We start from the raw sequence: 55,666 nt of genomic DNA, 5'->3' as shown, positions 1-55,666 counted from the left end.
AGCGCCACAAGGCCGACGCCGAGGCCGGCGATGTAGGCTTGGCCTTCGCCGCCGATGTTGAACAGGCCGCAGTGGAAGGCGACCGCGACCGCAAGACCGGTAAAGATGAAGTTGGTGGCGTAAAACAGCGTGTAGGCGATGCCCTGGCCGCTGCCGAAGGCGCCCTCGACCAGGATGACGGCGGCACGCAGCGGGTTTTCGCCGACGAGCAGCACGACGAGGCCGGCGACGGCAAAGGCGACGAGCAGGTTGACCAGGGGAATGAGGCCGTAGTCGGCCCAGGCCGGGAGTTTTGCGTAAGGCGTGCTCATTCGGCGGCCTCCTTGTGTTCGACGCCTGCCATGAGCAGTCCGAGTTCGCCTTCGGTCGCCTCGGGGCCGCGTTCGCCGACGACACGGCCGGCGAACATCACCAGGATGCGATCGGAGAGCGAGCGGATCTCGTCGAGCTCGACCGAGATCAGCAGCACCGCCTTGCCCTGGTCGCGCATGGCGATCAGCCGCTTGTGGATGAACTCGATGGCGCCGACATCGACGCCACGCGTCGGCTGGCCGACGATCAGCACGCCGGGATCCTGTTCGATCTCGCGGGCGAGCACGATCTTCTGCTGGTTGCCGCCGGAGAAATTGGCGGTCTTGAGCCGTGGGTTGGCCGGGCGGATGTCGTATTTCTCGATCTTCTCCTGGGCGTCCTTCTGGATCGCCTCGAGATTGAGGAACGGGCCCTTCAGATATTGCGGCTTGTCGTGGTAGCCGAGAATCGAGTTCTCGCTTTCGTCGAAGGCGAGCACCAGGCCGACATGGTGCCGGTCTTCCGGCACATGGGCGAGGCCACGGTCGCGCAGTTCGCCCGGGTCGGCCTGGCCGGTCAGGTCGATCGGCTTGCCGTCGAGCATGACGGTGCCGGAGACCGCCTTGCGGATGCCGGAGACGGCCTCCATCAGTTCCGACTGGCCGTTGCCGGCGACGCCGGCGATGCCGACGATCTCGCCGGCGCGGATGTCGAAGGACACGTCGTCGACCATGGTAACGCCGCGCGAATCCCTGACCGTCAGGTTCTTGACCGCAAGCTTGACCGCGCCGGGCTGCGCCTCGCCCTTTTCGACGCGCAAAAGCACGCGGCGGCCGACCATCAGTTCGGCCAGTTCCTCGACCGTCGTTTCGCTGGTCTTGCGGGTGGCCACCATGGTGCCCTGGCGCATGACCGAAACGTTGTCGGTGATGGCCATGATCTCGCGCAGCTTGTGGGTGATCAGCACCACCGTCTTGCCCTGCTCCTTGAGCTGCTCGAGGATGCGGAACAAATGGTCGGCCTCGGCCGGGGTGAGCACGCCGGTGGGCTCGTCGAGGATCAGGATCTCGGCGCCGCGATAGAGCGCCTTGAGGATTTCGACACGCTGCTGGAGCCCGACGGGCAGCTCCTCGATGAGCGCGTCGGGATCGACCTCGAGGCCGTATTCCTTCTCCAGCCGGCGCAGCTCCGAACGCGCCTTGGCGATCGACTTCGTCAACAGGGCCTCGCCCTCGGCGCCGAGGATGACGTTTTCCAGCACCGAGAAATTCTCGACCAGCATGAAGTGCTGGTGGACCATGCCGATGCCGGCGGCGATGGCGTCGTTGGGCGTCTTGATCGCGGCCGTCTTGCCGTTGACGCGAATCTCGCCGCTGTCGGCCTGGTAGAAGCCGTAGAGGATCGACATCAGCGTCGACTTGCCGGCGCCGTTCTCGCCGATGATGCCATGGATGGTGCCGCGCGGAATTTCGAGCGCGATGTCGCGGTTGGCGCGCACGGCGCCGAAACTCTTGTTGATGCCGATCAGCTCGATCGCATTTTCAGCCATTCGACCGTCCCACCTCAGGTTCTTATGTTCTTGTTATGGCTTGTCCGAAGAGCTAGCACGGTCGCCCTGCCCTGCCAATCGGCTCGGCTGCCGTACTCGACAAACCGGGCGCGGACGCCCACTTTCAACTGGTCCGGACCGTTGCGGACCGAGGAGAACGACCATGACCACGTCCGACGACCGGCTGACGACGCTCGAAATCCGCTTCGCCGAACAGGAGCAGGTGATCGAGGAGCTTTCGGGCCAGCTTGCCGAGCAGTGGAAGGTGATCGAACGGCTGCAGAAGAAGCTCGACGCGCTGACCGACCGTTTCCTCGTCCTCGAAGAACAGACCCTGCCCGACACGCCGGTGACGAAACCTCCGCACTGGTAGAAGCGCGGGCCGCCAAGCTCAGGTCAGTCCGGCCGCATCGGAAGGTTGCCACAGCTCGATCGGATTGCCCTCGGGATCGTGGATGCGGCAGAACCGCCCGACCTCGGAATCCCATTCGGCCCGCGTCTCAACCGCTATTCCCGCCGCCGAAAGTTCGGCCATCATGCCATCGAGATCGTCGACGCGCAGGTTGATCAGCCACTGCTGCTCGGCGCGGCCGAAATAGTCGGTGTCGTGGCTGAAGGGCGCCAGGATGGTCGGACCGGCCTGCTGCTTCCAGACTTCCCTGGCGATGTCGACGATGCCGAGATGCGTTTCGTACCAGGCGGCAAGCGCCTTCGGATCCCTGGCCCGAAAGAAGAAACCGCCTATGCCGGTGACCTTAGCCATCGCATCCTCCCGCCGACGGGCGAGCTCCGTGACATTCTCCTGCCTGAACGAAACGAACCACCAGGCAGCCGCCCGGTGGTTCGCAGTCCGGTGTTCAGCCGATCAATAGGGGCACTTGTCGTCCGAGGTGTAGTCGTGGACCTGGACGGTGCCGGCGATGATGTCGGCCTTGGCCTTTTCGACCGCAGCCTTCATCTCGTCGGTGACGAGCGCCTTGTTGTTGTCGTCCATGGCGTAGTCGACGCCGCCTTCCTTGAGGCCGAGATTGTTGATGCCGCCTTCGAACTTGTCGTTCTTGGCATCCATGAAGGCGTTGTAGACGGCAACGTCGACGCGCTTGAGCATCGAGGTCAGCACCTTGCCCGGCTGCAGGCCGTTCTGGTTGGAATCGACGCCGATGCCGAGCTTGCCGGCGTCCGCCGCAGCCTGGAGCACGCCGACGCCGGTGCCGCCGGCCGCGGCGTAGACAACGTCGGCGCCCTGCGAGATCTGGGTCTTGGTGATTTCACCGCCCTTGGTCGGGTCGTTCCAGGCGGCCGGCGTGTCGCCGGTCATGTTCTGGATGACTTCGGTCGCACCCGCGGCCTTGGCGCCGCCGACATAACCGCAGCCGAACTTGCGGATCAGCGGAACGTCCATGCCGCCGACGAAGCCGACCTTCTTGGAGGTCGAGGCGAGTGCCGCCATGACGCCGACGAGGTAGGAGCCTTCATGCTCCTTGAAGACGATCGACTTCACGTTGGGCTTCTCGACGACCATGTCGATGATGGCGAACTTCAGGTCGGGATAGTCGGTGGCCACCTTGTCGAGCGCCTCGGACCAGGCAAAGCCGGCCATGACGATCGGGTTGCGGCCATCCTCGGCGAAGCGGCGCAGCGCCTGCTCGCGCTGCGAGGCGTTGGAAACCTCGAACTCGACATAGGCAATGCCGGTCTCGGTCTTGAACTTTTCGGCGCCGTTGAAGGACGCCTCGTTGAACGACTTGTCGAACTTGCCGCCGAGATCGTAGAGCAGCGCCGGCTGGACATCAGCGGCAAACGCCGGAAGACACATGGCGGTGGCCGCCAGAAGGCCGAGAACGATACGTTTCATGTGATCCACACCCTGTCGGTTGTCTTTTTGCGATCGCCGCGCGCCCCGTTCCTCCGGTTGCCGCACAGCGCATGGCGAGGGCCCTATCCCCCCACGCATAGCCATTTCTTGCACGGGCCAAGACAAAATTCACGCGGAATCTTGACCTTTTGGAAAAATGCACAGGCGTTGCAAATGGTGTGTGAAACGAATGCCTAAATGGCGGCCTTCTGCGGGATCGCGCAAGCAACGCCGGTGCCCTTGAGGCCGCAATAGCCACCGGGATTCTTGGCGAGATATTGCTGGTGATCCTCTTCGGCGAAATAGAACTCCGGCGCGGCCGCGATCTCGGTGGTGATCTTGTCGCGCCCGGCCCCCTTCAGTGCCGCCTGGTAGGCATCGCGCGAGGCGATCGCCTCGGCCTGCTGGGCGTCGGAGAAAGTGTAGATCGCCGAGCGGTAGGTGGTGCCGACATCGTTGCCTTGGCGCATGCCTTGCGTCGGGTCGTGGCTCTCCCAGAAAATCTTGAGCAGGTCGGCATAGGCGACCTGCGTGGGATCGAAAACGACGAGCACGACCTCGGCATGGCCGGTGAGGCCGGTGCAGGTCTCCTGGTAGGTCGGGTTGGGGGTGAGTCCGCCGGCATAGCCGACGGCGGTGACCCAGACGCCGGGCGTCTGCCAGAACAGCCGCTCGGCACCCCAGAAGCAGCCGAGACCGAACAGCGCCTGCTCGAGACCTTCGGGGTATGGCCCCTTGAGCGGGCGCCTGGAGACGAAGTGCTTCGATGCCGTCGGGATCGCCCGCTCGCGGCCGGGCAGCGCCTCGCCGGGCACCGGCAGCTTGAGCTTCTTGTTCAGCATGTCGCTCAGGAAAAACATCGGGAGTCTGCCTTTCTCGGTGAGCCGAAACCCTGTCGCGCCGCGGCAGCGGCCGGCGGTCAGACCTCGGCAGTGAAGCGGCCCGGGCGCCGCCTGTGGCCTATTGCGTAGAGCAGGAAGGCCAGGACGGCGAAGACCGCGAAGCCAGGAAGATTGAGCACGGGCACGATGGCGGCATCCCACAGGACGGGGCCCGTCTTGTCGCGGACGAAAGTCTCGGTCGCCGCCAGCGTGCTCGGCGAGGCCGTCTGCCAGCTGGTGTCGAGCGGGGTCATCACGAGCCGCGAGACGGCGACCGTGCGGGTGGCGTCGAGCACTGCCATGATGACGGCCACCGAAAGCGCGATCGCTGCGGCAAGTCGGAACACGAAGCGGATCATGCGAGGCCCTGGGATACCGGTTTCGACAGCAGAAATAGGGCGTGCGACGCCGCGGCGCAATCACGGACACGCCGAATTGACAGGCAAATGCCTAGACCGGCCGGCTGGCGCGGCGGCTCAGCACACGCCAGAGCGCGAAGACGCCGCCCGATATGGCGCCGGCCACGGTCCCGCCCAGACCCATGAAAATGACGAAGTAACCGCAGCCGCCCTCGAAGCAGCTCATGTCGGTCGCCTCGGCATAGAGCTGGCCGCCGCCGAGGCCGAGCGCCAGACCCAGCGCGCCGCCCAGGACGATGCCGAGCAGGGTGAGCGCGATCGCTGCGGGGACCGACACGGGCGCTCGCGGCGCCCCGGCCGCTGCGACAACAACCGGCCCGGCCTGGCGCTCGCGCCTGACCAGGGCGATCATCGCCGCGCCGACGACGACCTCGCCGGCGGTCCAGGCAAACGAGGCCAGAGAGAAGGCGAAGTCGGGCGCGGCGAGCACGTAAAGCTCGCGGGCGACGAGGACCAGGATGATGACGCTCTGCCAGCGAATGAACTGGACGGCGAAGCGCTGCGACCGGTCGTAGGCCAAGAACAGAAGGTAGAGGCCCCACAGGATGGTGACCGCGCCGAACAGCATGGTGAACCAGATGAAATAGAGCACCGGGCCGGGGAAGTCATAGCTCAGGACGACGGCCAGGCTGCCGTCAATGCCGCGGGCGGAAAGGGCCATGACCAGGCAGAGCCATGCGACCGGCAGCCAGCCAAGCATGCTCCTGTTGCCTGTCGTGCCGCCTTCGGTGGTCATCGTTCCGCCCCGCCCATTGTTCGTCCCGCGACCAGTCTGCTCGGGCCGGCCGGCGCTGGCAAGGTGCCGGCGCCGCAGCTCCACAGGCGCCCGCCCGCGGAAAATCCCCCCTCAGACCACAGAAGGGTCGTCGACTGAGCTTTGTGGCATGGCGCGCCGGCAGGGGGCAGGCCGGCCGCACGGGGCGCATCACGTCCTATTTTGCCGGCAAGGCCAATTCGCCGGCAAGATTTGCACGCGACCGCTTGGCAAGCGTCGCGGGATCGACTAGATGAGCCCGGCGGTGGAATGCAAGCGATTGTGTTCGGCCGCAGGCGGAAGGCGCAGGCAGGTTGACTGCGCCCCGATTGCCGGCCCCAGCGGCCGCAGCCACGCCCCAGGAGATGCACGCACTCCCAACCTGCCCGGCGAAACCGGCCGGCGCAAAGCGCGCGATGCGGAGAGGTGGCCGAGTGGTTGAAGGCGCACGCCTGGAAAGTGTGTATACGGGGAACCGTATCGCGGGTTCGAATCCCGCTCTCTCCGCCAGCTAACCACCAGTGCCCCCCAACTCCTAAATTCCTACGACACCGCCGTATCCTGGCGGACTTCTTGGCGCGTCCTGATGTTCCCCACATTGCTGTCGCACGCGCCGCAACGCCGCCGACATTCGCTGCAATGTCATGAATTCGATGCTATAGGCGCGTCGCCGGAGTGATTTGCCGTTCGCGGCATTCCGTTCCGGACCACCCTCGCTACGCAATGCCACAACCGCCTCTCGCGGACTTTCCGGACAAAATCCCAAAATGGTGAGCATCATCCTCTCGCACCAGCGCTATACGATATTCGTGAGCGTCGGGCTCATTGCGCTCGCGTCCCTTGCGGGGGCGGCGCTGTACAGCACGTGGCTGCTGGTCGTCGCCACGCTCTGCGGCGGGCTCTTCCTGCTCGGCGTGCATGACCTGTTGCAACGCCGGCACTCCATCCTGCGCAACTATCCGGTGGTGGGGCACCTGCGCTTCCTGCTCGAGGGCTTCCGGCCGGAAATCAGGCAATATCTGATCGAGGCCGACCACGAGGAGGTGCCGTTCAGCCGGCAGGCGCGCGGCCTCGTCTACCAGCGCGCCAAGGGCGCCGAGGACAAACGGCCCTTCGGCACGATCGAGAACGTCTACGGCTCCGGCTATGCCTGGCTGACCCATTCGGCCTCGCCCGTTACGATCAGCGACACCAACTTCCGGGTGCGCATCGGCGGCTCCGCCTGCAGGCAGCCCTATGATGCCAGCCTCTACAACATCTCGGCGATGAGCTTCGGCTCGCTGTCTGCCAACGCCATTCTTTCCCTGAACACCGGGGCGAAGAAGGGCGGCTTCGCGCATGACACCGGCGAAGGCGGCATCAGCCGTCATCACCGCCAGGGCGGCGGCGACCTGATCTACCAGGTGGCGTCGGGCTATTTCGGCTGCCGCAACGACGACGGCAGCTTCTCGCCCGCGAAATTCGCCGAGCTCGCCGCCGATCCGCAGATCAGGATGATCGAGATCAAACTGAGCCAGGGCGCCAAACCGGGCCACGGCGGCATGCTGCCGGCCTCGAAGATCTCGCCGGAGATCGCCGAGGCGCGCGGCATTCCGATGGGCGTCGACTGCGTTTCGCCGGCCGCCCACAGCACGTTCTCGACGCCGGTCGGCCTGATGCGGTTCGTCGGCCAGTTGCGCATCCTGTCGGGCGGCAAGCCGGTCGGGATCAAGCTGTGCATCGGCCATCGCCGTGAATTCATGAGCATGGTCAAGGCGATGCTGAAGACGGGGATCATCCCCGACTTCATCGTGGTGGACGGCGCCGAAGGCGGAACGGGCGCGGCGCCTGTCGAATTCGCCAACCGGGTCGGCATGCCGATGCTGGAGGGGCTGACCTTCGTGCACAACACGCTGCGCGGCGCCGGAATCCGCCATGAGGTGAAGATCGGCGCGGCCGGCAAGATCGTTTCCGCCTTCGACATCGCCCGCGTGGTGGCGCTGGGGGCCGACTGGTGCAACGCAGCGCGCGGCTTCATGTTCGCCATCGGCTGCATCCAGGCTCAGGCCTGCCACACCAACAAGTGCCCGGTCGGCATCGCGACGCAGGACCCGGGCCGCCAGCGGGCGCTCGATGTCGGCGACAAGAGCGATCGCGTCGCGCGCTTCCACCGCAACACGATGAAGGCACTTGGCGAAATCGCCGGGTCGGCCGGCCTGAGCGATCCCAGCGACTTCATGCCCTATCACTTCATGTTCCGGCAGAAGGACAACGAGTTCCTCGACGGCAACGAGGCCTATCCGTACCTGCCGGAGGGCTTTCTCGTCGCCGGCGAGGAAATTCCCGAACTGGCCGACTGGTACAGCCGCTGGGACCGCGCCAACGCCGAAAGCTTCGCGCCGCCGGAGATCCCGCACGGACCCTTCCAGCGGCGCAAGGCTGCCTGACCGCTACCCTGGAGATCGCGGCGAGCGCTCCGCCGGGGAGACGGCCATCGTCTCCCCCTTGGTGCGTTCGCGGCGCAGCACGAGGCGCCGGATCACGACGTAGAAGACGGGCGTCAGGACCAGTCCGAACACCGTGACGCCGAGCATGCCGGCGAACACGGCGATGCCCATGGCATGGCGCATCTCGGCGCCGGCGCCGGTCGCGATGACCAGGGGCACGACACCGGCGATGAAGGCGAGCGACGTCATCAGGATCGGCCTGAGGCGCAGGCGCGCGGCTTCGAGCACCGCCGCCAGCGGATCGCTGCCCTTCTTTTCCTCTTCATGGGCGAACTCCACGATGAGGATCGCGTTCTTGGCCGCAAGCCCGACGAGGACGACAAACGCGATCTGGGTGAAGATGTTGTTGTCGCCGCCGGAGAGCCAGACCCCGCCGATCGCCGAGAGCACCGCCAGCGGCGCTATCAACAGGACCGCAAACGGCAAGGACCAGCTGTTGTATTGCGCAGCCAGGATCAGGAAGGCCAGCAGGACCGCGAGCGGGAACACGATCATGGCCGTGTTGCCAGCCTGCTTTTCCTGGAAGACCAGATCGGTCCATTCATACGCCATGCCGGCCGGCAGTGTCTCGCGCATGATCCGCTCGATCGCCGCCGTCGCCTGCCCGGACGAATAGCCCTGTGCCGGACCTCCGGTGATGTCGACCGAGGGATAGCCGTTGTAGTGCATCACCCGGTCCGGTCCCGAACTCGTCACGACGGTTGCAAGGGCCGCAAGCGGAACCATCTCGCCCGCGGCATTGCGAACCTTCAGCCGTGCAATGTCGTCGACCTGCGCGCGGAACGGCTCGTCGGCCTGGACGATGACGCGGTAGGTGCGGCCGAAGCGGTTGAAGTCGTTTGCGTAGAGCGAGCCGAGATTGACCTGCAGCGTCTCGAAGATCGCCGTCAACGGAACGCCTTGCGCCTTGGCCTTGACCCGGTCGAGATCGACCTGGACCTGCGGGGCATTGACCTGGAAGCTGGCCATCATGCCCGCGAGTTCAGGTGCGGCGGCGGCCTTGGCCATGATCTCGCCCTGCACCCTGGCCAGGGCTTCGAGCCCCATGCCGGCGCGATCCTCGAGCTGGAGCTTGAAGCCACCTGTCGTGCCGAGCCCGGGAACCGGCGGCGGCGGGAAGATGCCGACGAAGCCGTCGGGGATCTGACTGTATTTGCCCATCAGACGCCCGGCGATGGCGTTGGCCGAAAGTGCCGGGTCCTTGCGCTGGTCGAACGGGTCGAGCATGGCGAAGACCACGGCGGCGTTGGGCAGGTTGACGAAGCCGTTCACCGAGAGGCCGGGAAAGGCGACGACGCTTTCGACGCCGGGCTCGGCCAGCGCGATCCTGGACATCTCCTTGACGACGGCTTCGGTGCGGTCGAGCGAGGCGCCGGAGGGCAGTTGCGCGATGCCGACGAGGTAATACTTGTCCTGCGCCGGCACGAAACCGCTGGGGATGCTCTGGAAGCCGAGATAGGTCGCGCCCAGCAGGCCACCATAGATGACGAACACCACGCCGCTGATGCGGATGGCGCGGCGCGCGGTGCCAACATAGGCGCTGGATGCTCGGTCGAAGAAACGGTTGAACAGCCGGAAGAACCTGCCGAACACAAAGTCGATGCCGCGGGTCAGCCAATCGCGGCGGGCGCCGCCATGGTGCGGTTTCAACAGCATGGCGGCGAGTGCCGGCGAGAGCGTCAGCGAGTTGATCGCCGAAAGCATCGTCGAGATGGCGATCGTCACCGCGAACTGGCGGTAGAACTCACCCTGGAGCCCCGACAGAAATGCCGACGGAATGAACACGGCAGCAAGGACGGAGGTGATCGCGATGATCGGTGCGGTGACCTCATCCATCGCCTTGCGCGCCGCCTCCTTCGGCGTCTCGCCAAGGCCGATGTGGCGTTCGACGTTCTCGACCACGACGATGGCGTCGTCGACGACGATGCCGATCGAAAGGACCAGGCCGAACAGCGACAGCGTGTTGAGCGAGAAGCCCATCAGATACATGACCGCAAGCGTGCCGACGAGCGATATGGGCACGGCGACCAGCGGAATGATGGACGCACGCCACGTCTGCAGGAACAGGACGACGACGATGACGACGAGGATGATCGCTTCGAGCAGCGTCGTCATGACGGCGGACAGGGAGGCGCGCACGAAGACGGTGGGATCGTAGGCGATCCGGTATTCCAGGCCCTCCGGAAAGCTACGCTGCAGCTGCGCCATTTCGGCGTGCACGGCGCTGGAAACGTCGAGCGCGTTCGCACCGGGCCGCTGGATGATCTGGATCGCCACGGCCGGCTCGCCGTCGAGCAGGCTGCGCAAGGCGTAGCCATCGGCGCCCAGGCCAATTCTCGCAACATCGCGCAGACGTACGATCTGCCCGTCATCGCCGGTCTTGATGACGATTTCCCCGAACTGCTCCTCGCTGGACAGGCGCCCGAGCGTGCTGACGGTGACCTCATAGCTGGCCGCCGCCGACGGCTGCTGGCCGACCGAGCCGGCTGCGACCTGAACGTTCTGCTCGCGGATGGCGGCGACGACATCGCTCGCGGTCAAACCGCGCGCAGCAACCTTGGCGGGGTCCAGCCAGACGCGCATGGCGTATTCGCCGGCGCCCCAGATGATGACGTCGCCGACCCCCGGCAGACGGGCGAGCGTGTCGCGGATCTGGAGGGTGGCAAAGTTGGAGATGTAGAGCGGATCATAGCGCTTGTCGGGCGATACCAGGTGCACCACCATCAGGATGTCGGGCGAGGTCTTCTGCGTGACGACGCCGATGCGCTGGACCTCTTCGGGCAGGCGCGGCAACGCCCGCGACACGCGGTTCTGGACCTGGATCTGGGCCATATCCGGATCGGTGCCCTGGGCGAAGGTGACGGTCAGCGTCATCCGGCCGTCGGTCGCGGCCTGCGAGCTCATGTAGAGCATGCCTTCGACGCCGTTGATCGACTGTTCGAGCGGCGATGCGACCGTCTCGGCGATCACCTCGGGGTTGGCGCCAGGATAGCTGGCCGTCACCTGCACGGTCGGCGGCGTGACGGACGGATATTCGCTGAGGGGGAGACGGAACAACGCCATCGCGCCGGCGATCAGCATGAGGGCCGACAGCACGATCGCAAAGATCGGGCGCTTGATGAAAAAGTGAGGCAGGTTCATCGACGTGCCTCCTGCGCACTGCCATCGGCAACGCCGTCGACCGAGCGCTGATCGGGCGCCATCGCGATGCGGTTCGGGGTAACCTGCATGCCGGGCCGGACGAGGCCCTTGATGATGATGGTGTCACCGGCCTTCAGGCCGCTTTCGACGACGCGCAGCCCATCGTTCATCGCGCCCAGTTCGACCGGCCGGTATTCGACCATGTCACCGGCGCCCAGCACCAGGACGTAGCGGCGGCCCTGGTCGGTGCCGACTGCCTGATCGTCGATGAGGACGGTGTCGCGGGCAGCACTGGTGGCGAGATTCACCCGTGCGAACAGGCCGGGCATCAGCGCGCCGGCCGGATTGGCGAGCACGGCGCGGGCCCTGATCGTACCCGTCGTGCTGTCGACGCGATTGCCGAGGAAATCCAGCCTGCCCATGTGGGGGAAGCCGTCCTCTCCCGTCAGGCCGACGGCGACGGGAACCGCCGATGCCGCCTCGCCGGCCGCGTCGGGCCTGCCCTGTCCCTGGAAACCAAGATAGGTCGCCTCGTCGATGTCGAAATGGACATGGACCGGGTCGACGGAGACGATAGTGGTGAGCAGCGTGGCCGCACCCGAGGCGCCGGCGACGAGATTGCCCTCGGTCACCAGCACGCGGTCGACGCGACCGGAGATGGGTGCGGTGACACGCGTGTAGGAGAGATCGAGCCTGGCCGCGGCAACCACCGCCCTCGCCTCCTCGACCTGCGCCTCCCGCTCCCGCTTGCGCGCGACATCGTCGTCGAACGTCTTCTCGGAGATGGCGCCCTTTGGCGCCAGGCGTCGCGAGCGGTCGAGGTCGACGCCGGCCTGATCGAGCAGAACCTCGGCCCGGCGCAATTGCGCCTCGGCACTCTGGAGCGCGACCTCGAACGGCCTGGCATCGATCTGGAACAGAAGCTGGCCACGTTCGACCAGCCCGCCCTCGGGCACGCTGACCGCCTCGATGACCCCACCTATGCGAGGTCGCAGTTCGACGGTCCTGGCGGCTGCGACGACGCCCGTGAACTGGGACGACGGCGCGAGCACGCGGGTGACGACTTCCGCCACCGGCACCTGTGGAGGCGGAGGTACGGGTGCGACCGGGTTGGCCTCGCCGGACGCCAGGGCCTGCCTGACATAGGCCGGCGCGCCATCGGAATAGGCGAACCATGCGACACCACTCAACGCCGCAACAGCCACCAATAGTGTTCTCGTCTTCCCAGTCATTCGAAACGGTCCCGTCGACAAAAATGCGAGGCCTGTGACGACCCCGCTGGATGAATTTCGGCGACGCTAGGGCTTCCCGTGACTGGAAGGTCAACCGTGTTCCGATGCCTGCAGCGAAATTGAATGCATCGCCGCAGCAAACCTGCGACCGGCACCGAATCAACCGCGCTCGCAGCCTCGCAGGCTGGCCAAAAACGCCCGCGCATCGAGGGTGCACGACGCTGCTGTGCAACGAGGTTTCTGCCCCGCAAAACCGTCAGACACAGCTGTCCATCGCGACGCTTGACTTTCCAGCAACTGGAAAGAGCAGCCTTCAACTACGGCTCGAAAAGCCGCCAAACAGGCAGGAGACAAAAAATGCGCTACCGATAATCGAAATGGCTTGCAGCCAGCCTGCATGCCCGCACCACCGGTCACCGGACCGAAGTCAAATCCTTAAAAAACACCGGCGTGGACAATCCAGGCATCAAGCGATGCCGGGTACGGCCCTGCCTTTGTCCAAAAACAGAAGGTACCCCAAATGAAGACCATCATCCTCATCGCAACACCGCTCGTATTCCTTGCCGGCGCGGCATTCGCGTCGTCCCCCAACGGCGTTGTCGCCAGGTACAATCACGGCGTCCGTGTCATCACGCTCGATAACGGCAAGAGCTATACGGTGCCGCACCACGTCGCGCTGCCGCCGCTCCAGGCCGGCGAGACGGTGTCGATCATCTTGAACGACGAAGGCGACCGCGTGACCGCCGTGCTGAAGTCGAACTAGCCGGCTCGGCTCCAACGTCGACAAGGCAGCGCCACGGGATCCCCCACCCGTGGCGTTTGTCGTTTTGTGCGGTACTCCCTTGCGCGGCTCGCATCGGCCCGCTTCGAGGAATTTACAATTGGAGTGATCGGAGCGACATTCAGGCGTCGTCCATTTGTACAGCTTTTACGCGAAACACAAATTGGAGGAACTGCCATGAGGACTGCAAGTCTCGCTCGTTGCGTGGTCATTGCTCTGGCTGGTTTCTGGGGCGTCGCACAGGCCCCGGCAGAAGAGCCGAACAAGGCCGAAATCGACGCCATTCGCCAGGCGCTGGAAAAATACCAGGACCCCTACAATGCGATCCGCGACCTCTATTTGTCGACGGTGGGGTGCGTTCACTACAACGGCGAAAAGATCGAAGGGCACATGGAGTATCCGAAGGGAGCCATGGGCATCCACTTCGTCAACGTCACCGTCAGCGGCCCGCCGGATCCGAAGCGTCCGAACGTGCTGATCTACGAGCCCGACGGCAAGAAGCTGCGCCTGGTCGCGGTCGAATGGCTGGTCCCGCTCGCGGAAGCCAAGGAGCGGCCGAGCCTTTTCGGCCAGCCATTCCAGGGCCCGATGGAGGGGCATGAACCGCTGATCCCGAAGGACTTCGTCCACTATGACCTGCACGCCTGGCTGTTCAAGGACAACCCGCTCGGAATGTTCAGCCCGACCAACCCAGACGTGACGTGCGACGGCTCCGATTTCAGCCTGCTGGAAACGCCGACCAAGATGGTGCATACGCCTTGAGGCGGCGGCACGACTAGCCGCGCCGCCTTCTTTGCATGGGAGCGGCGCAGGGTTCAGACGATGTCGTCGAGCGCCCTGCGCTGGCGGTGCATTTCGAGGAAGACGCGATAGTCGCGGTCGAAGCGCGGCCATGCCTGCGGGTTGGGACGGCGCGCGCGACCTTCCTGGCGCATCGCGGCGCAGGCTTCGGTGAGGTTGGGATAAAGGCCGGCGGCGGCCGCCGCCGCCATGGCCGTGCCCAGGAGCACGGCGTCGCCGCCGACCGGTTCGACGACGGTGCAGCCGGTGGCGTCGGCATAGAGCTCCATCAGGAGCGGATTGCGGGTGTGGCCGCCGGTGACGTGCAGCGTGTCGATGCCGTAGCCGTTGGCATTGAGCGCATCGAGCACATGGCGCAGGCCAAGTGCGATTGCGACGGCGGTGCGCCAGTACAGCCGGCACAGGCTGTCGAAGGACGAATCGAGCGTCAGGCCGCTGATCACGCCGAGCGCATGCGGGTCGGCCAGCGGCGAGCGGTTGCCGTGGAAGTCGGGCAGCACATGCAGGCGTCCGGCGAGGTCTAAGCCTTCGCCGGCACGCAGTTGCATGATGCGCTCGGTGATCTTGCGATGCAGCGCGGCATCGGGTTCGCCGCCGGCGCCATGCCAGCGGACGATGTGATCAAGCAGCGCGCCGGTGGCCGACTGGCCGCCCTCGCTCAGCCACAGTGCAGGAAGGGCGGCGCCGAAATACGGCCCCCAGACGCCGGCAAAGGCGCGCGGCTCCGGCGACATCGCCATGACGCAGCTCGACGTGCCGGCGATCAGGGCGAGGTGGCGCTCGATACCCGGTAGGCCGCCGATGACGCCTACCGCGCCGGCGAAGGCGTCAATCATGCCGGCGCCGACGCGGCAAGCGGTGGTGAGGCCGAGCGCTTCGGCGGCGGCCGGGGTGAGCGGGCCGAGATCGGTGCCGACCGGGCTGGCGCGCTCCGGCAGGGCGGCACGGTCGAAGATATCGGCGAGGCCGACCGCGGCGAAGAAGTCGTGCCGCCAGGCCTCGCGCTCATGGGCGAGATAGGTCCATTTGGCGGTCAGCGTGCATTGCGAGCGGGCGAGCGAGCCCGATGCCTTGTGGCAAAGGAAGTCGGCGAGGTCGAAGAGCTGGCCGGTGCGGGCCCAGCTTTGCGGCAGGTGGCGCTTGACCCACATCAGCTTGGGCGTGGCCATTTCCGGCGACATCACGCCGCCGGCATAACCGAGCACCGCGTGGCCGGTGGCGGTGCATTCGTCGGCCTCGGCCAAGGCGCGATGATCGAGCCAGACGATGGTGTCCCAGCGGTCGCCGCCGCCGGCGGAAACGCCGACCTGCTCGCCGCGCCGGCCCCTGAACACGGTCGAGCACGTCGCGTCGAAGCTGATGCCGGCGACGTCGCGTGCATCGACGCCGGCGGCAGCACGCGCGCCACGCACGGCAGCACAGACCGCCGACCAGATCTGCTCCGAATCGTGCTCGCACTGGCCGGAGGTCGAGCGGTTCATGGCGATGGCATGCTCGGCGCGGCCGAGCAGCTTGCCGGCGGGATCGAAAATGCCGGCGCGCGCGCTGCCCGTGCCCACGTCGACGGCGCAAAGATGGGCCGCCATCAGGACGACAATGTCCGGCTGCGACCAGCGCACAGGCGCACCACCGGCAGCGTTTGCCGCAAGTCCGACAGGTCTGAAAATGCCGCGATCAAAACCATGACGCGCAGTCTATATGCGCGCCATGGCCAATGCCAGCGGGCAGCGGCGACCCGGCCTCAGAGGCTGTCGCCGAGGTAACGCGTCAGGGTTTCCCCGGTGCCCAGCGCCCATAGCGCGTCCAGGCCATGGGCAAAGGCCGCGGCGAAGGGCGCCGATTTGCCGACCTCGCCATAGATGTCTTCCATGGCGAGCCAGGCACCGGGCGCTTCCCTGGCCGCCCTGGCCGTCGCCTGCAGGCGGGTCCAGTTGGGGTCGTTGGGCTCGATGACGGCGCCTGAGTCGGTGGTGCCGAAACAGTAGCGGCACCAGAGCGCCGATTCGAGCGCGAGGCCGGTTATGCCGCCGCCCGCCTCGAGCCGGTCGGCGATGGTCGGAATGATGAACTTGGGCTGGCGGTTGGAGCCGTCGAGACAAAGCCGGCGCACCGTGTCGCCGATCTTCGGGTTGGAGAAGCGGCGCTCGATGAGTTGGCAATATTCCTCGAGCACGACGCCCGGCACCGGCGGCACCGTGGGCATGATCTCCTCGCGCTCGAGCTTGGCCAGGAAGGCACGCACCAGCGGGTTCTCCATGGCCTCGTGGACGAAGTGGATGTCCATCAGTCCGGCCGGATAGGCGATGGTGGCGTGGCCGCCATTGAGGATGCGGATCTTCATCAGCTCGAATGGAGCGACGTCATGGACGAACTGGACGCCGACCTTTTCCAACGCCGGCCGGCCATCGGTGAACCGGTCCTCCATCACCCATTGCTTGAACGGTTCGCAGAACACCGGCCAGTTGTCGTCGACGCCGAAATCGCTGGCGAGAATGCCGCGCTCTCGGTCTGTGGTGGCAGGGGTGATGCGGTCAACCATGGAATTCGGGAAAGCGACGGTGTCCCGGACCCAGTCGGCGAAGCTCTCATCAACGAGTCTTGCCAGGCCGATCACCGCATCGGCAGTAACCCGGCCATTGTGGGGGATGTTGTCGCAAGACATGACGGTGAAGGGCACGATGCCGTCCTGGCGCCGACGGCGGAGGCCGGCGAGGATGATGCCGAACACCGTCTTCGGCGCGGCGATGTTGCGGGCATCGGCGACGATGTCGGGATGGGTCGGGTTGAACAGGCCCGACGCCGGATCGATGAAATAGCCGCCCTCTGTAATGGTCAACGAGACGATGCGTATCGCCGGATCGGCAAGGCGCTCGATGATGGCGGCGGCATCGCCGGGCATCAGGAAATCGACCATCGCCGCCGTGACGCGGGCGCTCATGTGGCCGCTGTCCTGCTCGACCACGGTGGTGAGCCAATCCTGCTCGGCCAGCCTGGCGCGGCCGGCCTTTTCGCCGTCGAAGACACCCGCGCCGACGATGGCCCAGTCATGGCCCTGGCCGGAATTGAGCAGTTCGTCGAGATAGACCGCTTGGTGCGAACGGTGGAAATTGCCGACGCCGAAATGGACGATGCCTGCCCGGAGCGAGGCGCGGTCGTAATCCGGGCGCGCGACATTGGCGGGCAAATCCGGCAGCGTGGCGAGGGAGAGCTTCACGGTCATGGGTTCGACGCTTTCCTTTCCTGGGCGCGGGCATTCGCGACACCTTCTCCCCTTGCGGGAGAAGGTGGATCGGCGCGCAGCGCCGAGACGGATGAGGGGTGCTGGACGGAGCGCCATCGTGGAACACCCCTCATCCGGCCTCGCTCCGCTCGGCCACCTTCTCCCGCAAGGGGAGAGGAAACTTCAACTCATCCAGTTGCCGCCATCGACGTTGTAGGTCTGGGCGACGACGTATCGGCTCTCCGGCCCGGCGAGGAAGATCGCCATGCCGACGAGGTCTTGCGCCGTGCCCATGCGACCGAAGGGGACAGCTTCACCGACGAGGCGCTTCTTCTCGCCGCGCGGCCGGTTTTCGTACCGGGCGAACAGCTCGTCGACGTGTTCCCAGTGCTCGCCCTCGACCACGCCGGGAGCGATGGCGTTGACGTTGATGCCATGCCTGATCAGGTCGAGGCCGGCCGACTGGGTCAGGCTGATGACGGCGGCCTTGGTGGCGCAGTAGACGGCGACGAGCGCCTCGCCGCGACGGCCGGCCTGGCTTGCCATGTTGATGATCCTGCCGCCCTGCCCCCGCGCGATCATCGAGCGGGCGGCGGCCTGCAAGGTGAACAGGGTGCCGGCGACATTGACCGCAAACAGCCTGTCGAAGCTTGCCTTGCCGATCTCGACGATCGGGGCGAGATCGAACAGCGCGGCGTTGTTGACCAGGATGTCGAGGCCGCCTGCCCGGGCCTCGACGGCCTTGACCGCCGCCTCGATCGAGGCCTGATCGGTGACGTCGAGCTTGACGGCATAGGCGGACGGGCCGATCTCGGCGGCGGTCTTTTCAGCCGCTTCGAGGTTGATGTCGCCGATGGCGACGACGGCGCCCTCACCGACATAGGCCTCGGCGAAAGCCCGGCCGATGCCGCGCGCGGCCCCCGTGATCAGCGCCGACTTTCCCTGGAGCCTGTTGTTCACATGGCCCTCCCGTCGGCACCGAAGCGATGGATCTTGTTCGGGCTCGGGGTGAGATAAACGGTCTCGCCATGGCGCACGCCAAGCTCGCCGTCGGCGCGCACCGTAAGCGTGCCGACATCGCCGGCCTGGACATGCAGGAAGGTGTCGGAGCCAAGATGCTCGGCGACGCCGACCGTCGCCTTCCATTCGCCCGCCGTGGTGGAGATGCCGAGATGCTCGGGCCTGACGCCGATCGTCGTCGCGCCATGCCTGGCGGCGGCGGCGCCGTTGATCAGGTTCATCCTCGGCGAGCCGATGAAGCCGGCGACGAACAGGTTCTTCGGCGTCTTGTAGAGCTCCATCGGCGAGCCGACCTGCTCGATGTTGCCGGCATTCAGCACCACGATCTTGTCGGCCATGGTCATCGCCTCGACCTGGTCGTGGGTGACGTAGATCATCGTCGTCTTGAGCTGGTGGTGCAGCTCGCTGATCTCCAGCCGCATGGTGCCGCGCAGGGCGGCGTCGAGGTTGGACAGCGGCTCGTCGAACAGGAAGGCCGAGGGCTGGCGGACGATGGCGCGGCCGATGGCGACGCGCTGGCGCTGGCCACCGGAGAGCTGGCCCGGGCGGCGCTCGAGATAGTTGGTCAGGTTCAGAACGCGCGCGGCATCCTTGACCTTCTTGTCGATGACGGCGGCATCCTCGCCGGCCATCTTCAGCGGGAAGGCGATGTTCTTGTAGACGGTCATGTGCGGGTAGAGCGCGTAGGACTGGAAGACCATCGCCAGCCGGCGCTTGGCCGGCGCCTCGCCGGTGACGTCGCGGCCATCGATGCTGATCTTGCCGGCGGACGTGTCCTCCAGCCCGGCGATGAGCCTGAGCAAGGTCGACTTGCCGCAACCGGACGGGCCGACGAAGACGACGAACTCGCCATCCTCGATCTCGAGGTCGAGCTCGGGGATGATGGTGGTCGTGCCGAAGGACTTCGACACCTTGTTGAGAGTGATGTTTCCCATGGTTTCCTCCCGCGGGGACTATTTCACGGCGCCGAAAGTCAGGCCGCGGACGAGCTGGCGCTGGGAGAACCAGCCCATGATCAGGATCGGTGCGATGGCGAGCGTCGAGGCCGCCGACAGCTTTGCCCAGAACAGCCCCTGCGGACTGGAGAAAGAGGCGATGAAGGCGGTCAGCGGGGCTGCGTTGGTGGTGGTCAGGCGGATGGTCCAGAAGGCCTCGTTCCACGCCAGGATGATGTTGAGCAGCATGGTGGATGCGATGCCGGGCACCGCCATCGGCGTCAGCACGTAGACGATCTCGCCCCACAGCGTGGCGCCGTCCATGCGCGCGGCTTCCAGGATCTCGCCGGGGATCTCGCGGAAGTAGGTGTAGAGCATCCACACCACGATCGGCAGGTTGATCAGCATCAGCATGACGGTCAGGCCGATGCGGGTGTCGAGCAGGTAGGTGTCGCGGAAGATCAGGTAGATCGGCACCAGCACGGCGACCGCGGGCATCATCTTGGTGGAGAGCATCCACATCAGGATGTCCTTGGTGCGCTTGGTCGGCGAGAAGGCCATCGACCAGGCGGCAGGCACGGCAACGACCAGCGCGAGGATGGTCGAGCCCACGGCGATGATCACCGAGTTCAGGAAGAACTTGAAATAGTTGCTCTGGGCCTGGACCTCGGCATAGCTCTCCAGCGTGCCCGACGGCACCAGGCTGAAGCCGGCGATCGCCTCGGTCTCCGACTTGAAGCTGGTGATGATGGTGTAGAGGATCGGAAAGAAGATCAGCAATGCAACCACCCAGGCTGCAACGGTGAAGCCGATCTTGCGGCGTGTCGAAACTGCGCGTGCCATCGGTTGCTCCTCACTTGTCCAGGTTCTTGCCGACTGCGCGCATCAGGAAGAAGGCGACGATGTTGGCAAGGATGACCGCGATGATGCCGCCGGCCGATGCGCCGCCGACGTCGTAGCCGAGCAGGGCCGTGCGGTAGATCAGGAACGGCAGGTTGGTGGAGGCGTAGCCCGGGCCGCCATTGGTGGTGACGAGGATCTCCGCATAGACGCCGAGCAGGAAGATGGTCTGGATCAGGATGACCACGGTGACGGCGCGCGAGATGTGCGGGATCGTCAGGTAGATGAAGCGGCTGACAATGCCCGCACCATCCATCTCGGCGGCTTCCTTCTGCTCGCCGTCGAGCGACTGCAGTGCGGTGAGAAGGATCAGCGTCGCGAAAGGCAGCCACTGCCAGGCGACGATGATGATGATCGAAAACAGCGGAAACTGCGCGAACCAGTCGACCGGCTGGGCGCCGAAGAACTTGGCGAAGTCGGCGAAGACGCCGTAGCCCGGATGCATGATCATGTTCTTCCACACCAGTGCCGCCACCGGGGGCATGACGAAGAAGGGCGAGATCACCAGGATGCGCACGATGCCCTGGCCGAACATCGGCTGGTCGAGCAGCAGCGCCAGCGCGATGCCGCCGATGACGGTGATCAACAGCACGCCGACGACCAGCACCAGCGTGTTCCAGATCGACTGGAAGAAGGCCGGGTCGGTGTAGAAGAACTTGTAGTTGAACAGGCCGGCGAAGCTGACATTGGCCGGATTGAGCAGATTGTAGTTCTGGAACGAGAACCACAGGGTCATCGCCAGCGGCACGATCATCCAGATGAAGAGCAGGATCACCGAAGGCGCCATCATGAAGCGCGCCAGCGTGCTGGTCTGTCGTGTAGCCATGGCGTTCACCCTGCGTTCGAGCAGATGAGGTCAGGTCTGGAAAGAGGCCGTCCGGACTGGGAGACCGGACGGCCAGGCAGGGAGGATCTGCCTATTTGATGTAGCCGGCCCGGGTCATCTCGCGGACCGAAGCGGTCTGGGCGCCGGCAAGCGCGTCATCGACGCTCGACTGGCCGGCGAGTGCTGCCGAGAACAGCTGGCCGACGGTCGTGCCCAGTCCCTGGAACTCGGGAATGGCGACGAACTGGACGCCGACATAAGGCACCGGCTTGACGGTGGGCTTGGTCGGGTCGGCCGAGTTGATCGAATCCAGCGTCATCTTGGCGAAGGGCGCGGCCTTCTGGTACTCGGGGTTGTTGTAGAGCGACGTGCGGGTGCCGGGCGGCACGTTGGCCCAGCCCTCCTTCGAGGCGACCAGGTCGAGATAACCCTTGCCGGTTGCCCACGAGACGAACTTCTGCGCCGCTTCCGCCTTCTGCGTACCGGCCGGAATGCCGAGCGACCATGCCCACAGCCAGTTGCCGCGCTTGCCGAGACCGGTGTCGGGAGCGAGCGCGTAGCCGACCTTGTCCGCGACGGTCGAGTCCTTCGGATTGGAGACGAAGGAGGCGGCGACGGTGGCGTCGATCCACATACCGCACTTGCCCTGCTGGAACAGCGCCAGGTTCTCGTTGAAGCCGTTGGAGGAGGCACCGGACGGGCCGGCTTCCTTCATCAGGTCGACATAGAACTGCAGCGTGTTCTTCCATTCGGGCTGGTCGAACTGCGGCTGCCACTTCTCGTCGAACCAGCGTGCGCCGAAGGAGTTGGACATGGCGGTCAGGAAGGCCATGTTCTCGCCCCAGCCGGCCTTGCCGCGCAGGCAGATGCCGTTGATGTCGGCGGCGCGGTCGGTCATCTTGCGGGCCGCGTCGGCGATGAATTCCCAGGTCGGGGCGTCGGGCATGGTCAGCCCGGCCTTTTCCATCAGGTCCTTGCGGTACATGACGAACGAGCTTTCGCCGTAGAAGGGCGCGGCATAGAGCTTGCCGTCCGCGGACAGGCCACCAGCGATGGCCGGGATGATGTCGGCGGCGTCGTAATCGGCGCCGAGACCGTCGAGCGGCAAAAGCCATTGCTGCTTGGCCCAGATCGGAACCTCGTAGGTGCCGATGGTCATGACGTCATACTGGCCGCCCTTGGTGGCGATGTCGGTGGTGACGCGCTCGCGCAGCACGTTCTCTTCGAGCGTGACCCATTCGAGCTGGATGTCCGGGTTCTTGGCGGTGAAGTCGTCCGTCAGCTTCTGCATGCGGACCATGTCGCCATTGTTGACCGTGGCGATGGTGATGGTCTCGGCATGGGCGGCAAACGCAAGCGCGCTCGCTCCGCACAGGCCCAGGAAGAGCGTGTTCAGTTTCATCGAATTCCTCCCAAAAGCCAAAGTGAGCATTTGCCTTGGCTGTGGGCAATTATTCATCTGCTGTGATTTATGTCAAGCAGGAATCTGGACATGGCAACGCCGCCGCCGGAAGGACGGCAGATGGAGCAAGCAAAGCCGGGAATTGCGCGCGGCCGCACGGCACGCCCGTGCGTCGGAAGGCGCGGGTTCGGGAGCCTGGTTCAGGCGGCCAGCAGGGCTGCCGCGGTGCGTTCGTCGGTGATCAGGCCGTTGACGAGACGCCTGGTGACGGCGGCAAGGATGCCGGGCAGCTTGCGCTCGCCCATGGCGAGCGCAACGACCAGCGAGCGTTCACGAGACGGCAGCGGCGCGGAAGCAACACGGTCGTTGGTGATGCCGTCGATCAGCTTGCCGTCGCGGTCGAAGGCCCAGCCGACGATCTCGCCGACGGCCCCCGCCTTCTGCAGCGCCTTGAGTTCGGTTTCGGTGATGAAGCCGTCCTCGTAGAGCGGCGCCTGGGGGCCCATGTCGCCGACGCCGACGAAGGTGACGTCGGCCTGGGCGGCAAGCGCCAAGGTCGGCTGGATCAGGGGCTGGCCATGCAGCATGCGGCGCTCGTCCGGCGAGGAGGCAATCGCCGGCAAAGGCATGGGAAAGCTACGTGCCTTGATGGTGTCGGCCATGGTGAAGATGACGTTGTAGAAGGCGGCCGAACCGTCCGGCGAGATGTTGCCTGTCAAGGACACCACCTTGTGCTGCGGGCACTCCATCGGCGGCAACTGCTCGATCGCCGCCTTGAGCGTGCGGCCGGTGCCGATGGCCATGACGATCGGCTCGGGCGAGCGCAGCCATTTCTCGATCTCGGCGGCCGCGGCCTGGGCAATGCCGATCGTCGTCGACGACGAATCCGGATCGCTCGGCGTGACCTCGACGAGGTCGAGCGCAAAGCGCGAGCGGAGCCTGGCCGCAAGATCGAGGCAGTTGGCGATCGGGTGGTCGACCCGGACCTTGATCAGGCCCTCCGACATGGCAAGCGACACCAGGCGCTGCGCGGTCTGGCGCGAGACGCCGAGCTTGGTGGCGATCTGGTCCTGGGTGTTGCCGGCGACATAATAGAGCCAGCCGGCGCGGGCGGCCTCGTCGAGCCTTGGGTTTTCGCTCCGGGAGCTCATGCGTCGTGCCTCATCATCTGCCGAGGCAGTTTCGCAGGGTTTTCGGAAATGCGCAATTGCCCGGCAATCGCGCATTTACTCGGCACCAATTGGACAAGGCAAGACAGATGGAGGCCGTGCCTTGTCGGAGCGGGGTCAGCCGGCGCTGGCAGGCGCGGCGGTGTCGACGACTTCGAAGTCGTGGGTGATGACCGCCGACTTGGCGAGCATGGCCGAGGCCGAGCAGTACTTCTCGATCGACAGGTTGACGGCGCGCTCGACCTTGGCGGGCGCCAGGCCGCGGCCCTTGACCACGAAATGCATGTGAATGCGGGTGAACACCTTGGGATCGGTCTCGGCGCGGTCGGCATCGAGCTCGACGGTGCAGTCCTCGATCGCCTCGCGGCCCTTCTCCAGGATGTGGACGACGTCGTAGGCCGAGCAGCCGCCGGCGCCGATCAGCATCAGCTCCATCGGGCTCGGCCCCGGGGTCTGGCCGCCCGGCTCCTTGGAAGTGCCGAGCACGATCTTGTGCCCGCTGCCGGACTGGCCAACGAAGGTGCGATCCTCAACCCATTTGATGCGTGCCTTCATGACAGCCATCCCTTCCCTGCAAAAACTGTCCGCCTCCATGCGGTCGTCGTTCATAGCCGGGCGAAGGTCGCAGCGTCGAGTGTCACCTTGTGTCGCGGCCGCGATTTCGACATGGAGCCTGGCGGCCTGCCGAAAAACCCGGCGACTGGCCGCGATCCATTCGAGCGGTCAGCCTCTCGTGGAAACAGCCCGTAGTTGAACTTCAGCGCAGGCAGAAAACCGCCATGGACAGTGCGCTCGCGCCGTTCGCCAGTGCGAATGCGCCGCCACAATTCCATGCATGCAAACTAAATCTTCGATCACGACATTCTGTGGGGAACTTTGGCTGTTCACGAAAGTTGAGATGAAGGCAAAAGGTCGAAGTGGTGTTACACTCCCACCGACTTCGGCATTGTGAGGGTGCCATGCAAACACGTGAAACCGACGTCTTCAATCTCTTCTCGGAAATCTACAGCAGTCAGACGACCGAGGAGATGAGCCTCCAGCAGTATCTGCTCGCCTGCCGCGACCAGCCGGCAATGTATGCCACGGCCGCGGAGCGAATGGTGGACGCCATCGGCGCCCCCACGCTGATCGACACAAGCGCGGACCCCCGGATGGGGCGCATCTTCGCAAACCGAACAATCAAGATTTATCCGGCATTTGCCGAGTTCTACGGCATGGAAGACACGATCGAGCGGATCGTCGGCTACTTCCGCTATGCCGCGCAAGGGCTCGAGGAACGCAAGCAGATCCTGTACCTGCTCGGGCCCGTCGGCGGCGGCAAGTCGTCGCTGGCCGAGCGGCTGAAGAAGCTGATGGAAGAGCGGCCGATCTACACGCTCAAGATCAACGGCCAGATCAGCCCGATCTTCGAATCACCCCTCGGCCTGTTCCATCCTGAGCGCATGGCCGATCTGCTCGAAGACAAGTACGGCATCGCCCGGCGCCGGCTGACCGGCCTGATTTCGCCCTGGGCGGCCAAGCGCCTCGAAGAAATCGGCGGCGACGTTTCCAAATTCAGCGTGGTCAAGCTGACGCCGTCGCGGCTGCGCCAGATCTGCATCGCCAAGACCGAGCCCGGCGACGAGAACAACCAGGACGTGTCGGCGCTTGTCGGCAAGGTCGACATCCGCAAGCTCGAGAATTTCAGCCAGGCCGACCCCGACGCCTATTCCTACAGCGGCGGCCTGAACCGCACGACCCAGGGACTGCTGGAGTTCGTCGAGATGTTCAAGGCGCCGATCAAGGTGCTGCATCCGCTGCTGACCGCGACCCAGGAAGGCAACTACAACGGCACCGAAAGCTTCGGCGCCTTCCCCTTCCAGGGCATCGTGCTGGCGCATTCCAACGAATCCGAATGGCTGCAGTTCAAGAGCAACAGGAACAACGAAGCCTTCCTCGACCGCATCCTGGTGGTCAAGGTGCCCTATTGCCTGCGCGTCACCGAAGAGCGGCAGATCTACGAGAAGCTGCTGCGCGAGAGCGAACTGGTGAGCAATCCCTGCGCGCCCGAGGTGCTCGACATCCTCAGCCGCTTCACCGTCTCGACCCGGCTGACCGAACACGAGAACTCGCCGCTCTACACCAAGATGCGTGTCTATGACGGCGAGAACCTGAAGGACGTCGATCCCAAGGCCAAGTCGATGCAGGAGTATCGCGATGCCGCCGGCGTCGACGAGGGCATGACGGGCGTCAGCACGCGCTTTGCCTTCAAAGTGCTGTCGGAGACGTTCAACTACGACACCAAGGAAATCGCCGCCGACCCGGTGCACCTGATGTATGTGCTCGAACAGGCGATCAAGCGCGAGCAGTTTCCCAACGAGATCGAGCAGTCCTATCTCGATTTCATCAAGTCGGAGATCGCCACGCGCTATGCCGAGTTCATCGGCCACGAGATCCAAAAGGCCTATCTCGAAAGCTACAGCGAATACGGCCAGAACCTGTTCGACCGCTACATCGCCTATGCCGACGCGTGGATCGAGGACCAGGACTACAAGGACCCCGACACGGGCCAGATCCTCAACCGCGGCATCCTCGATTCCGAGCTGTCGCAGATCGAGAAGCCTGCCGGCATCGCCAACCCGAAGGACTTCCGCAACGAGGTGGTGAAGTTCACGCTCAGGGCACGCGCCAAGAACAACGGGCGCAACCCGTCGTGGACGAGCTACGAGAAGCTGCGCGAGGTCATCGAGAAGCGCATGTTCGGCCAGGTCGAGGACCTGCTGCCGGTCATCAGCTTCGGCGCCAAGCGCGACAGCACGACCGAGAAACAGCATGCCGAATTCGTCGAGCGCATGACCGAGCGCGGCTACACGCAGCGCCAGGTCCGGCGGCTTGTCGACTGGTACATGCGGGTTAACAAGGCGGGCTGATCGGGGACACACATGCCGAACTTCATCGATCGGCGCCTCAACCCCAAGGACAAGAGCCTTGGCAACAGGCAGCGTTTCCTGAGGCGCGCACGTGACGAGCTGAAACGGGCGATCAACGATCGGGTCAGGTCCGGCAAGATCGAGACCGCGGACCAGGACCAGATCATCCCGATCCCGCGCAAGGGCATCGGCGAGCCGACGTTCCAGCGCGCGCCGCATACCGGCCGCCGGGAGGAAGTGCTTCCCGGCAACAAGACCTTCGGCACGGGCGACCGCATTCCCCGCCCGGCCGCCGGCGGCGGCAAGGGCTCGGACCCGTCATCGTCGGGAGATGGCGAGGACGATTTCCAGTTCGTGCTGTCGCGCGAAGAGGTGCTCGACCTGTTCTTCGAGGACCTCGAACTACCCGACCTGGTCAAGCACAACCTCAAGGAGGTGGTGACCTTCCGGCCGCGCCGGGCCGGCTACACGATGAGCGGCAACCCGACCAGCATCAGCGTCGGACGCACGATGTTCAACAGCTTCGGCCGGCGTATCGCGCTCAGGCGGCCGAAACAGGCCGAGATCGACGATCTCGCGGCGGAACTCAAGAAACTGGAGGGTGAGAGGCGGCCAAGCGCCGCCACCCTGCAACGCATCATGGTCCTGCGCGAGGACCTGGCAACGCTGGCGCGGCGGCGCAAGCTGATCCCCTACATCGACCCCATCGACATCCGCTTCAACCGGTTCGAGCCGCAGCCGGTCCCCAACGCCAATGCCGTGATGTTCTGCCTGATGGACGTTTCGGGCTCGATGGGCGAGCGCGAGAAGGACCTCGCCAAGCGCTTCTTCGTGCTGCTGCACCTGTTTCTCAAACGCCGCTACGAGAAGACCGACATCGTCTTCATCCGCCACACGCACGAGGCCTCGGAGGTCGACGAGGACACGTTCTTCTACAGCACCCAAAGCGGCGGCACGGTGGTGTCCACCGCGCTGGAGGAGATGCTGCGCGTCATCCGCGAGCGCTATCCGAGCAAGGACTGGAACATCTACGCGGCCCAGGCCTCGGACGGCGACAACATCCCCAACGACTCCGAACGCTGCGTGTCGATCCTCGACAAGACGCTGATGCGGCTCTGCCAGTACTACGCCTATGTCGAGATCATCGACGAGCGCGAAAGCGAGATGTTCCGCCATGCCGACAACGGCACGTCGCTATGGAACGCCTATCGCGAAGTCGGCGCCGAGTGGCCGAATTTCGCCATGACGCGCATCGCCAAGCCGTCGGACATCTATCCCGTCTTTCATGAGTTGTTCGCCAAGGCACCAGCGCCGGCAAAACGCGGATGAGGACACCACGTGGAGAATCGCGCCAAAAGCTCCCAACTGCTCTTCACCAGTTCCGACTGGAACTTCGACGACCTGTCGCGCGCCTATGAGGCGATCAAGGAGATCGCGGTCGACGAGCTTCGCCTCGACTTCTACCCCAACCAGATCGAGGTGATCTCATCCGAGCAGATGCTCGACGCCTATTCCTCGATCGGCATGCCGCTGATGTACCAGCACTGGTCCTTCGGCAAGCATTTCGTCCACGAATCGAACCTCTACCGCAAAGGCCGCATGGGGCTCGCCTATGAGCTGGTGATCAATTCCAATCCCTGCATCACCTATCTCATGGAAGAGAACACCATGGCGCTGCAGACGCTGGTCATCGCGCACGCCTCGTTCGGCCACAACCACTTCTTCAAGAACAACTACCTGTTCCAGCAATGGACCGATGCCGGCGCCATCCTCGCCTACATGGAGTTCGCCAAGAGCTACATCGCGCGCTGCGAGGAGCGCTACGGACCGGCGGCCGTCGAGGCGGTCCTGGATGCCGCCCATTCGCTGATGCCGCAGGCGGTGTTCCGCTATCGCCGGCGTCCGCGCCTGTCGGTCGAACGCGAGCAGGCGCGCATCCGCGAGCGGCTGGAGCATGAGGAGCGCACCTTCAGCGACCTGTGGCGGACGTTGCCGCAGGCACCCGAGGCCGAGGCGCCGCGCGGCGTCGAGACCGACATGTCGGAGCGGCAATCGGCGATCGAATATCCCGAGGAAAACCTGCTCTATTTCCTGGAGAAGTACAGCCCGGTGCTGAAATCCTGGCAGCGGGAGATCCTGCGTATCGTCCGCGTCATCGCGCAGTATTTCTACCCGCAGCGCCAGACCAAGGTGATGAACGAAGGCTGCGCCACCTTCACCCACTACACGATCATGAACCGGCTGTTCGACAAGGGCCAGATCAGTGAAGGCACCATGCTGGAGGTGCTGCAGAACCACTCCAACGTGGTGTTCCAGCCCTCCTTCGACGACCCGCGCTACGGCGGCCTCAACCCCTACACGCTGGGCTTCAACATGATGCGCGACATCCAGCGTATCTGCACCGAGCCGACGGCCGAGGATCGCGACTGGTTCCCGGATTTTGCCGGCAATGGCGACTGGTGCGGCACGCTGCTCGACGCATGGGCGACGCATCGCGACGAGTCGTTCATCCGGCAGTTCCTGAGTCCGGCGCTGATCCGCGACATGCGGCTGTTCTCGCTGCAGGAAGAGGCCTCGGACCCCTATTACGAGGTCACGGCGATCCATGACGAACGCGGCTATGAACGCGTGCGCTCGCGTCTCGCCGACAATTACGATGTCGGGGTGACGCAGCCCGACATCCAGGCGGTCGACGCCGATCTCAAGGGCGACCGCAAGCTGCGCATCAAGCACACGGTCCACCACGGCACCACGCTGCAGGAAGATACGCGCAACGAGACGCTGCGCTACATCCAACGCCTGTGGGGCCACGAGGTCAGCATGGTCGGCATCGACGGCACCACCGACAAGACGCTCTACGAAGTCTCGACCAAGGACCTGGGCGAAAAGACTTAGAGCCTGTCCAGCGCAGCCCTCATCCTGCGCACCACGCCGGCATCGGTGCGCTTCGGCCGCGGCGCGACGAAACCGAGCTCCCGCGCCTTGCCGGCGGGAGCGTCGACCGCCATCGAACAAGACGAGTGGACCTGGCGGAAAGGCAGCCGCGCCTGGATGGCGGCGAGGGTTTCGAGATTGACGCCCGATCCCGGCATGATGGCAATGCGGTCGCCGGCATGGGCAAAGCAGGCGGCAAGCGCGTCGAGCCCCTTCAGCGCCGTCGTTTCCCCACCCGAGGTCAGGATGCGCTCGAAGCCTAGCTCGACGGCGAGGTCGATGGCGCCTGCGAAGTCCGGTCCGGCGAGATCGAAGGCACGGTGCAGCGTCATGCCCAGGCCCCTGGCCTGGGTGGCCAGCCCGGCCAGAACCTGGCGGTCGAGGCTGCCATCGGCATGGTTGGCGCCGAGCACGACGCCTTCGAGGCCCGAGGCGCGCACGGCGTCGATGTCGGCCAGCAATGCCGCCATGTCGCTGTCGCCATAGACGAAGTCGCCGGGCCGCGAACGGATCATGGCATAGACCGGGATCGGCGCCTTGGCGGCGAGCGCCATCAGGCCGGGCGACGGGGTCAGGCCGCCGGTCTCCAGCGCAGCGCAAAGCTCGATGCGGTCCGCGCCGCCGGCAATCGCCGAGGCGAGGCCTTCGGGGCTGTCGACGCAGACTTCGAGCAGGATCTTTTCAGGCATTGTCGCTTCAGACACGGGCGATCTCCTGGAGGCCGAGGGCGGCGGCGCCGAGCAGGCCGGGCTCGGTGGTCAGCGCGGCCTTCACCACCAGCGGACCGGCGGCGCGACGCAGGGTGCGTCCGCGGACCTCGCGGTCGAGCGCTTCGATAAGTTCGGGCACGTTGGACAGGCCACCGCCGACCGGAACGACCGACGAGCCGATGATGTTGAGCGTCAGCGCCAGGGGAACGCTGACCAGTTCGAGATAGATGTCGATGGTGCGGCTGGCGCTGGCCTCGCCGGCGCGCCAGCGGTCAATGACCTCGGTGCTCGACAGCACTTCGCCGCAGAGCAGGTGATGCAGCTTCTCCATGCCGCGGGCGCCGCCGATGGTGTCGACGCAGCCGGACTGGCCGCAGCCGCAGGCGAAATGGGGGACCTCGACCGGCGGCTTGCCGACCGCGGTCTGCAGCGCCTTGCCATGGCCCCACTCGCCGGCATAGCCGCCGGCACCGGCAACGATGCGGCCGTCGATGACCAGGCCGCCGCCGACGCCGGTGCCCAGGATGACGCCGAAGACGTTGCGGTGGCCCTTGCCGGCACCGCTGGTCGCCTCGGCCAGTGCAAAACAGTCGGCGTCGTTGGCGATACGGACCGGCAGGCCTATGACGCGTTCGAGGTCGGCTTCGATCAGCCTGCCGTCGAGGCAAGGGATGTTGGCGCATTTCAGGCTGCCCGAAGCGGGGTCGACGACGCCGGCGATCGAGATCGACACGCCTTTCGTGCGGCCCCTGTCCGCCGCGACGCGCCCGGCGATGACGGCGGCGAAGGCATCGAAGTCGTCGAGCGGCGTCGCCACCCTGTCGATGATCTCGATTTCGCCGGCCGAACGGGCGCGGGCGCTTTTTATCGTTGAACCGCCAATGTCGAAGCAGGTAATCATCAAATCAGTTCCCGAAAGAAATTCCGCGGCGGGGCATCCGGCCGGACGCGCCGGATTTCATGACCGATACCGCGCAAAGGAAGCAATGGACAGTTCGCGCAAACGACGGACGTCGCCGACCATCGCCGATGTCGCCGAGCTTGCCGGCGTGTCGCGCGCCATCGCCTCGCGGGCGCTGTCGAGCGAAAGCCGCCCGGTGTCGGCCGACAAGCGGGCGCGTGTGCTTGAAGCAGCCGAGAAGCTGGGCTTCAAGCCCAATCTGCTGGCGCGCAGCCTGACCACCAAGACGGTCAATCTCATCGCGGTCATCGTCAACCACATCCACGATTTCTCCGACCTCGACCTGTTCGACCTTCTGATCGGAGAGATCCAGTCGATCGGAAAGCAGGTCATCTTCCTGCGCGTCGGCTCGGTCGAGCGCATCGAGGAATTCCTGCGCAACGGCGTCGCCTACCATGTCGATGCAGCACTGGTGTTCTCCGATTTTGCCGACGCCGCAAGCGTGCGCAAGATGTTCCGCAGCGACGACGTGCTGATGCTCAACGGCATGCATGACGGCTCCTCGCCTTCGGTCGTTCCCGACGAGGCGATCGGCATCGCCGAAGCGGTGGCCGACGCCGCCGGCAAAGGGGTCGCCACTGCGGCCCTCGTCACCGGCCGTGTGTCCTCGCCGGTCGAGCAGATCCGCGTCGCCGCCTACAAGGCCGAGATGCAGCTGCACGGCATCCGGCTCGTTGCCGAGCTGCGCGGCGACTATTCCTACGCCAGCGGCCGGCAGATGGCGCAATCGGGCGACTGGCCCGATGTCGACGCGGTGTTCTGCACGTCGGACGCGATGGCGATGGGCGTGATGGACGTTCATCGCGACGGCTTCCCGCAAAATCAACCCAGGCGCTTCAGGCTCTACGGCTTCGACAATCTGTCGCTGACCGACTTCGAAGCCTATCCGATCTCGTCCATCGGCTACGACAAGAAAGCCTATGTCGGCGAGATCCTGCGCTTCCTCAGCCGTCCGGGCGAATTCGCCGACGGCAAGGCCGACGTGACGGTGCCGACCTTCTTCGTGCCCCGGGCGACGTCGTAGGGCGAAAATGGTCGAACTCGCCGGGTAAGAACTAAGTCGCCCCTCACCCTTACCCTCTCCCCGTGAAGGACCGGGAGAGGGGGGCATCGGCGTTGCCGCTTCGTCCTTCTCCCCGTCGTTACGGGGAGAAGGTCCGGCAGGGGATGAGGGGCAGCGCAGCGCGCCCCGTTGCATGCCTTACCAGAGCGGGGTGAGCGCAGGCGGATTGGCGGTTTCGCCCCACCACTTCTTGTAGTTGGTCTCGTAGGCACCGCTCTGGATGTAGTCCGACACGAACATGTCGATCCAGCGGACGAAACCCTCGTCGCCCTTGGCGACAGCGATGCCGATCGGGTCGTTGGAGTGCAGGCCCGGCAGCGTCACCAGGTTCTCGTTCTTGGTGGCGAGATAGTCGAGCAGCGAGGAGTCCTCGATGGCGGCGTCGACGCGCTTCTGCTGCAGCAGCAGCACGCCTTCGGGCGAGAAGTTGTCGGTGTAGACCAGTTCGGCTTGAGGCGCCGCAGTCTTGATGAAGGTTTCGCCCGTCGAGCCGCGGCCGACGACGATCTTCTTGCCGGCGAGGCCTTCGAGCGACGTGATGCCGGCGTCCTTCTGGACGATGATGCGCAGGCCGGCGCGGTTGTAGGGGATCGAGAAGTCGACCGACTTGGCGCGCTCGAGCGTCGCCGAAGTGTTGGCGACGGCGATGTCGATCTGGCCGGAGACCAGCATCGAGATGCGGGCGTCGCCCGACACGTCGACGAATTCGACCGGCACGCCGAGCTTTTCGGCGAGCATGGTGGCGACGTCGACGTCATAGCCGACTGGATTGTTCTGGGCGTCGCGGAAGCCGATCGGCTCGCCGCCGAGCGACACGCCGATGCGGACGGTGCCGCGCTCGCGGATCTCATCGATCTTGCCGGCCTGGGCAGCGCCCGTGGCCGCCATGCCGATGGCAAGCGCCATGCCGGCCAGTTTTGTGATCAGGTTCTTCATTTTCCCTCTCCCTCGGGTTGTTAGGATGTGAACGGTTCGGCGAAGCGATGTTCCGGCTCGGGCAGGCTTTCGTCCCAGAACCAGTACTTGATCTGCTCTTCGCAATTCAGGCTGACGACCTTGTGGTTGCCGTTGGCATCCAGCGCATGGATGACGACGCCGGCGAGGAACCCGCTTTTCAGTTCGCGCAGCTCCTCGATGGCAAGCGCAATCGCCTGCTCCAGCGAATGGCCGAGGCGCATGGCAAGCACGATGGTGCGGGCGGTGCCGCAGCGCATCGTCATCTCGCCGGTATGGGTGCAGGCGGCGGCGCCGAAGCGGCTGTCGGCATAGAAGCCGGCGCCGGGGATGGGCGAGTCGCCCAAGCGGCCCGGATACTTCCAGGCCCAGCCGGAGGTCGAGGTGACGACGTTGAGCCCGGCCGTACTGTCCTTGGACAGGAACACGGTGGTGTCGCGCACCCGCTCGGGATCCGTGATGGTGCGGCTGAGCGGCGCCAGCGGAACGTCGGGGAATTTCGCCAGTTCTTCGGGCGAAAGCTCCTTTTCGAGCCGCTGCCACCAGACGCGCTTGCTGTCTTCGTAGAGCGTCTCGTCGACGCCAAAGCCGATCTCGGTGGCGAAGCGGCGCGCGCCGTCGCCGGTCAGCATGACATGCGGCAGGCGCTTCATCACCTCATGCGCAAGGGCGGCGACCGGAATGGTGTCCGGCACCGCACCGACCGAACCCACTTCGCGCGTCGTGCCGTCCATGACGCCGGCGTCGAATTCCATGCGGCCCAGCATGTTCGGCCAGCCGCCGAAGCCGACCGAGCGGACCTTGACCTCGCGCTCTACCTCACTGATGCCGGCGACCATGGCATCGATGCCATGGCTGCCAGCCTTCAGAAGGTCGACGCTCTTGGAGAAGCCGGGCCAGGCCTCGGAATTGGCAAGCAGGATCATTTCAGTCTTTACGCATCTTGGAGAGGAATTGAGCCACGCGCGGCAGGGCCATGCCCTTGTCGGAGAAGAACTCCTCGGTCGGCAGGTCGGCGATGAGCGTGCCCTTGTCGAGGAAGGCGATGCGCGTGGAGATGGAGCGCGCGAATTCGATCTCGTGGGTGACGAACACCATCGTCGTGCCGCCCTTGGCGAGCTTGGCCAGGATCGACAACACCTCCGAGGTCATCTCGGGGTCGAGCGCGCTGGTGACCTCGTCAAGCAGGAGGTAGCTCGGCTTCATGGCAAGCGCCCGGCAGATGCCGACACGCTGGCGCTGGCCGCCGGAGAGCTGCGAGGGATAGGCGTCGGCCCGATCGCTCAGCCCGACCGACTTCAACAGCTCGCGCGCCTCGGCCTCGGCCTGCTTGCGCGGCACCTTCAACACCTCGACGGGGGCAAGTGCCACGTTCTGCACCGCGGTCATGTGCGGATAGAGATTGAAGAGCTGGAAGACGGTGCCGGAGCGCTTGCGCGCCTCGGAAAGCTCGCGCGGCTTGGAGACGTCGAAATTGTCGACCGTGATCTTGCCGGCGTCGATCTTCTCCAGGCCGTTGATGCAGCGGATGAGCGTCGACTTGCCCGAGCCGCTGGAGCCGAGAACCGAGACGACCTCGCCCTGGCGGATTTCGAGATCGACGCCATTGAGCACGGTGGCCGCGCCAAAGGATTTGCGTACACCCGATACGCTGATCATCAGAGGCCTCTCCATGCCGTGTGCGCCCTGAGCCGCTTTTCGAAGCGGCCTCCGGCGTAGGCGACCAGCTTTGCGGTCAGGTAATAGAGCGCGCCGACGGCGGTCCAGACGATGAACGGCTTCAGCGTGCGCAGGTTGAGGATATTGCCGACCTTGGTCAGGTCCATGACACCGATGACCGAGATCAGCGAGGTCACCTGCAGTTGGTTGACCAGGAGCCCGGTGAGCGGGCCAATGGCGAAGGCTGCCGCCTGTGGCGCGATGACCCGGCGCAGGATCTGCCAGCGGGTGAGGCCGAAGACCCGCGCCGCCTCGATCTGGTCGCGCCCCACCGACTCGATGGCCGACACCGCGATGACATAGATGAAGGCGGCGCTGTTTCCCGAGAGCGTGATGACGGCGGCCTCGGTCGGCGTGACGTTGATCTTGAGGAAGGCCGGCAGGCCGAAGAAGACCAGGAACAGCTGCACCAGAACCGGCGAGTTCTTGAGCAGCTCGGCGATGAAGGCGACGATCTGGGCCAGCACCGGCACGCGATAGAAGCGGATCACCGCCCAGGCCGTGCCGATGACCAGGCCAATCAGCGTCGTCGAGACGAACAGCGCCAGCGAGACGCCGAGGCCCTGAAGCAGCAGCACGATGTCGAACGGCGTGAAATCCCCGTAGCGCATCAGACCGCCCCCTCCGCCTGGTGACGGTTGAGATGGCGGTGCAGCATGCCGATCAGGATCGACACCGTATAGGTCAGTGCTGCGTAGGCGACGAGCAGGACGAAATAGACCTCAAAGGGCCTGAACGTGTTCGACGCCACGATCTTGGCCGAACCGGTCAGTTCGTTGAGGGTGATCGTCGACAGGATCGAGGACGTCAGGATCAGGTTGACGAACACCGATCCGAGCGGCCGGATCGAGGCGCGCAGGGCAATCGGCAGGATGATCCTGCGGAAGATCGTGCTCTTCTTCAGCCCACTGACCTGTGCTGCCTCGATGACACCCGGGTCGATTGCCAGGATGCCCGAGCGGATGACGTCCGAGGTGAAGGCGCCGCCGGCGATCGAAAGCGCAACGACGCCCGTCGTGAAGGCATCGATGTAGATGCCGATCTCGGGCAGGCCGAAATAGAAGAAGAACAGCTGCACGATGAACGGGATGTTGCGGAAGATGTCGACATAGACCGCCGCCAGCCTGTTGAGCAGCGGCGAGGCCGACGTGCGCATGGCACCGACGGCCAGGCCGAGCACCAGCGAACCGATCACGGCCAGCGTGCAGGCCTGCAACGTCAGCCAGGCCCCTTCCAGCAGGAAGGGGATATGCTTGGCGAGGATCGACAGGTCGAACTTCAAGCGGCACGTTCCCGGAAAGTGAAACCGGTTTCACTCTGCAAAACGGACACCCCCGTGTCAACGGGTGCCGACGGACTTCAGGCTGTTTTTCTCATGCCGACGAACGGTCCTGGCGGCGTGCAAACATGCTGGCGCACGGCTCGCCGCAAGGACTTCAACACACAACCGCCGCCGGGATACCCGACGGCGGTTGAAAACGCTTGAAGCCAGCCATGGCCGTTTGCCGGCCCGCGGCCTCGATCAGTTGGCCGGCAACACCACGGGAACGACGGCCGGCGCGGTCTACGGCGCCGGCTCGACCACCGGAGCAGGCGCAGGCCCGGCTTCCGCCGTTTCGACCGGAAGGGTTTCCTTGATCTGGTCGATCTTGCCGTAGGCGTCACCGACACCAAGGACGCCCTTGGCCCAATCCATCACCTCGTCGTTGACGTAGTCGTCGCCATACTCGGCAACGCGGTTCTTGTTGGCGGCCGCCATCAGGGCTTCCTTGAGGTCCGCGTCCGTGGTGCCTTCGGCTGCCGCGTCGGCAGCCGCCTGGGCGTCCGCCACGGCCTGATCGTCAGCAACAAGCTGGTCGGAAGCCGCCAGCGCATCCGAAAGAGCCTGCTTTTCGGCGTTGAAGGCATCGAACTCGGCTGCGTCGAGCGGCGGCTCCATGCCGTTCAGCTCGTCCAGTCGCGCCTGGAGCGCATCGGCGGTCGGATCGGCGATCGGCGCGCTGCCGTCAAACGGCTCGATCGCGGCAAGGGCCGCATCCAACGCCGACTGCGATTGCGCCGCCTTTTCCGTGGCTGCTGCCAGCGCTTCACCCGCCAGGTCGGCCTTCGCAGACTGCAGCACGAATTCGCGGACGAGCGCCATCCTGGGCGACTGGGAGTTGAGATAGGCGTGATAATTGCGATTGAGCGAATTGAGGCCGGCCAGCCGTGCGTTGAGGTTCTTTTCCTTCGCGGTCTTGCCGACCGACGCCGTGAGAACCTCGGGCGTCTTCGATTTCTGCCTGGACTTGGCGCTCTTCGCAGCACCGGGCTTCGCCTTCTGGACAGAAGACTTGTTGCCGCCACCAAACAGCGAGTCCATCAGGTTTCCCGACGAGGCCGACTTGCCACCCGATTTCGACGAGTTGCCGTCCTTGCCCTTGCCCTTGCCGCCGCTGTTGCCGCGATCAGAGCCGCCACCGCCCTTGTCGTTCCCGCCGCCCTTGTCGTTGCCACCGCCATGATCGCCACCCTTGGCATGGGCCTTGGCGAAACTGACGATGGACGAAGAATCGAAGGTGATAGGCAAAACGCTGATGGCGAATGCCGAGACTGCGCTGACGAGGAACTTTCTGCTTGTGAACACCGGGTATTCTCCCTCTCCGTTCGGTGTGCGAATCAAGCCCCACCACAGATTAGAGACTGGCGATATATGCGCCAGCAACCAACTGTTGCAGGCCGAGACATTGGGTGCGCCGATTGCCATTGGCGAGGCGGACTCAAGCTCCAGGGTCACCCCGGCCGGCATCGCCTCGGCGCGCCAGCCATGACACATGGCCATCGCCGCCAGGCGCCGAAGTTGCCGCGTTTCGCCCGAAGGATTTTCCACGTACCTGCCCCGCCAGATGAAAAGCAGGTACATCAGGACATGCTGAGATTTCAGGAATTCTTGCGCGAACCGTTAAGATTCTACCGGTTTCGCAAATAGGCCTGCAAGGCCGCATGGGCCTCAGGAGTCGAGGCCCGGCCGTGCCTCCGGCTGCGCCGGCATGTCGGCGAACTCGATGCGGTTGCGGCCGCGCGCCTTGGCCTCGCTGAGGCGGTCGTCGGCATGACGGAACAGATCATCGAACTCGACCTGGTCCTCGAACAGCACCGCGCCGACGCTGACCGACAGGGGCAACTGCCGGGCACCCGGCTCGAGCACCGTGTCGGAGACCGTGCCGCGGATACGCTCCGCAACGCGCTCGGCGTTCTCGCGACTGGTGCCGGGCAGGAAGATGCCGAATTCCTCGCCGCCGATGCGGCCGACCAGGTCGCCGGCGCGCACCGAGGACTTGATCGTTCCGGCGACGCTCTTCAGCACTTCGTCGCCCCAGGCATGGCCGAACTTGGCGTTGATGGCACGGAAATCATCGATCTCCACAACGAGCAGGGCGCCCTGGCGGCGACCGCCCGACGTCGAGTTGCCGCGGAAAGCATCGATCAGATTGGCGAAGACGCCGCTGTTGAGGCAGGAGGTGAGCGCGTCGGTCGACGACAGCCGGCTGACCTCGGACTTCAGCGCGCCGAACTTGCGCCGTTCATTGGCAACGATGGCGAGCAGCGGTGCGGCGACCAGGCCGGCTACGGCGCCGGCGCCAATGACGCCACGCCAGAACACGGGATCGCCCTGGCCCTGAAACAAAAGTGCCGCGGCGCCCGCCGCAACCACTGCGCATGCGGCCGAGCCCATCAACGCATAGCGGGCGACCGGCGCCCAGCCACGACCCGCATTCCCCGCACCCGAATTGTCCACGCCAGATCCCTCCGCTCTCATGTCGAATCGATCTATCCGGTGAGAATGAAACATTCCCTCTGTGAATACGAACAATTTGACGGATCTGCCGGAAACTAGGCGAAACCGGTGCTTTTGAACAGGCCGAAGCCACTTGCTGCGTCGATTTATGCCGATCAATCCGGTGGGCCGAACATGCCCATGCCGGCCTTCCGCGCCACCTCTTCGGCCTTTTCATAGCCACCACCGGGCAGCGCATGGGCCCAGCCATTGGAGACGAGCCAGGCGCCGACGTCCTGTTTTCCCAACCTGCAGGCGGCCGCCACGGGCTGGCGTTCGGCCGGCGGGAATACCTGGCACAGGGGCGCGCGGCCGCGCAGCCAATATCTGAAGGCAAGCAGGGCGCGCTCGCCGCAACGCCAGGAGATGCCTTCGAACGCGCAAATCTGGTCGCTGCCGATGGCTTTCGTGCCGGAAAGGAGAATGGTGTAGCCCATCGCCTCGAACGAGGCCGAGGAGGTCACCACGGGACGATAGAGCAGCGTGCCCTCCCAGTCGTCCGGCCCGATTCGCTTGGGCGGCGGGGCAAGCCCGAGATCGCCGAGAGGCGGCCTCGCCTCGATGCGCTCCAATTCAAGCCTGGCGATCTCGGGAGGTGCGACCACCTCGGGCGAGATCGGTCGGGCCGGGCTCGGCGGCGCCACGGCGGCGGCCGCACCCTGATGCCGAGGCGGCGGCAGCGCCCGCACTTGGGTCGACACGGGATCGAATATCGGCTGCGACGGCCGATGGGCGCTTTTCGCCGCCATGATGGTCAGTGCGACGGCGCCGATGCCCAGGGCCGCCCCGGCATGAACCAGCATTTTCCGCGCCGGCGTCATCGAACCCGCCCTCGCCCGCACCAGACCATCCAGAATTCAGATCTGCCACTTGCCATGCCAGGCTGCCCGCACTCCTCCGCTCGGGGCCAACAAGGCCACGGATCGCGGCGCAGCGCCAGCCCTTCCGAGCCAAAGTATAAAATTCGCATAAAATTCGATTTAAAGCGTACATTGAAGATTATCTCCCGATTACCTTTGTTCCTTTCCGATAATTTGAGACGATGTTGCTAGCGTTCACCAAAATAGGTGGGCGACATGAAAGCAACATCAACCAACGTTTCGAAGTTCGGATTGAACATATTTGCGGCAGCAACTCTTCTTGCCATCGCATTGCCCGGCGCCCATGCAAGCGAGGGTTCCGACGCCGAAGCGCCCACACTGAACCAGCCAAGCGCCATGCAGCTCCTCGGCGGCCTGATGCTGCCGCAACCGCCGGCAGCGGCCGCCACAAGCGAACCTTTCCAGTTCGGCCCGAACTTCGATGGCTACAGCCTGGCGGTGCGCACCGCTTCGAAGGATGACGTTCCCGCGGGCATCGATCCGATCAAGACCGCTGCCATCGTGCCAGGCGTGTTCGGCTCGGTTGCCATTCCGATGCGCAACTTCCCGGTCGCAGGCCGCTGGGCCAAGGTCTACAGCAAGATCAACGACTGCGCCGAGGCGAACTGCGGCAAGAGGGGCGCCGAGTTTGCGGCCGTCGCCACGGGCGCCCGCGACAAGAAGTTCATGGACAAGCTTGCCAGCGTCAACCGCGCCGTCAACACGATGATCGCCTACCGCCAGGACGACGCAGTCTACGGCAACCTGGATTACTGGGCCAAGCCTGCGGAAATACTGTCGCGCGGCGTCGGCGACTGCGAAGACTATGTCATCCTCAAGATGGCGGCGCTGATCGAGGCCGGCGTGCCGGCACGGAGCATGTCCCTAGTTGTACTCAAGGACACCGGCCGCGGCGTGTTTCATGCCGTGCTGTCGGTTGCCACCCAAAGTGGAAACTTCATCCTCGACAATCTGAGCAACACCGTGGCCGGCGACGACGTCTACAGGAGCTACGTCCCGCTCTATTCGTTCAGCACCGACCGCGCCTGGATCCATGGCGCACGGTCAGGATCGGCGCAAATCGCCTCTGTCGGCAACGATTTCACAACGATCGCGCCCGGCGAAGGCCCGGTGCGGCAATAGTGGACCGGCGGCCCAAAGACGATGAAGCATGGAATCGCCCGCGCGCCTGCCGGACAATTACAGGTTGGCCTGACATGCCGGGCACGCGGCCCCTCTGTGCACAACCTCGACGTTCATTAACAAATTCAAATTTTGCAGCCGGAAATGTAGTATTTTTGCATCAGTGCTTTGACCAAATAGCACAATGCCCCCCGATTCAGGTTCTGGACTATCAAATAGCTGTCGATTTTCATGCGCCGCTGGATAATTGCTCACGGCGGGTACGGATTGGGATCCCGGCTGCGACGAATGTCGGGATGGAGTGGGGAGAGTTTAGATGCAGTTGAATTTTGGGCGCCTGGCGCAGCGGCTGGCGGTGTTGTTGGCGGCGACCATGCTGTCGGGCAACGGAGCAAGCGCGCTGTCGCTGAAGGAAGCGATGGCGGTGGCCGTCGAATCCAATCCCGAGATCGGCCAGGCCATCGAGAACCGCGAAGCGATCGAGTTCGAACTGCGGCAGGCAAAGGGTCTCTACCTCCCCAGCGTGGACCTGGAAGCCTCGACCGGCGTACGCCGGCTCGACAATCCCTCGCGCCGCGCCCTGTCGATCGAAGACGATGCGCTCTATCCGTCTGAAGCCGGCGTCGTCGTCACCCAGAAGCTGTTCGACAACGGCGCCCGCCGCGCCGAGCTCACCCGGCAGGCCTCGCGCGTCGACGGCGCGTCCTTTCGCGTGCTCGAACGCTCCGAATTCATCGGCCTTTCGGTCGTCCAGGATTATCTCGAATACGTGCTCCAGGCCCAGATCGTGGGCGAAGCCAAGCGCAATCTCGGCTTCCACCAGTCGATCCTCGGCGACATTCGCGAAGGCATCCAGGGCGGCGCCCTGACCGACGCCGACCGCCAGCAGGCCGAAGAACGCCTGTTCGCCGCCAAGGCGCGCGTGCAGGAGGCGTCCGAAGAGCTGGAAGCCTCCAAGATCCGCTTCTTCAAGACCGTCGGCAAACCGCTGGTCAGCCCGTCCAAGCCCGGTTCGGTGGCCAAGGCCCTGCCGCGCTCGCTCGACGATGCGATCGGCCTTGCCCGCCGCAACAATCCGCGCATCCACATGGCCAGCAGCGACATCGACGCCGCGGCGTCGCTGGTCGATGCAGCGCGCGCCAAGTACGGCCCGGAAGTGGTGGCTGAAGGCCGCGCCCGCGTCGGCAACGACATCGACGGCTCGGCCGACGAGACCAACGACCTGCAGGCCCGCCTGGTGCTGCGCTGGAACCTCTATCGCGGCGGCATCGACAAGGCCAACGAGCAGGAACAGATCCGCCGCGTCAGCGAGCAGCGCCTTGCCATGCACCAGGTGCAGCGCGAGATCGAAGAAGCCGTGCGCATCTCCTGGGATCGCCGCTTCCGCCAGGCTGACCTCGCCAAGACGCTGCGCCAGCAGGCCGTCGCCAATGACAGGCTGGTGACCTCGTATCGCGAGCAATTCAAGGTCGGCCAGCGTTCGCTTCTCGACGTGCTCGACGCGCAGAACACGCGCTTCAACACCGAGACGCTGGCAAACACCGCATCATTCGCGTCGCTGTTCGCCGAATACCGGCTGTTGGCCGCGACGGGCCAGTTGCTGAAGACCATGAACATCGCACCGGCCAAGCAGGCTGCCGCCTACGCCCGCAGCGAGTTCAACGTGCCGGCGACCGCCGACACCGAGACCTATGCGCGGACGCCGTCGGAGCAGGTCAACGACATGCCATTCGACCTGCTCGCTCCGGTCAGAAAGAAGTAGGGGTGTCTGCCTGACGGCAGCCCCCGTCCGTCATGAACCAGCAGACGCATATCCAGACTCCGGTCGAGGCGTTCAAATCCTGTTTTTCGGCGGTGGCTGCCTATCTCGGCCGCCCCAGCGCCGAAACCGTGCTGTTTTCCGGCGTGCCTATCTCGGCGACCAGGATCGAAGTTCAGGAAATCCGCCACCTGGCCGAGCGCATCGGCCTGGAAACGCAAGAGTTCGAGCATCGCGATTTCGTGCGCGGCCGCTTCGACCTGCCGGCCATCGTCTTCCGGCCCAACCGGCTGCCCATAGCCATCCTGGCGGAGCAGAGGGATGGCGCGGAGTTCCTGACGGGACCGCAGGAGGATGGCCGCACCTCGATCTCGCGCGCCGAACTGATGGGCGTGCCGATCACCGGCGGCGTCGGCTTCTCCATCACCTATGCAAATGCCGCCGAGGACATGACCGTCGGCACCGCGGCGAAGATCGAGCGGCCGCACTGGCTGTACGGCACGCTGGGCGCGTTCTGGCGGTCCTATTCGCGCGTGGCGCTGGCGGCGATCTTCATCAACCTGCTGGCGATCGCCTCGCCCATCTTCACGATGAACGTCTACGACCGCATCCTGCCCAACAAGTCGATCTCGTCGCTGTGGGTGCTGGCGATCGGCGTGGCAACCGCCATCCTGTTCGACCTGCTGCTGAAGACGGCGCGCGCCGCGCTCATCGACCATGCCGGACGCAAGGCCGACCTGCGCATCTCCTACATGCTGTTCGAGAAGGTGCTGAACACCTCGCTCAGCTCGCGCCCCGCCTCGACCGGCGAGTATGCCAACCGGGTGACGCAGTATGAGTTCGTGCGCGAGTTCTTCACCTCCAACACGGTCAGCACCTTCATCGACACCGCCTTCGTCTTCGTCTTCCTGCTGGTGATCTACGCCGTGGCAAGCTGGCTGGTGGTCATTCCGATCATCGCCTTCATCGCGGCCGTCGTCATCGGGCTGGTGGCGCAGCAGCGCATCGGCAAGCGGGTCGCGGCATCGCTGAACGAGGCGTCGCAGCGCCAGTCGCTGCTGGTCGAATCGATCTCGACGATCGAGACGATCAAGTCGCTGCGCGCCGAAGCCTACCTGCTGCGCAAGTGGCGCGAGCACTCCAAGAATGCCGCCAACACCTCCGAAAAGATCAAGGAGCTGTCGGCGGCCGCGGCCAACATGACGCAATTCATCCAGCAGATGGTGACCGTGGCACTGGTGGTGGCTGGCGCCTACGCCTTCGACAGCGGCGCCATCTCGACAGGCGCCATCATCGCGGCGGTGATGCTGTCGGGCCGCGCTGTGGCACCGCTCGGCCAGCTGGCCATGACGCTATCGCGCTTCCGCCAGGCAACGCTGTCGCTGAAAGTGCTGAACACCATCATGCAGCAGCCGGAAGACCGGCCCGACACCGTCGGCTTCGTCAACCGTCCGATCCGGGTCGGCGCGCTGACGATGCGCAATGTCGGCTTCGTCTATCCCGGTACCGAGACCGAAGTGCTGACCGGGGTGAACCTGACGATCAATCCGGGCGAGCGCGTCGGCATCATCGGGCGCATCGGCTCCGGCAAGACGACGTTCGGGCGGCTCGTCGGCCGGCTCTACCTGCCGACGACCGGCGAGTTGCTGCTCGACGGCATCGACATCCGCCAGTACCACCCTTCCGAGGTACGCGCCGCCGTCGGCATCGTCGCCCAGGCCGGCGACCTGTTTTCCGGCACGATCAAGGAAAACCTCTTGATGGCGCGGCCAGAGGCCACCGACGAAGAGATCATCGACGCGGCAAAGCTGGCCGGCGTCGACGAGTTCGTCTCGCGCCATCCGCGCGGCTACGACATGAATGTCGGGGAGCGCGGCACCAACCTGTCGGGCGGCCAGAGGCAGGCCGTGGCGATCGCCCGGCTGCTGATGACGAAACCCAAGATCGTGTTCCTCGACGAACCGTCCGGCTCGATGGACCTGGCGTCCGAGCGCCAGCTGATACGGCAGCTGAAGACGGCGTTCAACGACAAGACCACGCTGATCATATCGACCCACCGCTACAGTATGCTCGAAATCGTCGACCGCCTCATCGTCGTCGAACAGGGCCGTATAGTTGCGGATGGTCCCAAGGAAAAAGTCATTCAGGCACTGCAGAAGCCAAATAGCTGAAGGCAGTCCGCTTGACAGGATGATTATATTGAACACGTTCAATATAACGGGGCATCATGATAGCCAGAGAAGACAGACCGCCATTTTTCGCGTCGGCCGCGGTGCTGATCATCGCAGCATTGTTCGTGGCGTTCGTAGCCTGGGCCTCGTTTGCCGAGGTCGACGAGATCGCACGCGGCGAAGGCAAGGTCATCCCGGCATCGAAGACCCAGATCGTGCAGGCGAGCGAGGCCGGCGTGGTCCAGGAAATCGCCGTCAAGGTCGGCCAGGTGGTCAAGAAGAACGACCTCATCGTCCGGCTCGACAACACCGTCAGCACCTCCAGCCTGGGCGAACAGCAGGCCAAGGCGCGCACGCTCGGCGCGCGCATCGCCCGCCTCAAGCAGGAACAGGAAGGCCGGATCGGCGAACCGCTGGCCTGCCCTGAAAACCTGATGCAGACCGCGCCCGAGATCTGCGAGAACGAGCAGAAGCTCTTGGTGGCGCGCCGGCAGAATTTCGACACCAAGCTCAATGTGCTGAAATCGCGGCTCGACCAGCGCGAAAAGGAACTCAACGAGGCCAAGGTCAACGTGACCAGGCTGACGGAAAGCCTGCAGGTCAGCGACCGCGAGGCAGCCCTGGTCACATCCATGGTCAAGCGCAACCTGATGGCCAAGACCGAGCAGATCCGCGTCGACCGCGAGCAGACGGAAATGCGCGGCCAGCTCAACCTCGCCGACGAGACGATCAAGCGGACCGAGGCCGCGATCGTGGAAGCCAAGCTCCAGGTCGACGAGTTCGGCCTGCAGCTGCAGCAGGAAGCCCTGGACGAGCTGACCCAGGCGCTGGCCGAGCTTTCGGTCGTCGACGAAACCATCCGCGGCGCCAGCGACCGCGTTGCCCGCACCGACATCCGCTCGCCGGTCGACGGCATCGTCAACACGCTCGACGTCAACACGCTCGGCGCGTTCGTGCAGCCCGGCGCCGTGGTCGCCGGCATCGTGCCGACATCCGAGACCTTGCTGGTCGAGGCGCGGGTCTCGCCGCGCGACGTCGCCTTCATCCGCCCCGACCAGAAGGCGCTGATCAAGGTTTCGGCCTATGATTTCTCGGTCTTCGGCGGCCTCGACGGCAAGGTGCAGAACATCACCGCCGACAGCCTGGTCGACCAGAACACCGGCGAACCCTACTATCAGGTCCGCGTCTCGACCGACCGCTCGGCACTGGAAAGGGACGGCAAGTCCTACTCGATCATTCCCGGCATGATCAGCACCGTGGAAATCATCACCGGGCGAAAGACCATCCTGAACTACCTGCTCAAGCCCATCAACAAGGCACGCGACGAGGCGCTTCGTGAACGATAGCGCCACCGAGCCCGACAGCCACGGTATCCACGTCTTTTCGACCGACGATCTGACCACCGATTTTCGCGTCGTCGTCCGCCTGGGCACCCGCCGCGGCATCCGGCTTGAGCGCCTGTTCTGGAACACGCTGCGGCAACTCGCAGAACACAACCACCTGACCATCGGCGAGATGGTGGAGGTGATCGCACAGGCCAATGGCGATACCGCGAACCTGGCCTCGGCGATCCGCGTGGCCTGCCTGCGCTGGATGTCCGACCAGGGTGCGGCACTCGGCAAGCTCGCCTCGCTGCGCACGATCAACGCCATTCTCGGCGCGTGCCCGGCGCCTGCTTTCGCGCTGTCGTCGACCAAGAAGATCCTGACGTTCAATCCCGCCTTCCAGCATCTGGTCAGGAGGCAATTGCCCGTCGGGTTCGGCGAGGACGCGCATCGCGATCTCCGGCTGTCGCTCGATCTCAACGTCGCGGACATCTTCGCCAAGCTCGATGCCAATGACGGCGTGCCTATCGCCAGCGGATTCGTCATCAGCGCCGCCGAGCGACGCTACCGTGGCCAGCTCAACATCGTCCGTGCCCCGATAAGGACGCCAGAACTGCTGCTTTGCTTCGTGGTCAACGGGTAGGCTGGCGACAAAAGCGTCGATCCAGAGGCGGAATAGTTCAAATTGTAACGACCTCCGCAACAATTTGTCAGCCGAACCGCTATCGCCTTTCCCCACGTTTTATTTTAGCAACCCCTCATTAATCACCTTACGTCATTCTGAAATCCACACATCGGGGATATCTGCTGTGAAACGCTTTATTGCGCTGATCGCATTCTCGTCTTTGCTTGCCGGAATCCAGGCAGCCCAGGCGGGAACCATCATGGAAACCAGGGGCAAAGCCTTCGCGCCGCCCGCCTTCGCCTCCTTCTGCGGCCGTGAACCCGGCCTGTGCAGCACGTCGGGCGGAAGCAAGGTCGTGGCGCTGCAGGCCGACCTCAAGTCGGAACTCAAGCAGGTCAACCGCGCCGTCAACTCGCGCATCAAGGAACGCAACGACGTTGGCGACGACTGGCGCGTGCCTGTCGCCTATGGCGATTGCGAGGACTTCGCGATCCTGAAGAAGCGCGAATTGCTGAAGCGCGGCTGGCCGGCGTCGGCGCTGCTGCTGACGGTCGCACGCTATCGCGGCCAGGGTCATACCGTGCTGACGGTGCGCACCAGCGAGGGCGACCTCATCCTCGACAACCTGACAAGTTCTGTCCGCGACTGGTCGAGCACGCCCTACGACTATTTCGCCCGCCAGGCACAAGGCAACGGCAGCCGCTGGGAGCGCATCGGCACTGCCAAGCCGATCCTGTCGACCGCTGTCGGCGGCTGATCCCCTTCGAACGTCAGCCTTGGCGTTCGAGCAGGATCGTCGGCTCGCCGTGATAGGTGGTGCGGCCGATTTCACGGTAGCCGTGCTTTTCGGCGACCCGCAGCGAGGCACCATTGAGCGGATCGATGATGCACACCGTGCGGCCCTCGAAGCGGCTGTCGGCCCAGCGCACAAAGGCCGCCACCGCCTCGCTGGCAATGCCCTTGCCGTGCATGTCCGCGGCGAAACCCCAGCCTGCTTCCGGAGTGCCTTCGATCGAAGGCACGATGTCGCGCTTCAGGTCGTGGAAGCCGCCTTCGCCGATGAAGCGGCCGGTCGCCTTGTCCTCGATCGCCCAGAAACCATAGCCGAGCAGCGACCATGAGCCGGCATGGCGCAGGAAGCGCTGCCAGCTTTCCTCGCGCGTGCGCGGCTTGGCAATGAAGCGCGTGACCACGGGATCCGCCCACATTGCGGCATAGGCTTCGAAATCATCGATGCGATGCGCGCGCAGGATCGTGCGTTCGGTCTCGATGACGGGAATGTCGGCAAGGGAAAAGACGGTCATCGATGAGGCTCCGTGAAAACAGGACGCCGGTCTAGCACGGATGACAGCCGAGGCAGCAGGCCAGAAAGCGCCGACAATGTCCGCCAGCTAGCCGTTCCAGGCCATCCGCATATAGACCCCGCCGCGTTCGAGTTCGTCAAGCATCTGGTCGAGCCGCTTGCGGCGCGTCTCTTCGCGACTGGCGCGGCCGATCCAGCCGAGGTAGTCGTTGCGCTGATAGTCCGGTCGCGCCTCATAGGCTGCAAGCAGCCCGCGCGAAACGAGTTCGCTGCGGATCCAGTCCGGCATCGGGTTGATGTCGCGCGTCAGGGCCATCGCCGGATTCTGCGGGCAATGTGCCCGATCGTCAACCGATGCGGCGACAATCACCGCCGTCATATCGACATCGGCCCGGCTTTGCTAACGTGGCGCCCAGGAAACGATTTCGCGAGGCAGCTATGACCGACCTCTTGCTCACGATCGTCCACCACCTGCTCGCCTTCACCCTCGCCGGCGTAATTGCCGTGGAAGCCGTCCTGGTGCGCCCCGGCCTCGGCCGGCGTGGCCTCGCCCTGCTCGGCAGGGTCGATGCCGCCTATGGCGCCCTGGCCGGACTGCTGGTGCTCATCGGTGCGGCGCGGGTCTATTTCGGCCTCAAGGGTTGGGAATTCTTCATCTACAACCCGACCTTCTGGGCCAAGATGGCGGCATTCACCGCAGTGGGACTGCTGTCCATCGCCCCCACGATACGCATTGCCCGCTGGCGCGCGGCTGGAGGTGGCGAGGCATACATCGTGCCCGACGCGGAGATCGCGCATGTGCGCCGCTTCATCACGGCGGAGGTCGCCGTTTTCGCGCTGATCCCGATCTTTGCCGCAACGATGGCGCGCGGTTACTGAGCCGCAACCTCCGCTTCGGCGACTTCGATCGGGTCGATGTCGTCCAAAGGCACCAGCGGCGCCGGCTCGCTCGTGCTCTTTTCCGGCGACTTGCAGATCTCGGCGATGACACAGCGCCAGCAATCGGGCTTGCGCGCCTTGCAGACGTAGCGCCCGTGCAGGATCAGCCAGTGATGGGCATGGCGCATGAATTCGTCGGGGATGATCTTCACCAGCATCGCCTCGACCTGGTCGGGCGTCTTGCCGGGCGCCAGCCCGATACGGTTGCCGATGCGCAGGATATGGGTGTCGACCGCCATGGTGTGCTGGCCGAAGGCCATGTTGAGCACGACGTTGGCGGTCTTGCGGCCGACGCCCGGCAGCTCGACGAGCTGGTCGCGGTCGTCGGGCACCTCGCCGCCATGGTCGCGGATCAGGGCCTGCGAAAGCGCAATCACGTTCTTGGCCTTGTTGCGCCACAGGCCGATGGTGCGGATGTGCTGGCCGACCGTTTCCTCGCCCAGCGCCAGCATCTTTTGCGGCGTATCGGCGATGGCGAAGAGCGCCCGCGTCGCCTTGTTGACGCCGGCGTCGGTGGCCTGGGCCGACAGCACCACCGCCACCAGCAAGGTGAAGGCGTTGACGTGCTCGAGTTCGCCCTTCGGCTCCGGCCGCTGGACGGAGAAGCGGCGGAAGATCTCGCGGACTTCATCCACCGAATAGAGCGAACGGGGGCGGCGGGCCGACGGCTTCTTCTTGCCGGCGCCGGTGCTGCGACCACCTGTCGAAGTCTTGCTGCTATCTTTGGGCTTGGGGTTTTTCATCGCCTCTCTATAATTAACCGGCATGAGCGAGACAAACGCCACTTTTGCCGCTGACGAGCCCTTCTTCAAGGCGCTGCTCTTGCCGCACCGGTCGCTCGGCCGCACCGGCTTCATGATCCTCATGGGGGCGTTGCTGTTTGGCTGGATCGTCACCGGCGTCTTCTTCCTCAGCCACGGCGCCTGGCCGATCTTCGGTTTCTTCGGCCTCGACGTGGTCGCGCTCTACGTCGCCTTCCGGCTCAACTACCGCGCCGCCCGTGCCCGCGAGGAGGTGAGCGTGTCGCGCACCAGCCTCGACATCCTGAAGACCGCGCCGTCCGGCAAATCGGAGAGCTTCCACTTCAACCCGTTCTGGGCACGGTTTGCCGTGTCCCGCCATGACGAGATCGGCATCACCGGCATGGCAGTCGAGTCGCGCGAAAAGAGCGTGCCGATCGGCAGTTTCCTCAATCCCGACGACCGCGAGAGCTTTGCCACCGCGTTTTCGCGCGCATTGGCCACGGCACGGACGCGGTGAGCAGGAATCGGGTGGGAATTGCCGGTGAGGCAGCCGATATTGGCGTTCAAGGAGACATCGCCATGAACGCCCAGACGAGAATGAGCCCCATCGCCACCCTGCAGCAGGACATCACGCCCGTCGGCGCCGAATACGAGACCGTTCGCCGGGTGATCGAAAAGATCAGCCTCGACTATCGCGACCAGCCTTCGCTCGACGCATTGGCCGACGAAGTCGGCGAGACGCCGACCGGCCTGCAGAAGCTGTTCAGCCGCTGGGCCGGCCTGTCGCCGAAGGCCTTCCTGCAGGCAGTGACGCTCGACCATGCACGCAAGCTGCTGGACGAGGGCCTGCCGCTGCTCGAAACATCGTTCGAACTCGGCATGTCCGGCCCGGGGCGCCTGCACGACCTGTTCGTCACCCACGAGGCGATGTCGCCGGGCGACTACAAGACGCGCGGCGCCGGGCTCACCATCCGCTACGGCTACCACATCTCGCCCTTCGGCGTGGCGCTCGTCATGGTCACAGACCGTGGCCTTGCCGGCCTGTCCTTCAATGATGCCGGCGAAGAGCGGGAAGCCTTTGCCGACATGTCCGGCCGCTGGCCCAACGCCAGCTATGTCGAGGACATGAGCGCCACGGCACCTTACGCGGCCCGCATCTTCGACCCGGCGCGCTGGCGCCAGGACCAGCCGCTCAGGGTGGTGATGATCGGCACCGATTTCCAGGTCCGCGTCTGGGAAGCCCTGCTCAAGATCCCGATGGGCCGGGCCTGCACCTACTCGTCGATTGCCTCCGAGATCGGCGCGCCGAAAGCCAGCCGCGCCGTGGGTGCCGCCGTCGGCGCCAACCCGCTTTCCTTCGTGGTGCCCTGTCACCGCGCGCTCGGCAAATCCGGCGCGCTCACCGGCTATCACTGGGGCCTGACGCGCAAGCGCGCCATTCTCGGCTGGGAGGCCGGCCAGGTGGCGCGATAGGGCGGAACATCGCCTTTTCGCCCGGCAAATGACACGCGGCCATCTGGCAAGTGCCGGCGACACAGGATAGTTTCCGCCGAGTTTTCAGGAGACTGTCGTGATTACCGTTGTCGGATCCATCAACCTCGACCTCATCGCAACCGTCGGGCGCCTCCCCGGCCCCGGCGAGACGGTTCCCGGCAACGAGTTCAAGTCCGCGCCCGGCGGCAAGGGTGCCAACCAGGCGCTCGCGGCGGCGCGTGCGGGTGCCAAGGTGCGGATGGTCGGCGCGGTCGGCAAGGACGCCTTCGCCGGCGAGGCCACAGCCTATCTCAAGGAGGGCGGCGTCGACCTCGGCGGCGTCGCCGAAATCCAGGCAGCCACCGGCATCGCCCTGATCCTGGTCGGCGGCGACGGCGAGAACATGATCGCCGTGGTGCCCGGCGCCAACGGCTCGGTAGTGCAGGGCGACCTCGCCAAGGCGCAGTTCAAGAAGGGCGACGTCGTGCTGCTGCAGCACGAAATCCCGCTGTCCACGGTGGATGCAGCGCTCGATGCGGCGCGCAAGGCCGGCGCGGTGACCATGCTCAACACCGCCCCCTTCCGGGCGGAGGCCGCAAGCTTCGTCGGCAAGGCCGACTATGTCGTCGCCAACGAAACCGAATTCGACCTCTATGCCGACGCGCTGAACCTTCCTGCCGGCGAACGGTCCGCCCGGATGGGCGAATTCACCCGCCGAACGGGTGCGACCGTCATCGTCACGCTCGGCGGCGACGGCGTGCTGGCGGCCAAGGGCGACGACCTCAGCCGTGTCGACGCGCTGAAGATCACGCCGGTCGACACGGTCGGCGCCGGCGACACCTTCTGCGGCTATCTCGCCGCCGGCCTGTCGGCTGGGCTTGGGCTCGAAGACGCGCTTCGCCGCGCCGCGGCAGCCGGTTCGCTCGCCTGCCTCAAGCCGGGCGCCCAGCCCGCGATCCCGCTCGCAGCCGAGGTGGATGCCGCGCTCAAGGGTTGAGCTTCCCTTCGCTGGACACGCGCAAATTCTGCGTGCTTACTGCCAGGCGACCGCCGGAGGAACGGACATGTCGTTCGAACTTTACGCCGCCTATGTCGTCGCCTGCATCGTCATCGTGCTGATACCGGGGCCGACCGTCACGTTGATCATCGCCTCGAGCATCCGGCACGGCACCCGCGCCGGGCTTGCCAATGTCGCCGGCACGCAGCTCGGCGTGGCCGTCATGATCGCCATCGTCGGCATCGGGCTCAACCAGATGATCGAAACGATGGGACACTGGTTCGAGTGGGTGCGGCTGCTGGGCGCGGCCTACCTGATCTGGCTCGGCATCCAGATGTTCCGTTCCAGCGGCAGGCTGGAAGCGGACGGTTCGCCGAAGCGCCCGCGTGGCGGCTTCTTCCTGCAGGGTTTCCTGGTCGCCATCAGCAATCCAAAGACGCTGATCTTCTTCGGCGCGTTCATTCCTCAGTTCATCGACCCAACCGCCAACTACGCCCAGCAGATCGTCATCATGGGCATCACCGCCATGGTGTTCGCCGCGCTGTCGGATTCAACCTATGCAGTGGCGGCTGGCCGCGCCGGCAGGTTCCTGTCAGCCAGGCGCCTCAAGCTGATGACCCGGATATCGGGCACGTTCCTGGTCGGCGGCGGCGTGTGGCTGGCGTTTTCGCGGGCCAAGTAAGGCAAAGACACCGTTGGACATGAAAGGGGCGGCTCGCGCCGCCCCTTTTGCTTTCGCCCGTCATGTCCGGAGCGGAAACGTGACTACAGACGGCCGAGACGCTCGACCAGCAGGGCGAAGAACCCGTCATGGTCGATGTCGCGCATGACGATGGCATTCTTCGGCCGCTTGGTGACGCCCCACCAGTCGACGACAGTCATACCCATGGTGAGCTCCGAAGCGGTTTCGACGGTGACGTTGCAGTGGCGACCCTGGAACAATTCGGGCTTGATAAGGTAAGCAATGACGCACGGATCGTGCAGCGGACCGCCGTCGGTGCCGTATTTGCCTTCGTCATAGCGCTCGAAGAACTCCAGCATCTGGGCGGTGGCGAGGCCAACCCTGGTGCCAAGCTGGCGGAAGGCGTCGATGCGCTTGGTGGTGGTCAGCGCCTTGTGGGTGACGTCGAGCGGCATCATGACGATCGGCACGCCCGAGCGGAACACCACGTCGGCCGCGTGAGGGTCGACATAGATGTTGAACTCTGCCGAAGGCGTGACATTGCCGCCTTCGAAGAAGCCGCCGCCCATCAGGACGATTTCCTTAATGCGCGGCGCGATCCTGGGTTCGCGGATGAGGGCGAGCGCCACGTTGGTCAGCGGGCCCAGCGGGCACAGCGTGACGGTGCCGGCTTCCTCGCGCATCAGCGTCTCGACCAGATAGTCGACGGCGTGCTGCTCCTCGAGCTTCATGGTGGGTTCGGGCAGTTCGGGGCCGTTGAGGCCGGTCTTGCCGTGGACTTCCTCGGCGGTGACGAGTTCGCGGATCAGCGGGCGGATGGCGCCGGAATAGACCTTGATGTCGGGGCGGCCGGCGAGTTCGCAGATCTTGCGGGCGTTCTTTTCAGTCAGCTTCAGCGGCACGTTGCCGGCAACAGCGGTAATTCCGAGGATATCGAATTCGGGGCTTCCGAGCGCCAGCAGAATGGCGACGGCATCGTCTTGACCGGGGTCGGTGTCGATGATGATCTTGCGCGGTACGGGCATTTTCTTTCCTTGTTGGGCAGGTTTTTTGCAGTCTTGAAGTTGCCGACGGGGCGGACCATATCAACAACAGTCGGGAAAATGCCATCCGGGTTTTTCCGCATTATGTCGCTCTCGGAGGACAAGCTGTAACATGAGCCGTATGACGCCCTTCTCGAGCCCGCTTCTCCTGGGCTTCGACACGATGGAAAAGACGCTGGAGCGCCTTGCCAAGTCGGGCGACAGCTATCCGCCCTACAACATCGAACGCATCAGGGATGCCGACGAACGGGGCGAAAGGCTGCGGATCACGCTGGCGGTGGCCGGTTTCGCTGAAAACGATCTCGAAGTCACCGTCGAAGAGAACCAGCTCATCGTGCGTGGCCGACAGGGTGACGACAAGGAGCGTGAGTTCCTGCATCGCGGCATTGCGTCAAGGCAGTTCCAACGCTGCTTCGTGCTGGCCGACGGGATGCGGGTGATCGCGGCCGATCTGAAGAACGGCCTGCTGTCGGTCGATCTCGACCGACCGGAAGCCGAACGCCTAGTACGGAAAATAAACATATCGGTAGCAGACTGACACTGCCGATGGCTCTCATGCGGGATGGCCGTGACGGCATCCTGGCTAGAAGGAGGCTACCATGCCCAATACTGCCCAGAGAAACACCATGACCACGGGTGAACTCGCTCATCTCGGCGAAGGCTCCGTCGCCTATCTCCGGAAGGTGTCCAGCGACGACCTGCTCGGCCGCTTCCCCGGCCTGACGCAGATCGATCCCGGCCTCGAACTGTGGGCGCTGTTTGCCGCCAATGGCGAGCCGATCCTGCTGTCGGATGCCCGTGACCGCGCCCTTGCCGGCGCCATGGAAAACGATCTGACGACCGTCGCCATCCACTGACCCTGCAAAGGGCATCGGCTGCACAGGCCGAGGTGACGGGCGAAACGGAAAAGGGCCGCACGAAGCGGCCCTTACCAAGCTTTTTCCAACAATCGAAATCAGGCAGCGTGCGACGCAGGCGTTTCCGACAGAAGCGCGTGGATGGCAGACGCATCGCGCGTGCCGCGAATCTTGGCAACCGTGTCGGCATCGCGCAGCACGCGCGCGATCCGCGACAATGCCTTGAGATGGTCGGCACCGGCGCCTTCAGGGGCCAGGAGCAGGAAAACGAGGTCGACCGGCTGGTCGTCCAACGCCTCGAAGTCGACAGGCGTTTCCAGGCGCGCAAAGACGCCGGTGATGCGCTTTACCCCTGCGAGCTTTCCATGCGGGATGGCGATGCCATTGCCGACACCCGTCGAGCCAAGACGCTCGCGCTGTAGGATGGTGTCGAACACCTCCCGCTCGGGGATGCCGGAAATCGCTGCGGCCCTTTCGGCGAGAAGTTGCAAAAGCTGCTTCTTCGAGTTCGCCTTCAAGGCCGGCAGGATTGCCGGTACCTCGATCAGATCACTCAGATCCATGCTGAAATTCCCTTGCTGTGCTCACCGCCGCATTACCCCAAAACCCCACATGCGGTCGGCGGCGACTATCCCTGGGCGACCTTTGCGGTCGAGGGATCTATCCAGCCGATGTTTCCATCAGACCGGCGGTAGACGATGTTGAGATGCTCGTTGCCGGCATTGCGGAAAACCACAACCGGGCTGTCCTTGGTGTCGAGCTCGATGACCGCGGAAGCCACCGACATTGTCTTCAGGACCATCGTCGATTCGGCGACGATGGCGGGGGCGAAATCCTCGGGCACATCCTCGTCGTCGTCGACGAGGGCTGCGACCACCGAGTAGGCAACATCGGTCAACTCGCCGTTGCCTGCACCCAGATTGTGCGACTTGAGCCGGCGCTTGTAGCGCCTCAAGCGGGTTTCGAGCTTGTCGGCCGCCGCGTCGAACGCGGCAGTCGGTTCCTGGGCGTCTCCGG

Annotated in this window: 55 protein-coding genes and 1 tRNA gene (2 of these 56 cut by a window edge); 22 read left to right on the top strand and 34 right to left on the bottom strand. The window is 64.9% G+C overall.

Annotation, left to right across the window (positions count from 1 at the left end; translation table 11 throughout):
• Positions 1 to 311: the 5' portion of an ABC transporter permease gene (locus tag GGR00_RS08405; RefSeq protein WP_184699170.1), read on the bottom strand. Its footprint begins 832 nt before the window's first position; the window shows 311 of its 1,143 coding nt (coding positions 1-311); its start codon is at positions 309 to 311; its stop codon lies beyond the left edge, outside the window.
• Positions 308 to 1,840, bottom strand: coding sequence for an ABC transporter ATP-binding protein (locus GGR00_RS08400; protein ID WP_184699168.1), 1,533 nt, complete (start codon positions 1,838 to 1,840; stop codon positions 308 to 310). The genes GGR00_RS08405 and GGR00_RS08400 overlap by 4 nt, the downstream gene beginning before the upstream one ends.
• Before the next feature lie 163 nt (positions 1,841 to 2,003).
• On the opposite strand from GGR00_RS08400, the gene GGR00_RS08395 reads away from it, so the two are divergent.
• Positions 2,004 to 2,213: a SlyX family protein gene (locus GGR00_RS08395; RefSeq protein WP_055981511.1), complete on the top strand. Its 210-nt coding sequence runs from the start codon at positions 2,004 to 2,006 to the stop codon at positions 2,211 to 2,213.
• Between the two features lie 18 nt (positions 2,214 to 2,231).
• On the opposite strand, the gene GGR00_RS08390 is transcribed toward GGR00_RS08395, so the two are convergent.
• The 5 genes from GGR00_RS08390 to GGR00_RS08370 form a co-directional block, all read right to left on the bottom strand.
• Complete coding sequence (locus GGR00_RS08390) at positions 2,232 to 2,603, bottom strand: VOC family protein (protein WP_055981507.1); 372 nt, start codon at positions 2,601 to 2,603, stop codon at positions 2,232 to 2,234.
• Positions 2,604 to 2,705: 102 nt separating this feature from the next.
• Entirely contained in the window at positions 2,706 to 3,695 is a 990-nt protein-coding gene (locus GGR00_RS08385; RefSeq protein ID WP_055981504.1) for a BMP family lipoprotein, read from the bottom strand.
• Between the two features lie 194 nt (positions 3,696 to 3,889).
• Entirely contained in the window at positions 3,890 to 4,555 is a 666-nt protein-coding gene (msrA, locus tag GGR00_RS08380; RefSeq protein ID WP_055981501.1) for a peptide-methionine (S)-S-oxide reductase MsrA, read from the bottom strand.
• 59 nt (positions 4,556 to 4,614) lie between these two features.
• Positions 4,615 to 4,935 carry a hypothetical protein gene (locus tag GGR00_RS08375; protein WP_055981498.1) on the bottom strand — a complete coding sequence of 107 codons (321 nt, stop codon included), beginning with the start codon at positions 4,933 to 4,935 and terminating at the stop codon, positions 4,615 to 4,617.
• A gap of 91 nt (positions 4,936 to 5,026) precedes the next feature.
• Complete coding sequence (locus tag GGR00_RS08370; RefSeq protein WP_055981495.1) at positions 5,027 to 5,731, bottom strand: hypothetical protein; 705 nt, start codon at positions 5,729 to 5,731, stop codon at positions 5,027 to 5,029.
• A gap of 438 nt (positions 5,732 to 6,169) precedes the next feature.
• Between GGR00_RS08370 and GGR00_RS08365 the strand changes: the two genes are divergently transcribed.
• Both GGR00_RS08365 and GGR00_RS08360 read left to right on the top strand, forming a co-directional pair.
• Positions 6,170 to 6,259: transfer RNA gene (locus GGR00_RS08365), tRNA-Ser, on the top strand.
• Positions 6,260 to 6,516: 257 nt separating this feature from the next.
• Complete coding sequence (locus GGR00_RS08360; RefSeq protein ID WP_184699166.1) at positions 6,517 to 8,175, top strand: FMN-binding glutamate synthase family protein; 1,659 nt, start codon at positions 6,517 to 6,519, stop codon at positions 8,173 to 8,175.
• Between the two features lie 3 nt (positions 8,176 to 8,178).
• On the opposite strand, the gene GGR00_RS08355 is transcribed toward GGR00_RS08360, so the two are convergent.
• Both GGR00_RS08355 and GGR00_RS08350 read right to left on the bottom strand, forming a co-directional pair.
• Positions 8,179 to 11,376 (bottom strand): efflux RND transporter permease subunit, encoded by a 3,198-nt coding sequence (locus tag GGR00_RS08355; protein WP_184699164.1) that lies wholly within the window; start codon positions 11,374 to 11,376, stop codon positions 8,179 to 8,181.
• Positions 11,373 to 12,608, bottom strand: coding sequence for an efflux RND transporter periplasmic adaptor subunit (locus GGR00_RS08350; RefSeq protein ID WP_184699162.1), 1,236 nt, complete (start codon positions 12,606 to 12,608; stop codon positions 11,373 to 11,375). Before GGR00_RS08350 ends, GGR00_RS08355 begins: the two co-directional genes overlap by 4 nt.
• Positions 12,609 to 13,128: 520 nt before the next feature.
• On the opposite strand from GGR00_RS08350, the gene GGR00_RS08345 reads away from it, so the two are divergent.
• Positions 13,129 to 13,371, top strand: coding sequence for a DUF1344 domain-containing protein (locus GGR00_RS08345; RefSeq protein WP_184699160.1), 243 nt, complete (start codon positions 13,129 to 13,131; stop codon positions 13,369 to 13,371).
• Between the two features lie 195 nt (positions 13,372 to 13,566).
• Positions 13,567 to 14,151, top strand: coding sequence for a hypothetical protein (locus GGR00_RS08340; protein WP_184699158.1), 585 nt, complete (start codon positions 13,567 to 13,569; stop codon positions 14,149 to 14,151).
• A gap of 53 nt (positions 14,152 to 14,204) precedes the next feature.
• Here GGR00_RS08340 and GGR00_RS08335 read toward each other — a convergent pair whose 3' ends face one another.
• From GGR00_RS08335 to GGR00_RS08295, 9 genes are all read right to left on the bottom strand, one after another.
• Complete coding sequence (locus tag GGR00_RS08335) at positions 14,205 to 15,776, bottom strand: FGGY-family carbohydrate kinase (RefSeq protein WP_184699157.1); 1,572 nt, start codon at positions 15,774 to 15,776, stop codon at positions 14,205 to 14,207.
• A 155-nt stretch (positions 15,777 to 15,931) separates the two neighbouring features.
• Positions 15,932 to 17,410, bottom strand: coding sequence for a mannitol dehydrogenase family protein (locus tag GGR00_RS08330; protein ID WP_184699155.1), 1,479 nt, complete (start codon positions 17,408 to 17,410; stop codon positions 15,932 to 15,934).
• A gap of 183 nt (positions 17,411 to 17,593) precedes the next feature.
• Positions 17,594 to 18,370, bottom strand: coding sequence for an L-iditol 2-dehydrogenase (locus tag GGR00_RS08325; RefSeq protein ID WP_184699153.1), 777 nt, complete (start codon positions 18,368 to 18,370; stop codon positions 17,594 to 17,596).
• The gene (locus GGR00_RS08320) at positions 18,367 to 19,365 is read right to left on the bottom strand and encodes an ABC transporter ATP-binding protein (protein WP_184699151.1); all 999 of its coding nucleotides are present in this window, start codon (positions 19,363 to 19,365) and stop codon (positions 18,367 to 18,369) included. Before GGR00_RS08320 ends, GGR00_RS08325 begins: the two co-directional genes overlap by 4 nt.
• An 18-nt stretch (positions 19,366 to 19,383) precedes the next feature.
• On the bottom strand, positions 19,384 to 20,208 hold the full coding sequence (locus tag GGR00_RS08315; RefSeq protein WP_055981469.1) for a carbohydrate ABC transporter permease: 825 nt from the start codon (positions 20,206 to 20,208) through the stop codon (positions 19,384 to 19,386).
• 10 nt (positions 20,209 to 20,218) lie between these two features.
• Complete coding sequence (locus GGR00_RS08310; RefSeq protein WP_184699149.1) at positions 20,219 to 21,091, bottom strand: carbohydrate ABC transporter permease; 873 nt, start codon at positions 21,089 to 21,091, stop codon at positions 20,219 to 20,221.
• Between the two features lie 91 nt (positions 21,092 to 21,182).
• Complete coding sequence (locus tag GGR00_RS08305; RefSeq protein ID WP_184699147.1) at positions 21,183 to 22,493, bottom strand: ABC transporter substrate-binding protein; 1,311 nt, start codon at positions 22,491 to 22,493, stop codon at positions 21,183 to 21,185.
• Between the two features lie 200 nt (positions 22,494 to 22,693).
• Positions 22,694 to 23,644, bottom strand: coding sequence for a sugar-binding transcriptional regulator (locus GGR00_RS08300; RefSeq protein ID WP_055981457.1), 951 nt, complete (start codon positions 23,642 to 23,644; stop codon positions 22,694 to 22,696).
• A gap of 135 nt (positions 23,645 to 23,779) precedes the next feature.
• Positions 23,780 to 24,217 carry an OsmC family protein gene (locus GGR00_RS08295; protein WP_184699145.1) on the bottom strand — a complete coding sequence of 146 codons (438 nt, stop codon included), beginning with the start codon at positions 24,215 to 24,217 and terminating at the stop codon, positions 23,780 to 23,782.
• A gap of 404 nt (positions 24,218 to 24,621) precedes the next feature.
• On the opposite strand from GGR00_RS08295, the gene GGR00_RS08290 reads away from it, so the two are divergent.
• The 3 genes from GGR00_RS08290 to GGR00_RS08280 are packed head-to-tail and all read left to right on the top strand — an operon-like array spanning position 24,622 to position 29,466.
• A complete protein-coding gene (locus tag GGR00_RS08290; RefSeq protein WP_055981454.1) occupies positions 24,622 to 26,571 on the top strand; it encodes a PrkA family serine protein kinase in 1,950 nt (649 codons plus the stop codon).
• Between the two features lie 12 nt (positions 26,572 to 26,583).
• Positions 26,584 to 27,900, top strand: a complete 1,317-nt coding sequence (locus GGR00_RS08285) for a YeaH/YhbH family protein (RefSeq protein WP_184699143.1) — start codon at positions 26,584 to 26,586, stop codon at positions 27,898 to 27,900.
• A gap of 9 nt (positions 27,901 to 27,909) precedes the next feature.
• Complete coding sequence (locus tag GGR00_RS08280; protein ID WP_055981447.1) at positions 27,910 to 29,466, top strand: SpoVR family protein; 1,557 nt, start codon at positions 27,910 to 27,912, stop codon at positions 29,464 to 29,466.
• Here GGR00_RS08280 and GGR00_RS08275 read toward each other — a convergent pair.
• Complete coding sequence (locus GGR00_RS08275; RefSeq protein WP_184699440.1) at positions 29,463 to 30,194, bottom strand: copper homeostasis protein CutC; 732 nt, start codon at positions 30,192 to 30,194, stop codon at positions 29,463 to 29,465. The genes GGR00_RS08280 and GGR00_RS08275 overlap by 4 nt on opposite strands.
• A gap of 7 nt (positions 30,195 to 30,201) precedes the next feature.
• Positions 30,202 to 31,116, bottom strand: coding sequence for an ROK family protein (locus GGR00_RS08270; protein WP_184699141.1), 915 nt, complete (start codon positions 31,114 to 31,116; stop codon positions 30,202 to 30,204).
• An 85-nt stretch (positions 31,117 to 31,201) separates the two neighbouring features.
• Here GGR00_RS08270 and GGR00_RS08265 point away from each other — a divergent pair, with 85 nt between their 5' ends.
• Positions 31,202 to 32,200, top strand: a complete 999-nt coding sequence (locus tag GGR00_RS08265; protein ID WP_184699139.1) for a LacI family DNA-binding transcriptional regulator — start codon at positions 31,202 to 31,204, stop codon at positions 32,198 to 32,200.
• A gap of 177 nt (positions 32,201 to 32,377) precedes the next feature.
• Here GGR00_RS08265 and GGR00_RS08260 read toward each other — a convergent pair whose 3' ends face one another.
• From GGR00_RS08260 to GGR00_RS08225, 8 genes are all read right to left on the bottom strand, one after another.
• The gene (locus tag GGR00_RS08260; protein WP_055981435.1) at positions 32,378 to 33,175 is read right to left on the bottom strand and encodes a transporter substrate-binding domain-containing protein; all 798 of its coding nucleotides are present in this window, start codon (positions 33,173 to 33,175) and stop codon (positions 32,378 to 32,380) included.
• A 20-nt stretch (positions 33,176 to 33,195) separates the two neighbouring features.
• Complete coding sequence (locus GGR00_RS08255; protein WP_184699137.1) at positions 33,196 to 34,119, bottom strand: isoaspartyl peptidase/L-asparaginase; 924 nt, start codon at positions 34,117 to 34,119, stop codon at positions 33,196 to 33,198.
• 1 nt (position 34,120) lies between these two features.
• Positions 34,121 to 34,852, bottom strand: coding sequence for an amino acid ABC transporter ATP-binding protein (locus GGR00_RS08250; protein WP_184699135.1), 732 nt, complete (start codon positions 34,850 to 34,852; stop codon positions 34,121 to 34,123).
• Entirely contained in the window at positions 34,852 to 35,523 is a 672-nt protein-coding gene (locus tag GGR00_RS08245; protein WP_055981420.1) for an amino acid ABC transporter permease, read from the bottom strand. The genes GGR00_RS08250 and GGR00_RS08245 overlap by 1 nt, the downstream gene beginning before the upstream one ends.
• The gene (locus GGR00_RS08240; protein ID WP_184699133.1) at positions 35,523 to 36,194 is read right to left on the bottom strand and encodes an amino acid ABC transporter permease; all 672 of its coding nucleotides are present in this window, start codon (positions 36,192 to 36,194) and stop codon (positions 35,523 to 35,525) included. The genes GGR00_RS08245 and GGR00_RS08240 overlap by 1 nt, the downstream gene beginning before the upstream one ends.
• Before the next feature lie 282 nt (positions 36,195 to 36,476).
• Positions 36,477 to 37,538, bottom strand: a complete 1,062-nt coding sequence (locus tag GGR00_RS08235; RefSeq protein WP_184699131.1) for a hypothetical protein — start codon at positions 37,536 to 37,538, stop codon at positions 36,477 to 36,479.
• 363 nt (positions 37,539 to 37,901) lie between these two features.
• Positions 37,902 to 38,690 (bottom strand): GGDEF domain-containing protein, encoded by a 789-nt coding sequence (locus tag GGR00_RS08230; protein ID WP_055981413.1) that lies wholly within the window; start codon positions 38,688 to 38,690, stop codon positions 37,902 to 37,904.
• Between the two features lie 155 nt (positions 38,691 to 38,845).
• Positions 38,846 to 39,550, bottom strand: a complete 705-nt coding sequence (locus GGR00_RS08225) for a thermonuclease family protein (protein WP_184699129.1) — start codon at positions 39,548 to 39,550, stop codon at positions 38,846 to 38,848.
• Between the two features lie 255 nt (positions 39,551 to 39,805).
• On the opposite strand from GGR00_RS08225, the gene GGR00_RS08220 reads away from it, so the two are divergent.
• From GGR00_RS08220 to GGR00_RS08195, 6 genes are all read left to right on the top strand, one after another.
• Positions 39,806 to 40,732: a transglutaminase-like cysteine peptidase gene (locus GGR00_RS08220; RefSeq protein ID WP_246441319.1), complete on the top strand. Its 927-nt coding sequence runs from the start codon at positions 39,806 to 39,808 to the stop codon at positions 40,730 to 40,732.
• Between the two features lie 373 nt (positions 40,733 to 41,105).
• Entirely contained in the window at positions 41,106 to 42,494 is a 1,389-nt protein-coding gene (locus tag GGR00_RS08215; protein ID WP_162244955.1) for a TolC family protein, read from the top strand.
• Between the two features lie 32 nt (positions 42,495 to 42,526).
• Positions 42,527 to 44,662 (top strand): type I secretion system permease/ATPase, encoded by a 2,136-nt coding sequence (locus tag GGR00_RS08210; RefSeq protein ID WP_184699127.1) that lies wholly within the window; start codon positions 42,527 to 42,529, stop codon positions 44,660 to 44,662.
• Positions 44,663 to 44,718: 56 nt separating this feature from the next.
• Complete coding sequence (locus GGR00_RS08205) at positions 44,719 to 46,008, top strand: HlyD family type I secretion periplasmic adaptor subunit (RefSeq protein ID WP_055981405.1); 1,290 nt, start codon at positions 44,719 to 44,721, stop codon at positions 46,006 to 46,008.
• Positions 45,998 to 46,630 (top strand): ribbon-helix-helix domain-containing protein, encoded by a 633-nt coding sequence (locus GGR00_RS08200; RefSeq protein ID WP_055981402.1) that lies wholly within the window; start codon positions 45,998 to 46,000, stop codon positions 46,628 to 46,630. The genes GGR00_RS08205 and GGR00_RS08200 overlap by 11 nt, the downstream gene beginning before the upstream one ends.
• Before the next feature lie 142 nt (positions 46,631 to 46,772).
• Complete coding sequence (locus GGR00_RS08195) at positions 46,773 to 47,369, top strand: transglutaminase-like cysteine peptidase (protein WP_377863436.1); 597 nt, start codon at positions 46,773 to 46,775, stop codon at positions 47,367 to 47,369.
• A gap of 13 nt (positions 47,370 to 47,382) precedes the next feature.
• Here the strand turns inward: GGR00_RS08195 and GGR00_RS08190 are convergent, their stop codons facing one another.
• Positions 47,383 to 47,916: a GNAT family N-acetyltransferase gene (locus GGR00_RS08190; RefSeq protein WP_184699125.1), complete on the bottom strand. Its 534-nt coding sequence runs from the start codon at positions 47,914 to 47,916 to the stop codon at positions 47,383 to 47,385.
• 87 nt (positions 47,917 to 48,003) lie between these two features.
• Complete coding sequence (locus GGR00_RS08185; protein WP_246441318.1) at positions 48,004 to 48,294, bottom strand: YdeI/OmpD-associated family protein; 291 nt, start codon at positions 48,292 to 48,294, stop codon at positions 48,004 to 48,006.
• A 59-nt stretch (positions 48,295 to 48,353) separates the two neighbouring features.
• On the opposite strand from GGR00_RS08185, the gene GGR00_RS08180 reads away from it, so the two are divergent.
• Positions 48,354 to 48,794 (top strand): DUF2214 family protein, encoded by a 441-nt coding sequence (locus GGR00_RS08180; protein WP_184699123.1) that lies wholly within the window; start codon positions 48,354 to 48,356, stop codon positions 48,792 to 48,794.
• Here the strand turns inward: GGR00_RS08180 and nth are convergent.
• A complete protein-coding gene (gene nth, locus GGR00_RS08175) occupies positions 48,788 to 49,597 on the bottom strand; it encodes an endonuclease III (protein WP_184699121.1) in 810 nt (269 codons plus the stop codon). The two genes, GGR00_RS08180 and nth, sit on opposite strands and share 7 nt — an antisense overlap.
• A gap of 22 nt (positions 49,598 to 49,619) precedes the next feature.
• Here nth and GGR00_RS08170 point away from each other — a divergent pair, with 22 nt between their 5' ends.
• From GGR00_RS08170 to GGR00_RS08155, 4 genes are all read left to right on the top strand, one after another.
• The gene (locus tag GGR00_RS08170) at positions 49,620 to 50,114 is read left to right on the top strand and encodes a DUF2244 domain-containing protein (protein ID WP_184699120.1); all 495 of its coding nucleotides are present in this window, start codon (positions 49,620 to 49,622) and stop codon (positions 50,112 to 50,114) included.
• A gap of 62 nt (positions 50,115 to 50,176) precedes the next feature.
• Positions 50,177 to 51,070, top strand: coding sequence for a methylated-DNA--[protein]-cysteine S-methyltransferase (locus GGR00_RS08165; RefSeq protein ID WP_184699119.1), 894 nt, complete (start codon positions 50,177 to 50,179; stop codon positions 51,068 to 51,070).
• A 97-nt stretch (positions 51,071 to 51,167) separates the two neighbouring features.
• The gene (locus GGR00_RS08160) at positions 51,168 to 52,067 is read left to right on the top strand and encodes a PfkB family carbohydrate kinase (RefSeq protein ID WP_184699118.1); all 900 of its coding nucleotides are present in this window, start codon (positions 51,168 to 51,170) and stop codon (positions 52,065 to 52,067) included.
• Positions 52,068 to 52,134: 67 nt separating this feature from the next.
• Positions 52,135 to 52,749: a LysE family translocator gene (locus GGR00_RS08155; protein WP_184699117.1), complete on the top strand. Its 615-nt coding sequence runs from the start codon at positions 52,135 to 52,137 to the stop codon at positions 52,747 to 52,749.
• A gap of 83 nt (positions 52,750 to 52,832) precedes the next feature.
• On the opposite strand, the gene GGR00_RS08150 is transcribed toward GGR00_RS08155, so the two are convergent.
• Positions 52,833 to 53,774, bottom strand: a complete 942-nt coding sequence (locus GGR00_RS08150) for a nucleoside hydrolase (protein WP_184699116.1) — start codon at positions 53,772 to 53,774, stop codon at positions 52,833 to 52,835.
• A 130-nt stretch (positions 53,775 to 53,904) separates the two neighbouring features.
• Here GGR00_RS08150 and GGR00_RS08145 point away from each other — a divergent pair, with 130 nt between their 5' ends.
• Complete coding sequence (locus tag GGR00_RS08145; RefSeq protein ID WP_184699115.1) at positions 53,905 to 54,330, top strand: Hsp20 family protein; 426 nt, start codon at positions 53,905 to 53,907, stop codon at positions 54,328 to 54,330.
• A gap of 61 nt (positions 54,331 to 54,391) precedes the next feature.
• The gene (locus GGR00_RS08140; RefSeq protein WP_055981371.1) at positions 54,392 to 54,649 is read left to right on the top strand and encodes a BQ00720 family protein; all 258 of its coding nucleotides are present in this window, start codon (positions 54,392 to 54,394) and stop codon (positions 54,647 to 54,649) included.
• Positions 54,650 to 54,747: 98 nt separating this feature from the next.
• Here GGR00_RS08140 and ptsN read toward each other — a convergent pair whose 3' ends face one another.
• Positions 54,748 to 55,212, bottom strand: coding sequence for a PTS IIA-like nitrogen regulatory protein PtsN (gene ptsN, locus GGR00_RS08135; protein WP_055981369.1), 465 nt, complete (start codon positions 55,210 to 55,212; stop codon positions 54,748 to 54,750).
• A gap of 65 nt (positions 55,213 to 55,277) precedes the next feature.
• Positions 55,278 to 55,666 carry the 3' portion of a ribosome hibernation-promoting factor, HPF/YfiA family gene (gene hpf / locus GGR00_RS08130; RefSeq protein ID WP_055981365.1) on the bottom strand. It continues 196 nt past the right edge of the window, so 389 of the gene's 585 nt are visible here — the last part of the coding sequence; the start codon falls outside the window, past its right edge — the gene reads right to left on this strand; its stop codon occupies positions 55,278 to 55,280.

The sequence above is a fragment of the Aminobacter aganoensis genome, assembly GCF_014206975.1.
GTDB classification, from domain to species: Bacteria; Pseudomonadota; Alphaproteobacteria; order Rhizobiales; family Rhizobiaceae; genus Aminobacter; species Aminobacter aganoensis.
This window is presented reverse-complemented; position numbering and strand designations above follow the sequence as displayed.

What these genes read in the sequence shown, in the direction of transcription:
- GGR00_RS08315 (WP_055981469.1), bottom strand. Translation starts at nt 20,208, where the DNA reads ATGGCACGCGCAGTTTCGACACGCCGCAAGATCGGCTTCACCGTTGCA.
- GGR00_RS08255 (WP_184699137.1), bottom strand. Translation starts at nt 34,119, where the DNA reads ATGATCCTGCTTGCCAATTCCGAGGCCTGGCCCGGCTTCTCCAAGAGC.
- GGR00_RS08270 (WP_184699141.1), bottom strand. Translation starts at nt 31,116, where the DNA reads ATGATTACCTGCTTCGACATTGGCGGTTCAACGATAAAAAGCGCCCGC.
- msrA (WP_055981501.1), bottom strand. Translation starts at nt 4,555, where the DNA reads ATGTTTTTCCTGAGCGACATGCTGAACAAGAAGCTCAAGCTGCCGGTG.
- GGR00_RS08385 (WP_055981504.1), bottom strand. Translation starts at nt 3,695, where the DNA reads ATGAAACGTATCGTTCTCGGCCTTCTGGCGGCCACCGCCATGTGTCTT.
- nth (WP_184699121.1), bottom strand. Translation starts at nt 49,597, where the DNA reads ATGAAAAACCCCAAGCCCAAAGATAGCAGCAAGACTTCGACAGGTGGT.
- GGR00_RS08390 (WP_055981507.1), bottom strand. Translation starts at nt 2,603, where the DNA reads ATGGCTAAGGTCACCGGCATAGGCGGTTTCTTCTTTCGGGCCAGGGAT.
- ptsN (WP_055981369.1), bottom strand. Translation starts at nt 55,212, where the DNA reads ATGGATCTGAGTGATCTGATCGAGGTACCGGCAATCCTGCCGGCCTTG.
- GGR00_RS08330 (WP_184699155.1), bottom strand. Translation starts at nt 17,410, where the DNA reads ATGACCGTGAAGCTCTCCCTCGCCACGCTGCCGGATTTGCCCGCCAAT.
- GGR00_RS08170 (WP_184699120.1), top strand. Translation starts at nt 49,620, where the DNA reads ATGAGCGAGACAAACGCCACTTTTGCCGCTGACGAGCCCTTCTTCAAG.
- GGR00_RS08150 (WP_184699116.1), bottom strand. Translation starts at nt 53,774, where the DNA reads ATGCCCGTACCGCGCAAGATCATCATCGACACCGACCCCGGTCAAGAC.
- GGR00_RS08370 (WP_055981495.1), bottom strand. Translation starts at nt 5,731, where the DNA reads ATGACCACCGAAGGCGGCACGACAGGCAACAGGAGCATGCTTGGCTGG.
- GGR00_RS08335 (WP_184699157.1), bottom strand. Translation starts at nt 15,776, where the DNA reads ATGGCGGCCCATCTTTGCGCCGTCGACGTGGGCACGGGCAGCGCGCGC.
- GGR00_RS08245 (WP_055981420.1), bottom strand. Translation starts at nt 35,523, where the DNA reads ATGCGCTACGGGGATTTCACGCCGTTCGACATCGTGCTGCTGCTTCAG.
- GGR00_RS08320 (WP_184699151.1), bottom strand. Translation starts at nt 19,365, where the DNA reads ATGGGAAACATCACTCTCAACAAGGTGTCGAAGTCCTTCGGCACGACC.
- GGR00_RS08275 (WP_184699440.1), bottom strand. Translation starts at nt 30,194, where the DNA reads ATGCCTGAAAAGATCCTGCTCGAAGTCTGCGTCGACAGCCCCGAAGGC.
- GGR00_RS08350 (WP_184699162.1), bottom strand. Translation starts at nt 12,608, where the DNA reads ATGACTGGGAAGACGAGAACACTATTGGTGGCTGTTGCGGCGTTGAGT.
- GGR00_RS08165 (WP_184699119.1), top strand. Translation starts at nt 50,177, where the DNA reads ATGAACGCCCAGACGAGAATGAGCCCCATCGCCACCCTGCAGCAGGAC.
- GGR00_RS08340 (WP_184699158.1), top strand. Translation starts at nt 13,567, where the DNA reads ATGAGGACTGCAAGTCTCGCTCGTTGCGTGGTCATTGCTCTGGCTGGT.
- GGR00_RS08190 (WP_184699125.1), bottom strand. Translation starts at nt 47,916, where the DNA reads ATGACCGTCTTTTCCCTTGCCGACATTCCCGTCATCGAGACCGAACGC.
- GGR00_RS08345 (WP_184699160.1), top strand. Translation starts at nt 13,129, where the DNA reads ATGAAGACCATCATCCTCATCGCAACACCGCTCGTATTCCTTGCCGGC.
- GGR00_RS08265 (WP_184699139.1), top strand. Translation starts at nt 31,202, where the DNA reads ATGGACAGTTCGCGCAAACGACGGACGTCGCCGACCATCGCCGATGTC.
- GGR00_RS08140 (WP_055981371.1), top strand. Translation starts at nt 54,392, where the DNA reads ATGCCCAATACTGCCCAGAGAAACACCATGACCACGGGTGAACTCGCT.
- GGR00_RS08305 (WP_184699147.1), bottom strand. Translation starts at nt 22,493, where the DNA reads ATGAAACTGAACACGCTCTTCCTGGGCCTGTGCGGAGCGAGCGCGCTT.
- GGR00_RS08220 (WP_246441319.1), top strand. Translation starts at nt 39,806, where the DNA reads ATGAAAGCAACATCAACCAACGTTTCGAAGTTCGGATTGAACATATTT.
- GGR00_RS08260 (WP_055981435.1), bottom strand. Translation starts at nt 33,175, where the DNA reads ATGAAGAACCTGATCACAAAACTGGCCGGCATGGCGCTTGCCATCGGC.
- GGR00_RS08395 (WP_055981511.1), top strand. Translation starts at nt 2,004, where the DNA reads ATGACCACGTCCGACGACCGGCTGACGACGCTCGAAATCCGCTTCGCC.
- GGR00_RS08225 (WP_184699129.1), bottom strand. Translation starts at nt 39,550, where the DNA reads ATGACGCCGGCGCGGAAAATGCTGGTTCATGCCGGGGCGGCCCTGGGC.
- GGR00_RS08210 (WP_184699127.1), top strand. Translation starts at nt 42,527, where the DNA reads ATGAACCAGCAGACGCATATCCAGACTCCGGTCGAGGCGTTCAAATCC.
- GGR00_RS08355 (WP_184699164.1), bottom strand. Translation starts at nt 11,376, where the DNA reads ATGAACCTGCCTCACTTTTTCATCAAGCGCCCGATCTTTGCGATCGTG.
- GGR00_RS08185 (WP_246441318.1), bottom strand. Translation starts at nt 48,294, where the DNA reads ATGACGGCGGTGATTGTCGCCGCATCGGTTGACGATCGGGCACATTGC.
- GGR00_RS08375 (WP_055981498.1), bottom strand. Translation starts at nt 4,935, where the DNA reads ATGATCCGCTTCGTGTTCCGACTTGCCGCAGCGATCGCGCTTTCGGTG.
- GGR00_RS08145 (WP_184699115.1), top strand. Translation starts at nt 53,905, where the DNA reads ATGAGCCGTATGACGCCCTTCTCGAGCCCGCTTCTCCTGGGCTTCGAC.
- GGR00_RS08215 (WP_162244955.1), top strand. Translation starts at nt 41,106, where the DNA reads ATGCTGTCGGGCAACGGAGCAAGCGCGCTGTCGCTGAAGGAAGCGATG.
- GGR00_RS08295 (WP_184699145.1), bottom strand. Translation starts at nt 24,217, where the DNA reads ATGAAGGCACGCATCAAATGGGTTGAGGATCGCACCTTCGTTGGCCAG.
- GGR00_RS08205 (WP_055981405.1), top strand. Translation starts at nt 44,719, where the DNA reads ATGATAGCCAGAGAAGACAGACCGCCATTTTTCGCGTCGGCCGCGGTG.
- GGR00_RS08290 (WP_055981454.1), top strand. Translation starts at nt 24,622, where the DNA reads ATGCAAACACGTGAAACCGACGTCTTCAATCTCTTCTCGGAAATCTAC.
- GGR00_RS08285 (WP_184699143.1), top strand. Translation starts at nt 26,584, where the DNA reads ATGCCGAACTTCATCGATCGGCGCCTCAACCCCAAGGACAAGAGCCTT.
- GGR00_RS08155 (WP_184699117.1), top strand. Translation starts at nt 52,135, where the DNA reads ATGTCGTTCGAACTTTACGCCGCCTATGTCGTCGCCTGCATCGTCATC.
- GGR00_RS08360 (WP_184699166.1), top strand. Translation starts at nt 6,517, where the DNA reads ATGGTGAGCATCATCCTCTCGCACCAGCGCTATACGATATTCGTGAGC.
- GGR00_RS08400 (WP_184699168.1), bottom strand. Translation starts at nt 1,840, where the DNA reads ATGGCTGAAAATGCGATCGAGCTGATCGGCATCAACAAGAGTTTCGGC.
- GGR00_RS08250 (WP_184699135.1), bottom strand. Translation starts at nt 34,852, where the DNA reads ATGATCAGCGTATCGGGTGTACGCAAATCCTTTGGCGCGGCCACCGTG.
- GGR00_RS08180 (WP_184699123.1), top strand. Translation starts at nt 48,354, where the DNA reads ATGACCGACCTCTTGCTCACGATCGTCCACCACCTGCTCGCCTTCACC.
- GGR00_RS08300 (WP_055981457.1), bottom strand. Translation starts at nt 23,644, where the DNA reads ATGAGCTCCCGGAGCGAAAACCCAAGGCTCGACGAGGCCGCCCGCGCC.
- GGR00_RS08310 (WP_184699149.1), bottom strand. Translation starts at nt 21,091, where the DNA reads ATGGCTACACGACAGACCAGCACGCTGGCGCGCTTCATGATGGCGCCT.